Here is a 57,671-nt window from a genome sequence, read left to right on the forward strand (position 1 = left end):
TATTATCGACTCAACTTTCGTTGTTTATTTTCTTTAAGGTGTTCTCGAAATAGTCCGTAATTAACAAACCGTGTGGATTGTTTGGAAAGTTTCTGTCAACTAGAATTAAGTTTCCGCTAGAAACCAATTCGTAGGTGTCAATTATTGAACCTCTATTGATTTCAAAAATGGTAACAGTCCTAAAGACATACATTCCGTTTTGTTCTTCGATTTGTGAATCTATGCTCAGTACTTTTTGAACTAATGAATATTGCAGTAATCGGTTGTAGACACCATCAGCTTTTTTCTGGCGATAGAGGTTATCCACAGAACTGTTACCTAGCCACAGAGCTTTTTCAAGATTCCGTTCGTAGTTGCTGGCATCGATATTATAGAAATAGTTGTGGAACAGGTCTAAATGGGCTAAGGCCTCGACCTTGAAATTTTCTTTTTGCGTGACGAGCTTGAGCGGAATAATACTACCATCAGTATTTATGGCAAAGGCACTATTAAGTGCTTCCCTATTCGTTTTAAAAGCCATCCAAAGCGAAAAAGTGCTAGATAGCATTGCAAAAATGACAACTGTCAACACGATAAATCTGTTCAACTTTAAAACTGCATAGATGTTTTTGTAATGTGTTTTCATTTTCGTTGGATTTAACTGGTAAATAATCTGAGGGTAAATGATGTGGCGCGCTTATATAATTTAAACTTTAGAAACACAATGAATCCAACCGAGCCAAGCTGAACCACAGGTGCAAAAAAGCCCTGGCCAATATCTGTTCCAAACAGGTTAGTCCAGAAATTCGTATTGATTTCATTATAGAGCGCATTTACAAATATGTTGACAAGGAAGAAGGCCGGCACCAACATATAGACCGCAGCGTACAATTTGAAAAATGTGTATGCAAGTGAACGGAACTTTTCAAAAACAGCAAGGCTTATGATCAATGGAAAAAAGGCCTGCATGATACCCAATAGGAAAAAACGTTCAGCGAGAAATAAGGGATATATGAACAGGTCCAAAATCCATAGTATAATGCCAATAATAAAAGCTAGTATTTTGAATCCATAAAGAGGTGTAACCAACGCTTCATACAATAACGTCATAGCATTTTTAGCAGCATCGATTAGGTTAACGTCTTCTTCTATTGGTATATCTTGCATTTGTAGAGGAAGTAATGCAGGTGCCGTACCACGATATTGCGCTTCAATAGAAACCAATATGCCATCAAAGAAACCCAATACCTGAGTAGAAAAGATAACCAGGAGAACTATGGCAAAATTCTTAGCCAGTTCCCCTGGACTCAACCCCCAAGTGTAACCGTCCTTATCCGCAATACCTTCGTTATATTTTTTAAGGATATTGACTAGAAAGAACAATACAGCTAGCGTTTTCATTCCTGCAATGGTGTATTGCGAGAAGCTACTATTCTGTATCGTTTGAAAAACGGTGTCGATATATTCCAATCCGATTGACATTTCTTTTAATACTTAGTTTCTCGGTTATTGATCTTATCCTGCATTTTTCTAAATGAAATAATATCACGATAGCGTTTCGTCTTTGTTATGATATTTGAAACCATTTCCTTTGACTCCTGTTCTTTCTCTTTCAACACTTCAGCACGTTCAGCATCAGACATCTTTAGATTATCACTAGATAAGATTTCACCCATAAAATCAACCGTATCCAAAGAATTTTGCACTATGGCATCGAATGATTCTGCGACCCGTGTAACTTCCTCGGGTTTTATGTATGGCGAGTTTAAGATGTCCTGTAAATCGTTTTGCATTATATTGATAAGACGTTGATTGTTTTGTGCAATTTCCTCAACTGCTTGTAACTGTTGAACAACGCTAGATACTTTTTCTATAGCGTCTTTAGCATCTTTTAGGAATTTTACAGACTTAATCATTTCGGCTGTCTGCTTTCCTGACTCTATAAGTTGTTTTACCAAGCTTACAAAGTTGGTATTGTCATAAACTGGCATTCCTTGGGCGTTAGTAGTATTGGGTAATAGAAGGGCAACTGTTAAGAATAGCCCGAATAAGATTGTTTTGATTTTTGTTTTACTCATTAAAGAGTATTTGTTTTGGTATTTGTGAATCTTCGATTTCATAATATTATGTTTTAGATGTGAATTCTTTTATAGCTAATTCCATATCATTGGTCTTTTCATAAATGGTCATTATGGACTCATTTTCCTGTCCATCAGTTAAATAAGCTGCATACACTTCTTTAGGAACTTCAAGCCTAAAAATGTTGCTTTCCTTGCCTATTTTGATGAACATTTCCGTGTATTTCCGTGGTCCGGATAGGTTATTTTTGATGGACTTTAATTGGTTCAGGTCGTGACTTGATAGATTGAGCCTCTTGACCAATTCGTCATAACCTTTTTCGTTGTTTAGGCTATAGATGACTTGTGTGTTTTCAAGAATACTAGCTGATGTTGAATTGTTGGGAAGCTGATTAATGGACTGAAGGATAATACCAATAGCACCATTCTGTTTACGGATGGCTTGATAGTAGAATTCCACACTTTCCAGTACGTTATCAAACTTCAGTTGTTTTGCAAATTCATCGAACAAGATGATGCCCTTTTCAGCCCTGTTTTTCCAAATAGTTCTTTGGATGGCAGACTTGATGAGTTTGAGCATTACAGACAGGATTTCCTTGTTGTTCTTAACTTCATCTAGTTCAAAAATAATCAATCGCTTATCTTCAATTTTATAAGTCAGGTCTTCGCTAACTTCAAAAAGGAAACTATATAGACCATCGCCGACATATTCAGACATTACGTGCAAAAAGCTGGTAATATTGAAATAGTCTGGATGGATTTTTAAGGTGTTCAGAAGGTCTTTCTGATTCCTCTCTATAAAATTGTAGAAACCATCCAGTGAATGATTTTCTAAAGTATTGTTGTAATAGTGGCGTAATATCTTTTTTACCGAAACCGATTGTGCCTTTGTTACTTTTAAATCTAATGCGAACAGTTCAAACAGAAAGACTGATAAATCTTCCAGTCGTTCAGGTGTCAAGTCATTCGTATCACTTATATAAAAAGGATTGATTCCGAGATTTTTACCACTTTCATAACGAAGCACGGTATATTTCTCAGGATAGAGTTTGGCAAATTTTGTGTAGGATCCGCCGAGGTCAATTATGACCAGACGGACGTTACTTTCAAAATATTGCCTTAGTATATTGTTTGCCAAGAATGATTTACCCTCACCCGTTGGGGCGAAAATGGCAAAGTTGCGTGCCTTGATACGCTTCTTACGCTCGTCCCATACATCCTTTAAAACGGGGATATTATGTTCACGGTCGTTAAAGATGATTCCGGTTTTATCAGTCTTATAATTGGTATTGTTGATGAACAGGCATAAGGCGTGCTTTAAATCGCTAACATATAAATCGTTGTTTGAAAAGTTTGAAGAGAAACAGCAGTAACTATTCAATATATAATTTTTGCGTTCCTCGCCTCGCGGATAGTATGGAATGATATCCAACTCTTTGAACTCAGTCTTTATTTTAGAAGTAATTCTATCTAGCTCTCTGGCTTCCCGAGCCCAATACACAATATTTAAATGGCCACGAATAACGCGTGCATTGTCATCGGCATTGATTTGGTCAAGAATGTGCTGAATTTTTCCAAGTACGACTTTGTTTTGTGAGCCGAAGTTGGAACTCTTGTTCAGTTCTTCGACTTTCTTATCCAACAGTTTACGCCATTTCTGTTTGTCATCCAAATAGAGGATTTGATTGACAATATGGTTTTCATTAAGCGTAAGCCCTAAACCATCAATAAACCCTTGATGAAATACAAAATCGTCAGAAGTGAATTTCTCATTGGTCTTGCTACTCTGTACACTTTCGCCAAAGCACAGTTCGCTATTGATGGCCAGGGCATCAAAATAGTTTTCACCGATATTGACGCTTTTTTTATCTAATATGATATCAGTATCAAACCCCTCATTGAAACCATTGAAGTAGTCATTTGTAAGTTTTTGTATGTCGCCAGCATTATGGGGAACAAAAGTCATTTTCCGACTATTGTTTATGAAAGAAACCGAATCACCGACAGAACCTATGAAGCTCTTAACATTGTCATCTAATTGTTGAACAGTCCCTTTGGAAACTTTTCGGAAAGGGTTGACATATTTTGGATTGTTCAGGGCTTTATTCTTAGTGAGTGTAAAGAACAGAAAGCAACGATGTTCCATATAACTACGCCCTTTGAAATGGTCGTGTGTCGCTTTTTCTAAAAACGTCGTATTCGGAAGTGCTTCTGAAGTATAAATTTTTTTTAGGTATATATCCTGTTTATGAACCACTGTGCCTATTGGAAGCGATTTCAATGCTTGAAACCAGGCACCGTGTATATCCTCAAAGTCTTTTTCTGATAAGGAATAGATTTCTGGTAATGTTCCTTCATAGCATAGGACAACATTACCGTTATTGGCAAATATGATATTGTCCTGAATATCCGTAATAGGTTGATATGCCGAAAGGTTAATCTTGTTCATAATCAAAGCCAGAGTTTCTTTTGTTACTAATTATTCTTGGGAAGGCTTTAGCTATCTGAAATAGTTGTGAGTTATGGGTTATTCTGGTCAGGGCTACGTACAAGGCAGCGTTAAAAACCAATACGCCAATTATTATCCCAAAACTGAAAGAGAAGATGATAATAAGTAGCGATGCCAAAATAGAAGCCATCATTAGAGCAAAGAGAGAAACAGGCAGGCCAAAAATGACCGCCCCTTTCCTAATGTTTTTATAGATCTCGTAGCGCTTCATTTACACTACAATTCCTATTAGGTATGTGAAGATGCCGACAACGGCTCCAGCAATCAAAACAAAGACGAGTACTCTAGTAATTCCTTTTTTAAGGTCTGCATTTTCACCAAAGAAATGACCTGCATTGAACAAGAAGCCAACTAAGAAAATGACACCAAGTAGAATTGGGAAAATAGCTCTTATGGTATCGCCCACATCGTTAACGGAATCTTCAATTCCACCAATTTGAGCAAAAAGTGATGTTGAGAGCAACGATAAAAAAGTTGCTAAGTAGATTGATTTTTTCATAATAAAACTGTTTAGATTTTTTATTCATTTTCTCTTTCTGAAATTTACATATATTTGCTTGTAAATATCTAAAAATCAAATATTTGTGAATAAAATATTATTTGAAATCAATTGAATTCAATTACCATTATTTGGCATCAAATTCTATGGGTTTTTTAAGGAAAGTTGTTGATAACCCAAAAATTAAAAATGAAAAAAGTCCTCAAAAACGTCAGTTTTGTCTTTTTACTTCTAAAAATGTGCATCGTTTTTGGACAAGTAAGAGGTACTCAAAAACGAATTGTAATTGACGTTGGACACGGAGGAAAAGATTCGGGTGCAATAGGAATAAATAAAATCCAAGAAAAGGACGTCGTATTGAATATCGCAAATGCTATTTTGGAGCTAAATAATGGGTTAAAAAACCCTCATGACATTTATTTAACCAGGTATAGTGATACGCTTATTTCGTTATCAGATAGAACAAGGCTGGCCAAAGCTCTTAAAGCAGATTTATTTGTTTCTCTGCATTGCAACCATTCGGATAATGTAAATGCGAGAGGAGTAGAAGTTTATGCTTCGCACCAACAAAATAGTAATTTAAAGGAATCTATTTATATAGGTTATAAAATCGAAAAAGCCCTTTGTAAAGAAATTGGATATAAGAGTAGAGGTGTGAAGTTTTCCAATTTTCAAGTACTTCGGGAAACGACAGGCCTTTGTGCTTCAGTCCTTTTGGAATTGGGATTTTTGAGCAATAGCGATGAAGGACGTTATATTTCAGATTCTAAAAGCATCCAATTAATTGCCAAAACTATTTTGAAATCTATGCAAAACTAATATTATTATGAAAGACCTATTTTTAGAAATAACCAAGAGTCTAAAAGCAATTGTAATCCAATTTATTTCAGAAGTGATTTTAATATATAAATCATTAAGAAGCTAGATTACTTTCGTTTATCTCCTGCATTTTTATCAAAGGCAATCAAATTGAACAGTTCTCGCATTCTACTTCGAACACGGTTTCCATACCGTTCTTCCAATTCCTCTGCATTAAGGTTGGTAGTTGCGTGGGTTTTAATTTTATGTTTGGTATCTAAGTAAAGTTCATAACGAGAGAGTAGTACTTCACCCATTACGTTTAAATCCTTGCCGTAAAACCGACCCACTGGTTCTACGCCTAAATCATCAAAACAATAGAATTTGGTATTGCCATATTCTTCAACAGTTTTAAAGCCTAAATGGTTAAAACTAAACGTCACGTTTCTACAGGGAATCATTTCATAAGGTCGTTGCATTGGTACGATATGTCGTAATAATTTCATCAAACTGGTCTTACCACATCCAATAGGCCCTGAGAGCAAAATACCTTTATTGATATCAATTCCGTAAGATTCGCAATTACTCTTGTCCCTTATGAAGTAAGAACAGAGTTTTAGCAAAATATCTTTGTCCTCGTCGTAAATCCTGAATTTTTTACCAAAGAGCAACTTACCCTTGGCATTCAAATAAATCAAGATTTTTGGAAAGTCGTAGATTACACTTTTTCCATCAAATTTCCCTAGCGAATACTCCACGCCACCTTCGGTAATTTTAGAGGGGTTGCCCATAATCTTTGTTTTTAGTGGTTCGCAAGTTGTCCTTGATTTGGGATGCCTGATTTTTGTTTTGTTTGTTTTCAGATTCGAACAATTCGGCTCTATCCATCCAGTTGATGGCCACTGCTCGCCAATCGCGGATTGGTTCATCATTACCAGTATGCCAATTTCGGTTGGTGTAGTGCTGGTAAAATTTTTCAGCTTCTGTGATATTAAAATTCTTTTCCTCAAAAAAATCGACAACGGCCTGACAGTCCTTTGGCTGTTTTATAAAGTTTTCTTGTTTGGTATTGTTTGTATTAGGTACCACTGCTTGTCCATTGGCGGGACGGTGTTGGTACACTGCTTGTACATTTTTGGGATGGTGGTGTCCCTCAAGCGGTACACCTCTGGGATAGTACTGCTCTGCAAGCTGTTCCAATATGGGATTGTACTGTCCCGTAGCTGGTTCATCACCTGTACCTATAATGGACATCTTGATTTTACTGCCTTTATACGGATTGTTGGAAGGAAAGTAATATAGATATTCCCACGAGTGAAGTTCGGTTATGCATCGATGGTAAGTTGATTTTGACCCAATTTTGGCCACTCGCATAAGTTCCCTACGGTTTACATAGAATTCGTCCGCAAAACGACAGCTATTCCATTCTTGGAATAATGCCATATACAGACTGATATGGGTTGGATTTAGGCGGTCATCAAAATAGAACTTTTCAAAAGCCGCGTTAAGTAGCTTTATGTAGTTCATTAGTTAAGGTTTTTTACCGTGTTGAATACGGTTGGCGGACATTATGTTTTGAATTTCTTCTGCATCATAATAAATAATGCCACCAACCTTTGTATAGGGTAGTGTTCCATTGATACGAAGATTTTGCAGTGTGCCAGGACTTACTTGTAATAAATCCATGACCTCAGAAGATTTAAGATACCTCTTAAGTTTGCCTGTAGCTTGTTTTGACAATAATTTTTTAATGTCATCGAGTAATTCCATTTTAAATTCTCGAAGATCCTCAGTAGTTATAATAGACGTCGGCATAATAGAACGATTTTTAATGAAAGAGACTATCATATCCCTGTCGATAAATTTGATAGTCTCTAATCTGATTTGACTTTCGTTCTACAAAAATGAATTGTTTTATTGGATTTTAATCCCAACGAACACCCAAGTTGGGTGATTTTACTTATTCATTTTCAATGGTTTAAATTGGTTTGGTTTAGTGTTTGATATTAAAATTGTCTATACTAAATGATGATAATTAAAATTAATTTGATTTTTTCCCAAGTACTACCCAACTTGGGTGAAAATTTAACATTTTATGTACATCAATAAACTACCCATCAGTTTCTTCCATACGTCTTAATAATGTCATCTTTAATCTGTCTATAAACTTGGTTTGGTCAATCTTCCGTTCTCTTATTTCAAGAAAGGTTCTATACACGTTACCGAGATTAAGGTTAAAAATTTCCTCACAAGCTGATGCCATTTCCTTAATTCCAGCCGTTCCACTCTTAATAGCACCAGATGCCTGTAACGCATAAATTAATTCTATCAAATCTGTTTTAGAAGCAGTCCACCCAAGCCGATCTCCATTGGCTAGTGTGTTAAGATTATTAATCCTACCTAAACGAATATCCCTTAAATTACTTAATTCTTGCACATAATGATTAATTAGCAAGTCATAAGCAATAATTTTAGCAACTGCATTGTCGTGGCTTGTAGAAAACTCTGCGTCAGTATAAAAATGAGAAGTGTCTGACACTAAATTGATTTTATCATTTCCTCTAAGAAAATAGAATTCATCTAGAACTGTGGATTCCTCTCTATAATATTTAATAAAGTCCAAATTTCGCCTATTGTTTTCTTGAAGCTTCTTAATTTCTATATCAATAAACTCTTGCTGTGACTTTATGGTACCTGCTGGTCTATGGATCATGAAATAATAAAGTTTGGCATAAAACTTTAAACGACTATAAACATAAGGTTTCTGTTTTTTAAAGAATGTGATCTCTTCTTGTTTGTTCGTAAATTCATTTTCCCTTACACATATTCGTAATTTTTGCAAATACATTCTAGAAATAGAAATTCCCTTCTCAATATTACTGAAATCATTAAGGTTGGATTCTTCGATTATTTGGATTTCGTCCTTATAGTCATTTAAAATTTTATCGATTAACTTGTACAAAATACTTTGAGCTTTAAAGGTTTAGTTTTCCATAATTGAAGTGTGGTTAAGATCATCTTCACCTTCGTATGGAGTTTTGAGAAAGAACAGAATTCCTATGACTCCCAAAACAATGCTCCCAGCAATTATAAAGGGATAATAAAACCCACCTGCAGTCAGCCAAGTCCCTAAAACGGGACCTAGGATCTGACCAATACTGTTGGTTGAACTCTGTATGGAAATGTTTCTGCCAGTATTTTTCTTTGATATTAGTGAAACCGCAGAAAGCAGATTAGGTGTTATCATCGCACCTCCGGCAGCAAACACAATAATTAATCCATAAACTAAAAACTCACTATTGAAAAAAGGAAAGGCAATTAAAGATATTCCTACTATTAACAACCCTAGAGCAATTTGTTTTTTAGTAGATAAAACCTTCTCTCCATAACTTGCAAAAACTGGTTGTAAAACTGCCATAACAGAACCGCATAACATAAACCCAATTCCGACTTGATTACTGTTAAAACCTAGTTCATCTTTACCATAGATTGAAAATACTGTTTCAAAAAGCGTTACTACAAATTGGATGATAAATGACAAAACCAGTAATATGACAAAATATTTGGTGAAGGTGAATTGTAAATTCACTTTTTGAGTTGTGAGTTTGCTAATTTTACTTGTGTTTTTAAGTCGTTTTAACACAACAAGAAGAACAATAAACCCTAATAGTGCGACAAACAGAAAAGGGACTGAAAAACGATTGAAATGCAATTGCCCAATTGAGTAATTTAAGTGTAGATTAGTTTGGGAAAGAAGGCCGCCAAGTACAGGTCCAAAGATAACACCAGAACTTACCGCTACACCAGACCAAGACATTATTTTCGTTCTTCGTTTTTTTGAGGTAATATCACTTAAGTAAGCATTACTTACAGGAATAACAGAAGAAGTAAAAATACCACCAAAAATACGTGCTACATAGAGCATTGTAAGCGAAGTCGCTAAACCAGTAAGTAATTGCATTATAACAAAGCCTATAAGACCGATGATGATAATAGGTTTTCGACCATACCTGTCTGATAGTTTTCCCCAAAGTACTACGAATAGGAGCTGAAATAATGGATAAATACTCGTTAAGAGACCAACATGGAAATTAACTAAATCTGTATCTAAATTAGCTTTTAAAGCCAATCTTTCGGTGTAGTAAGGAAGGGTAGGTAATAGAATCCCATACCCAAGCATTACAATGAATAGACATAGTAATATGAGTACAATCATTTTGATATTTCTACTCTTATTCATTTTAAATTAGCTTAAGAGAATACATATAAAAGCAGCTGCAGCTGGTATTGCTTGTGTGTACAGTATCTTTTTTGAAATAGATAAAGAGCCATATATCCCAGCAATGATAATGCAGCCTAAAAAGAATAATGCGATATTGTTAGACCAAATGGGGTTAGAGATAAACAACGTCCATAAGAGACCGACAGCTAAAAAACCATTGTACAGACCCTGATTTGCTGCCATAGCTTTAGTGGGTTTAAAAAGATCCTTTGGAATTTCCTTGAATGTTTTTTTGCCTAAATGCTCCCAAGAAAACATTTCTATATATAAAATGTAAAAATGCTCCAAGGTAACTAAAACGATTAGTATTTTTGAAAGTATTGCCATAAATCTTTATTTACTTATTTTCCTCTTTAGTAGTTGTGCGTTAATTGCTACTATAATCGTGCTTAAGCTCATAAATACGGCTCCGATGGCTGGTCCCAATACAAATCCAGAAGAATACAACACTCCAGCAGCTAAAGGAATGGCTATCACATTATATCCCGTTGCCCATATCAGATTCTGAATCATTTTATTGTAAGTTGCTTTTCCAAATAATATCAAATTGGCAATGTCCTTTGGATTGCTGTTGACCAAAATAATATCGGCTGTTTCGGCAGCTACATCCGTTCCAGAACCAACAGCAATTCCAACATTAGCCTTGGCAAGCGCAGGAGCATCGTTTACTCCATCACCAGTCATTGCTACAAATTCATTTTGTGCCTGAAGTTTTTCTACGATTTCTACTTTTTGGTGTGGTAATACTTCAGCATAATAACCATCTAGCCCAAGTTTTTCGCTTACTGCTTTTGCCGTCTTTTCATTATCACCTGTAGCCATCAAAACTTTAATATTATTCTTTTTAAAAACCTTTATGGCTTCGGCAGATTCTGGTCGTATTTCATCGGCTAGAGCAATATATCCTGCTAATTCCCTATTTATTATGACAAAAACTACTGTTTCGGCAGCATCACTATAGGCGTCTTTTGGGATATCTATTTTTTTATCTCTTAAATAACCTGGACTTACCACCTTAACTTGTTTTCCTTCTACATTTGCCTCTACACCTTTGCCGGTAATGGCATTAAAATTTTCGGGATTAGGAATGGTAATATTATCTTCTTTGACCTTTTTTATGATTCCAACGGCTATAGGATGTTCCGAACTCTGTTCCAAAGCGCTAGAAAGTCTTAAAATTTCTTCTGTTGAATATTCTTGTTTAACCGATTCAACTCTTGTGACACCAAAATCACCTTTTGTCAACGTCCCGGTTTTATCAAACAACAAAGCTGATATTTTTCGGGATTCTTCAAAAGCTGTTCGATTCCTTATCAATAAACCATTTTGTGCAGATACCGCTGTAGATATAGCGACAACTAACGGGATAGCAAGTCCTAATGCGTGTGGGCAAGCAATAACCATAACCGTTACCATTCTCTCTAAGGCATATACAAATGGAAAGCCTAAAATGAGCCAAACTGCCAATGTCCCAAAACCAATAGCCAAAGCAATGTATGTTAACCATTTTGCAGCCCTGTCTGAAAGGTTTTGCATTTTAGATTTGGTCTTTTGTGCTTCCTCGACCATTTTGATTACTTTGTTGAGATAACTATCCTTACCTGTATGTTCTACCTTAACCTTTAAGGCACTATTGCCGTTTATTGAACCACCAATTACTTTATCATTTTCATCTTTTTTTACTGGTTTGGATTCTCCTGTGAGCATCGATTCGTTTAAATAACTCGAACCATCGACTATAATACCGTCAGCAGGAACTTTTTCACCTGGCTTTACTAAAATCACATCGTCTTTTAATAAATCTTCTAAAGGAATATCTTCTATAGCATCACCTTTTACTCTATGAGCTTCGGAAGGCATCATACTTACTAAAAGCTGTAAGGCTTTTGATGCGCCCAATACACTTTTCATCTCTATCCAATGTCCTAATAACATTATCGCGATTAGTGTTGCTAATTCCCAGAAAAAATCATCTCCCTTTAAGCCAAAAACAGTCGCGGTACTATAAAAATAGGCGACACTAATAGCCATAGAAATTAAGGTCATCATCCCTGGTGAACCTTTCTTTACTTCGGAAACAAATCCCTTAAGAAATGGCCAGCCACCATAGAAATAGACTACAGAAGAAAGTGCAAATAAGATATATGGGTTTCCTGGAAGTAAAAATTCGTATCCAAAAAAATCTTGAATCATTGGGGATAAGAATAGAATTGGAATGGTAAGTGCAAGTGTTACCCAAAACCATTTGCGAAAATCATCAATCATCATTTTGTGATGGTCGTGCCCCATCTGTCCGTGACCAGGATTATGATTGGAATGACCACCGCTTCCGTGGTTCATTTTAGAGTGATCTTCTTTTTTGTGCTTCATCTTTGAATGGTCCATTTTAGAATGGTCCATTTTTTCGTGATTGTGGTGTTCGTGGTTTTCCATTATTATAGTGTTTAAGTGTTATCGTAATTTTTTTCTCATTGCTTCAGAAATGTTTTCAGCATAGACTCTATAGGCATCTACCAAAGTGCCCTTAATACCATCTTTAGATGATATAGCGTACAGTACACTATTATCGTCGGTACTACTCATTCCTTCAAAACGATGGGTTTCATCAATTTTAAAATCTTCAGGTTTAATTTCAATTTTAAGCGAGACGCATTTTAAGCACGTAGGTTTTATGTTAAAATCGTAACTATAACCTCTTTGCTTTAAATCATTAATGGCCTCTATGAGTGTATCGTAATTTTTCAATTTATTTTTAATCATAAGTCATTGTAAAATAGCTGCCATCCGTTTCAGTGAATTTTTGAAACATCAATAAATTGTTATTGTTTAATTGCTCAATAACAGTATAATTGAGTTGTTTGATACGGATACCTATTGCATAGGCTTTAATATTTATTTTTGATTCGATTTGCATGTTTGCTTTGTTAGTTTTCAATTGACGGTTATATATTTTAATAAGACTTTTAGAGCCAAAAAAGTTCAGTAAGCCAGAGTTGAAACTCATTTCTAGCTCAATATCCTTTAAACTGCCTAAATCGTAGAGTTCAGTAAAGTTTGTAGTTGAACTATTGATTTCGGTTTCTTTAGAATTGGGTTTTGTAAAAGGGAATGCCATTACCATAATACTTGTTTCATCAGGTTTGCATTGATAAATTGTTGTGTATTTCTCGATATTGATTTTCTTGTTATCGAATAACTCTGTTGCAACTTCAATTTTATAATATCCGTCTTTTTTTATTATTTCTCCCGCCTTAAATGACTGCTTGTTAAGCAACGTACCATCTTTATCAAAATTTTCACGTACTACCGTTCTGCCTGAAATTTGTTCAATAAGCATTTTAGTTTGTCCATAGATTGTGAGATTGAATAGGATAAAAAATAGTATGAAGCTTAGTTTTTTCATATATGATGCATTAGTTTCTTTACCTCTTTCGACATAATATCGCTCAAATCAATAGTATTTGATGGGTGTGGAATGGTATTGCAGGTCACTATTTTTTCAACACCTGAATCCATTAGGTCTTGATAGGCATTACCTGAAAAAACAGCGTGAATGCCCACACATATTGGCGGTTTCATTCCAGCCCTTTTTAAGTGGCCTACAGTCTCAATCATAGTACGAGCGGTTGAGATAATATCGTCAACCAAAACAGGTGTAGCATCTTTATATTTATCAATGTCTGGCACCGAAACTTCAACATCTCTATCGCCGTGACGTACTTTCTGTAACACAGTAAATGGTGCACCTGCATTTTTGGCAACTTCAGAAACCCATTGTTCACTTTCGGAATCGGGACCAATCAATACAGGATTTTCAATATTTTCTTGTATCCATTTCGAAATAGCATCTGAAGCATGAATAACTTTGTTTGGGATGTGGTATACTTCACTCAATGAGTGTATCCTGTGTAGATGAGGGTCAACAGTGGTTATACTATCTGCAAAACCAGAAATTAACTTTCCAAAATAGGTAGAGGTAATGCCTTCACCTTCGTTAAATATTTTGTCTTGTCGCATATATGCTAAATAGGGTGCAACCAAACAGGTGCACATTGCGCCTAATGATTTTGCTGTTTGGCTTAAAAAATATAGTGGTAATAATTTCTCATCAGGGTCGTGTAGGGTGCAGATCAAAACCACACATTTGTCTTTTACATCGGATAATATGCGCGTGTAGGATTCGCCGTCAGGGAACTTTCGTAAAGTAGTCTTTCCCACTTCAGCGTCTATTTTTGTAGCCATTAACTCTGTTAATTCCTCGTTTCCAGGAAGGCTGAATAGTATAGTTTTCATTTTACTCTTTATTTAATAGTTATAATGTCGTTATGATTGTTCTTGTAGTCTAAGGCATAATTTAATTCGCCTTGTGATTCTGCATAGAGGGTATACAGTAATTGGTTTTTTTCAATTTGTTCGTTTAAATGTACATTCAATAAAATTCCTGCAGATTTAGACTGTGGTGCACCCGAAAGTTTGGCGAGCTTCGCTATCTTTCGATTGTCAATGCATTTCAAAGTTCCTGAAGCCTCTGCTTTAATTTCTGCTTTATAAGGTGCCAATACAGGTTCGATAAAACGTCCTTGGGCTTTACAGATGGCAAGAAACTTTTCATAAACCTTACCAGATTCCAATAATTGTATGGCCGTTTGACGACCTGAGCCTAAAGATACTTTACCTGAAAGCTCAAGAAGTTCACCTGCCAAAAGCATAGCTCGTTCTTTAAGGTCTTTGGGAGCATCTGCCTCATTTTTTAAAACTTTTAATATGTCGATAGCTTCTAAAGTGGGACCTATACCTCTTCCAACGGGTTGTGTACCATCTGTAATAACAACTTTTACATTAAGTCCAACAGCGTTGCCTACGGTTTCCATATGATTCTTTAGTTTTTCAGCCATTTCTGTACTTCTAACTTTAGCAGTTTCTCCCACAGGAATATCTATAACTACGTGTGTTGAACCTGCGGCAGCTTTTTTAGATAAAACTGAGGCGATGAGTTGACCTTCACTATCAATGTCCAAGGCTTTTTCAATTTTAATAAGGACATCATCGGCAGGGCTTAGTTGAGCAGTACCACCCCAAACAAAACAACCACCTTCTTTTTCTACCACAGCCGTTATTTCTTCGGAAGAGAGCGTTACGTTGGTCAGAACTTCCATAGTATCTGCTGTGCCGGCAGGAGAAGTTATAGCCCGTGAGGATGTTTTTGGCATTGTAAGTCCATAAGTAGCTACTATGGCCACTACCAAGGGCGTGGTTCGGTTTCCAGGCAAGCCACCTATGCAATGTTTATCTACTACAATTTCTTTGTTCCAGTTTAGTTGTTTGCCAGAAGCAATCATCGCTTTGGTGAGGTCGGATATTTCATCAATGTTCATTCGGTTGCCTGCACAGGCAGTAATGAATGCTGAAAGGTGTATGTTGGAATAGTCGCCTTCAACGATGTCGGTTATGATTTGGTTGTAGGCATTATAATCCAATTTTTGGTTATAGATTTTTGCCCTAACGTGGCTTAATGATTCAATAGGTTCCAAATGGGAAACCTGTAAGGTGTCATTGTCAGAAATGTTCAATTTTTTAGCTGCCGCATCTGATAGACCTATTTCATTAGATAGTAGGATATTGGAATTTATAATGTTAAGACTTGCAACAATTGAATTGGTTGTAGTTGATACCCTAATCCTGGTTAAGGCTTCAAAGCCTTCTGATATGCAAACGTGGCAATCCTCTCGCATATACACCACATTCTCGTTTTGGGTATAAATTCCTATATGCTTGTATTTTAATATGTTTGAGCGTTGTTCCATAATACATTTATTTTTTTATTTTTAATAATCTTGAAGAAGTCCAAAGTACCCAAATACCAAGAGTTATATCAACTCCCAAACAGAACAGTGGCCACCACTGAGGTGGGTTTGTTGAAAACACAATATTTCCTTGAAAAAGATCATAGATGCCGTGTAATATCAGTGCAATACCTACGATTTTTATGTGCTTATGATGTCCTAATATTGCTATAATTGAGAATAGGAAAGCAATGCTCGTTTCAAATATAATTTCGTAAGTATTGTTAGCCTGTAAAGCAAAAAGAACATAGTAAAAAGCAATAACAATCAATAATACTGGATAGAAACTGCTGTCCTTGTCAAAGCCTGTTTTCATCGCAAGTAATACAATGAAAAATCCTAGTAGTATCCCAATTATTAATTCGATCATATCTGTTAACTAAGTATTATTTCTTCAATATTATACAGTTGTGGAATTTCTGCATCCCAATTATAGGTTTCCTTGATGCCTTTCTGTAAGGCTTCTGCGCTTTCTTTTTCGCCGTGTACGATGAAAATCCGCTCTGGCTTATTTTTTATTTTACTCATCCAATTTATAAGTTCGGCGTGGTCTGCATGTGCCGAGAGTCCTTCAATTTCTGCAACTTCCATATGAAATGGCACCCATTTTCCGTACACTTTCAACTCTTTATCCCCTTCTAATAATTTTCTACCACGAGTACCTTCAGCTTGATAGCCCACAAATAACAATGTATTGTTTGGGTTTTGTGCTTGGGTTTCAAGATAGTTGAGCATTCTTCCGCCAGTAAGCATTCCACTTCCGGCAATGACAATTTTTGGTTTGTTATCGGTTCTTAGCTCCATTGTTTCACGATAACTACTAACTACAGTAAAGTGTGAGCACATTTCATTACATTCATTAGTTTCTAATCTATGCCAATCTCTGGTGCGGTGGAACAGTTCGAGTACATTTGCTCCCATAGGGCTATCCATTATCATTTGTACTTTGGGTATTTTATTCTCCTTTAGTAACTTCCAAAAGATGAGCATCATCAATTGGGCTCGTTCTACTGAAAAGCTTGGAACAAATAAGCTTCCCTCTCTGTTTATGGTATCATTAACCAATTTTTCAATCTGCGGAAGGGCTTCTACTTCATCTGGATGAAATCTACCACCGTAGGTGGATTCCATAAAGAGTACATCTGCTTTTTTTGGTTTTAATGGTGGATATAAAAGTAAGTCATTGGTTCTGCCTATATCTCCTGAAAACACAAAACGTTTACCACGTATATCCAATTCGATGTAGGTTGCTCCAAGAATGTGACCATTATATTGGAATCGGGCTCTGATACCATCAAATAATGGAATCCATTGTGCTTGAGGGATTCCTTTAAAATGTGGGATGGTTTTTTCTACATCTTTTAAATTGTACAAAGGCTCTGCAGGACTGTGTTTAGAATACCCCTCTTTATTAGCACGTTCTGCTTCTTGTTCTTGTATTCTAGCACTATCGTTCAAGATTATTTTTGCGATGTCCAAAGTAGGATTAGTACCATAAATGGAACCATTAAACCCTTGTTTTACTAATCGAGGCAGATATCCTGTGTGGTCCATATGGCCGTGTGTGAGCAAAACCACATCAATTTCTGAAACTTCAACTGGTGGATATTCCCAATTTTTTAGACGCAATTCTTTTAGTCCTTGAAAAAGCCCGCAGTCTATAAGTATCTTTTTTTCTCCCGTATCCACTAAATATTTAGAACCGGTTACGGTGCCTGCCGCTCCCAAAAAGTGAATGTTTATTTTAGTGTTGTTCATTTTTTTCTGTTATTTGATTTTGTTTTACATAGTTCTTCAGAATCTTCTAAAATCTTTTTATGTCTCGATTTTTCAATTCCAATTTTATTCAATAAACTAGGTGTTTCGTGAAGCTCTTTACAAAGTACAATCCCAGTTTCGAGTAACATAGTTTTCTCTTGTTTTGTGATTGTTGTTAATGCTGTGAGTGGATGTAAACCAGATTGGTCTATTCTGTTCTTAAGACCATTTCCCAATGGATAATCCCAACTGGTCATTAGCAACCCAACACATTTACCATATTGTATAGCATCCGTGGTAAAGCGGGTATTGGTGTACACTCCACCTTGATGAAATTTTGCTTCGTGACCTTTTTGATGCTTCCATTTCTTTTCTATGTCTAAAAATCTTGAATGGATATATAAGGGTATTTTTACGTTGCAAAACCTCCCTTGGTCACTATGGTATTTACATTCAATCATATAATGAGAATTGTCCTTTTGGGCTATTACATCTACTTCGTGCTGTACACAATTTCCTTGTACAATAACTCCAACTTTTGTTTCAAATCCTTCATGTGCCAGTAGTTTGCCTACTAACTTTTCAAACGGAAATCCCGAAGGTCCCAATTCCATCAAGGCTTTTTTGAGTTTGTATTTTGAGGCACTTACTCGTGATTTATCTTTAAGCATTTTAAAAGCCATTTGATAGATTTTTTTCGTAGTAATCCCCTCGTAAATTGTAGATTCAATTTGAGTTATTATTTCTTGAATTATCTCCTCACTTGTTTGAGCGCGTCGTAATGAATCTTTAAGCTTGTCAACATTAAAAGGAACAACATCTCCAGAGTGTTTTATTATGTTTATTGAGTTGCCCATTGTTTAAATATGTATGGTCATTACAGGTAAAGTGGAATGATTAGTGACACCTTCGGCAATACTCTTTGAAAATAGGCTTAAAAACCCTGTTTTACCGTGTGTGACCATGGCTATTAAATCTGTAGGATGTTGTTCTAGAAATGTATTGATTCCTGTTTCAACTGAGGGTTCATTATAGACAGCCATTGAATAGTTTTTTAACTTCGGGAAGTTTTGTAACATTTTTTCAATAGGCTCTAGGCCAAGTCTAATATTATTGAAATCTGTCTCGGTATTAATACGCAATAAATGGATGCGAGCATCGCATTTATTAGCAATGGATATTACCTGTTTAAAAGCATCAGTTATATCCTCTTCGAAATTTGAAACAAATACAATATTCTTAAAAGGAAAGTTGACTTCTTCATCTTTTACAACAATTACGGGAGCATTGGCTTTTCGTACAATTTGTTCAACATTGCTGCCTGTAATTTCTCTTATAACACCTTTAGTACCACTACTTCCTGTAATGATAAAATCGTGATGAAAATGACCTGAATGGTCTATAATATCACCTTGGTCAGCATCAAATTGTAAAAACGTTCGACATTTTAGGTCATTACGCTCTGCCGTTTTTTCCAGTTCACGTAATGCTGATTTTGCTTTACCTATTTGCTTTAATGTTTCGGGATATTGTTTTTCCTTTTCTTTATCTAGTTTTACCCAATCTACTGGGGTTTTCATAAGATGTAAAAAGTGAATTTCAGAACCGTACAACTTGGCCATTTCAATGCCTAGTTGTGCTGCTTTGTGGCAGTTTTTTGAAAAATTGGTTGGTATTAATATGTTTTTCATTTTTTGATGATTTATAGGTTCATATATTTTTAGTTTAGGGTAACTTCATTTCTAGAAGGGACTTTTTCTTCAAAACAGTCTAAATTGTATATCGTGGTATCTGCGATATTTTTTAATGCAGTTTCGGTTAAAAAAGCTTGATGGCTAGTGATAAGAACATTATTAAAGGTCATCAATCTGGCAATTACATCATCTTGTAAAATGGTATCAGAGTGGTCTTCAAAGAATAGACCTTCTTCCTCTTCATAAACATCCATCCCGAAATATCCAATTTTACCAGATTTTAATCCTTCAATTACGGCTTTTGTGTCAACCAAACCACCTCGGCTTGTGTTAATGAGCATAACGCCTTTTTTCATCAAGCTTATGTGTTCTGTATCAATTAGGTGTTGCGTTGATGGCATCAATGGAATGTGCAAGCTTATAATATCTGCCTGTTTGCAGATTTTAGTACAGTTGGTATAGGTTACATTATATGAGTCTATGAGGTTTTTGTCTTCAACGATATCGTGAGCCAATATTTTGCATCCTAAACCATGTAGTATTTTTATGAGTGCTGCTCCTATTTTTCCTGTTCCAATAACCCCCACAGTTTTGCCGTTTAGATCAAACCCAGTAAGTCCATTTAGTGAAAAATTTTGATCTCGAACTCTGTTGTGTGCTCTTATTATTTTTCGGTTAAGGGCTAAGATGAGAGCTAAAGTATGCTCTGCAATGGCATATGGAGAGTAAGCAGGAACCCTAGCAACTTTTATGCCTAATTTATTTGCTTTTTCAAGGTCAACGTGATTAAAACCAGCTGAGCGTAATGCGATATACTTAATTCCTTGTTGATTCAATATATCTAAGACATCGGAAGAGGCATCATCGTTTGAGAATAGGGCAATAGCTTTGGATCCTTTCGCTAATCTTGCTGTTTCTTTTGTAAGTCTAAATTCTAGAAAGTTTAATTCATGTTTTCCATTGTTTGCCTGTTCAAGGAAAGGCTTATCAAATTTATGTGTACTGAATATTGTTGTTCTCATTTTAATTTCTTAATTGTATTAATATATATGTTATGCCAACTATAATGACACTTCCAAAAATTAGCATTACTAGTTTTCTTGTTTTTTTGGAACCTTTAAAATAGGTAATGCCTAGTTTTACTATCATATTGCTTATGGTCGCGGTAAGAATAACATTTGTTACGAGAGCAAATTTTTCTTCTAAAACCCCAAATTTTGACATACTAATAGTTATGGCATCTGTATCGCCGAGACCAGCAATGAGTGCAGAATAGTACAGTCCTTTTTCACCAAAAAACTGATTGCCGTAAAAAACAGCAAATGCTATTCCTATATATATTGCTCCAAAACCAAGTGCATTCCAGATATTAAGTGGATTACCAAGATTAATTCCTGTTTCGGTAACCTCATTGTCTTTTTTCATAAAAAAGAGGGCACTAACCAAACAAATAAATGTTAGGATGGAGAAAGGAACGACTAAAAATGCAATTAGGGCATTGTTGAAGATATAGGCTAATACAGCAAGTCTTGGAAACATAATGGCAGAAGCTATAATAATACCTGCGGCGTATTGTTTTGACAGTTCTGGGGATTCTTTGCTTCGTGATGCATAGATCCAGGATACAGCCGTGCTTGAAATTAGACCGCCCAAAATGGCAGTAAGCAAGATTCCTCGCTGGGATCCTACATATTTTACAAGGAAGTAGCCGATGAAATTCAGAAAAGAGACAATCACTATTATTGCCCCAATCTCAAAAGGGTTTAGTAAGCCTTCTGAACCATAATCTTGATTTGGTAAAAAAGGTAAAATAAGAAGTGCAATAATTGAAAATTTAATAAAGGCAAAAAGCTCTTCTGAAGTAATGTTTTTTATGAAAGTATTAAAAGTTGTTTTCAGTGATAACAGAGTAACAATTACTACTGCAGTGGCAACAGCTTCTTTGTGCAAATGATTAGCAACCATAACTCCCAGAATCAATGTAGCAAATAGTGCTAAATTGGTAGTAATACCCGTCATAGCATGTTTTTGAACTATAGAAAGATGGCTTAACGATAGAAATAATAGGAATGCCGATGCAATAATGATAACCAACCAAGGTGTATAGGTTATGGATAGACTTCCCAAGATAAAACCAATAATGGCAACAATAGGGAAGGTTCTTATACCTGCAAAACCTTGTTCTTCCTTCAATTTATCATACTCGCGTTCTAACCCCAGAATAAGACCAATGCCTAGGCTTATGAGTAGCCCGAGGATAAATGGATTGATATTTTTTAAAGCTTCTATCATTTCTACTTTCCAAATAGTTCTAAAAGTTCGTATAATTCAGTATTTACTTGATGTTGCTTCACCACCTCTTTAAATGAGGTTAGGTGCAATTGATTGTTTAAAAAACCGACCATGACATTTTTTTCACTTTGTAAAAGAGTATTTACACTTGCCACTCCAAGCCTTATACCCAGGATTCTATCTAAAGCAGAAGGATTTCCACCTCGCTGTACGTGGCCAAGTTTTGTAATCCGTACATCGACATTGGGATTGATTTCTTTTATTTTTGAGGAAACAAGTTCGGCACCTATTTCATCACCTTCAGAAACGACGATAAGGAAAGCATCTTCACTATCATATTTTTCAACCTTGTCCAGTAGATATATAAAGTCTTTTGCGCTTTCGGGAATTAGTATGGCATCGGCACCTATCATCAATCCTGAATGAATTGCTATATATCCTGAATCTCTTCCCATTACTTCAATAATAAATACACGATTATGGGATTCGGCGGTATCCCGTATTTTATCAATATTTTCAATAGCGGTATTTACAGCAGAATCAAAGCCTAAGGTGTAATCCGTTCCAGTGAGATCATTATCAATGGTTCCTGGAATACCAATAAAAGGGATATCACATATTTCTGAAAAAGCCAATAGACCTTTAAATGTGCCGTCACCGCCTATGGCAATTAGAGCGTCAATTTTGTTTTTTGTTAAGGTCAGTAATGCTTTTTTACGACCTTCAAGAGTCATAAACCGTTTACTTCGTGCCGTTTTTAAAATTGTCCCTCCTTTATGCATTGACTTTTGTAAGTCGTGTGATTTTAATGGAATTAAATCATCATCTATCAATCCCTCATATCCTTTTCTAAAACCACTTACTTTTATACCCTTTGCTTCAGCAGATTTTACAATGGCGTAGAGAGCAGCATTCATTCCAGGGCTATCGCCTCCAGATGTAAATATGCTTATATGTTTTATTTTGTTAGGATTCATTGATTTATAGTTTAAAACTTGATTTATATTTACTTTCAATACCAACTAATAGCCGGTTTTTACCATATAGAGTATTGAACACTATACAAGCTGTTAAATCTCCTGTAACATTCACGGCAGTCCTGAACATACCTAATAGTCTTTCTACACCAATAATTATGATAATACCTTCTGATGGAATGCCAACACTTCCCAAAACCGAGGCGAGTATCACTACACCACCTCCAGGAATAGCTGGTGTACCAATTGATGCGGCAACAATGGTAACGATGATTACAATAATGTTAAGTAAACTCATTTCCAAGCCGTAGGCTTGAGCTATAAAAAGAGTAGTTATAGTTTGATAGAGTGCAGTTCCATCCATATTGACGGTTGCACCGATAGGTATAATAAAATTGCTAATAGTCTTATCTACTTTCAATTCTTCTTCGGCGGTTTTTAACGACAAGGGCATTACAGCTGCTGAGCTTGTTGTTGAAAAAGCTAATAGTTGAACATCTCGAATTTTTTTTAGGAATTGAAACGGGTTTGTTTTTCCCAATAGTGTAACAAGTCCTAAATAGAAAATTACCAATAGTAAAAGACCAAGAATTACGACTCCCACATAGTATGTTAAACCAGATAAGGAACTTAATCCGACACTAGAGGTTAGTTGAGCCATAAGACCAAAAACGGCAACAGGTACTAGAAGCATTGACCATTTTACTACTGTCATACAGACTTCTTGTATAGCACTTAAAACAAGCTTTACTGGGCGTAGTAAAGAGTTTTCAAGCGATAGTACGGCTATTCCTATAATGATTGTAAAAATCACGATACTTAACATTTCCCCACTTACCATTGATGCCAAAGGGTTGTCAGGAAGTAGGTTTGATATAGCATCAGGAATGGTGTCGAGTCCAAAAGAAAGTTCAGCATCTTCTGTTGCAGTGTTAGTTATTTTGTTGTGTTCTAATGATGCTTGTTGGTGTAAAAAACGACCTGGTTTGAAGATTTGTGATAGTACAGTACCTAGAGTTACCGAAACTACGGTAGTACCCAAAAAGTAAAGTAACACGCCACCACCTAGTTTTTTAAGATTATCCTTATCATTACTAGCGATACCAGTAATGATAGATGCCACAATCAATGGAATCATAATCATTTGAACCAACTTTAGAAAAAGTACGCCGGGAAGTGCGAGCCAATTGCCTATCACATCAGCCGTTTCTTTAGAGATCCAGCCATTTTGGGGACTCAAGAACAAACCTAATCCAACACCGAGGAACAAGGCAATGATAACTTTTAACCATAGGCGGCTTTCTGTCAGTTTTACCAAATAAGCGTTAAATGATTTTAGTGATTTTATCTCTGTTTCAAACATTTTCTGTTTTGTTAAGCAATATTGATTTCTGTATTCAAATAAATACTTTGAACTAATCTTAATAGTTCTACTCCTTCACTAAAAGGTCTCTGAAAAGCCTTTCTTCCTAATATTAAGCCCGAACCTCCTGCACGCTTATTAATAATTGCTGTTGTAATAGCTTCGATTAAATCTGATTCGCCATTAGAGCTTCCTCCAGAATTAATCAATCCTATTTTTCCCATATAACAATTTGCTACTTGCAACCTGCATAAATCAATAGGGTGTTCTGTAGTGAGCGTTTCAGACATTTCATCATTGTATTTGCCGAAATCGATATGTTTAAAACCAAAATTGTTGGTTGGTAATTTTTGTTTGATGATATCGGCCTGTATGGTAACGCCTAAATGATTTGCCTGACCAGTTATGTCGGCAGCAGCATGGTAATCTTCTTTTTCTGTTTTAAATGCTTCGTTTCGGGTGTAGCACCATAAAATGGTTGCCATACCCAAACTATGAGCCTCTTCAAAAGCCTCTGAAATTTCTTTAAGTTGACGGTTACTTTCTTTTGAGCCAAAATAGATAGTTGCACCAATGGCAATTGCACCCATATTCCAAGCGTCCTTTACCTTCCCAAATAGAGTCTGATCGTATTTATTTGGGTAGGTTAGCAATTCATTGTGGTTAATCTTTACAATAAAAGGTATTTTATGGGCATATTTTCTGGCATTTAATCCCAAAACCCCAAACGTTGATGCTACTCCATTACAGCCCGCCTCAATAGCGAGCTTAATAATGTTCTCTGGGTCAAAATAATCTGGGTTTTTATAGAATGAGAAAGCAGCGCTGTGCTCAATGCCTTGGTCAACAGGCAGGATGCTTAAATACCCAGTTCCTGACAGATTTCCGTGACCGTACAACTGTGAAAGACTGCGTAGAACCTGTGGATTTCTATTGCTATTAATAAAAACGTTATCAAGACCTTTATTACTTGGTGTTTGTAATTCGTCTTTCGTGATTTTTTCACAAACGTGATTTAAATAGTAGGAGGCTTTTTCGCCCAACAATTCTACAATGTTCTTGTTTGTTTTCATTTTAATTAGAATTAAATTCCTAAACTTTTATTGGTTTTAGATATGGATTTTGTTCCGTCGGTTTCAATTCCTGTAAGTGCTCTTATAGCATCTATAGTTTCTGGTATTACTATAGCTTGGTTATCCACGATATAGGCATAAAAGAGTTCATCTCCCACTACCTTTAGCATATCTTCCCAAAGTGCAACTTCGTACATATCGCCCCAAGGTCTTCCCATATCCAAAAACATTTCTTTAATGGTATTGTTTGAGACTAGGCCTTGGTCATATTGAATAAACTTTATACGACTAGACGTTTTAAAAGCATTTAAAACTTCTTCTTTCGAGGCTTGCTTTTTTAACTTCACATTCCAGTAGTGCATATGGCTTAAAGTTTCTGGAACTTTTACCGCAGAAGTAATCACATCTAATTCTGGGTCAACGCTTTTAGCATCCGGACCTTGATGGCTCGGGATATCTCTTTCGGGAACCATTGTATTCATTATACCACCCAAATGACTTTCCCAAGGGTCTGTAGCTCTTCTTAAAAGCGTCCCTCTGGCATAATCCAATAAATCAGCTCTTTTTAACGCGGTTAACGTTCTTAATATAGAGGTTGTATTGCAAGAGACTACTCTGGTCGCATCTCTATTTAATGCCGATTCATAATTATTTTCGGCACTAAAGGAATGCCCCGTGGTTTCGTGTTTTTCGCCACCGTGTAATATGAATTTGATGTTCTGTTCCTTATAGATTGTCACATTTAGAGCCGCAATCTTTTTAGGCGTGCAGTCCACAACAAGGTCTGACTTATTTAAAAGTTCTTGCATATTTCCTTTTACTGTAATGCCTTCAGATTTCATTTTGTCTTCAGCTTCATCAGTTGCTGAATAGATATCGTACTCTTTTCTTACCGCATTTTGAATGCGCCAATCGCTTATGATATCGCATACTCCAGAAAGCTTCATATCATCCTGTATGTTGATTGCATCGGCCACTCTTTTTCCTATTACTCCGTATCCTATTACTGCTATTTTTTTCATATTATATTGTTTTAAGTGTTTGATTTTTTATTAAAATGATGGAACCGATAATGCCTGCGATTAGTGATGAAAATAAAATGCCGACTTTAGCGGTATAGATAAATTCCTCATCGGCAAATGCCAATTCGTTTATAAAAAGGGACATTGTAAACCCGATACCAGCTAAAAAGGCAATGCCGTAGATGTGATACCAAGTAATGTTCTTAGGAAGTTTCGCTAATTTTAGAAAGACCAAAATTTTTGAAAATAAGACGATACCAATAAATTTCCCGAGTATGAGGCCAAACCCTATTCCTAGACTTATTGGGTGGGTAAGTACTTCCAGCACTTTGCCATGTAGGTGAATACCAGCATTAGCAAAAGCGAATAGTGGTAGTACGATAAAATTCACAAATGGATTTAGGGCATTTTCAAGTTTTTGAAGTGGTGTTTGAGCTTCTGAACTTGTAACTTTAATTTCTTCGAGTATTTCTAATTGGGAATGAGAAATCAGCGAACCTTTTACGGGCTTTTCTTGTTTGAACTTTTTGTGTAATGCAGCAAGGCGTTGCGAAAATGTAGCTTCGTTAATTTTTACACGACCTGGTATAGCTAGGGCTGTTAGTATGCCAGCAATGGTAGGGTGTACTCCTGAGAAGAAGAAAGCTAGCCAAACACCACCTATTCCTATAATGGCATAGAACCAAGTTTTTCGTACTCCAGCATAATTGCCAATAATTAGTAATCCAAAGAAAAGAAAGGCGTGAAATAAATCCATAGTGGATATACCAGAAGTATAAAAAAGTGCAATCACCATTACACCGCCTAAATCATCAACGACGGCGAGTGTTACTAAGAAGACACGTAATGCAATGGGTAAGCGTTTTCCGAAAAGAGCCAGTACACCCATAGAAAAAGCAATGTCGGTGGCCATAGGTATTCCCCAACCCTGTGATGCTTCGCCACTAGTATTAAGGCTAAAATATATAAGGGCTGGAAAAACCATTCCCCCAATAGCGGCACCAATAGGCAATACTGCATTTTGAGGTGTTGATAGTTTTCCACCTAATATTTCTCTTTTTAATTCTAAGCCAACCTGAAGAAAGAACAGAGCCATTAATCCATCATTAATCCAGAGCAGTAATGGTTCGGTCAATTGAAAATTACCGATGCTAAATGAAATAGTAGTATTTAGAATATTTTGGTAGGTGCTTTGCCAAGGTGAATTTGCCCAAAGCATAGCTATTGTTACTGCTATTAAAAGTACAATTCCTGTGTTACTAAACACTTTATTCGTAATGATCCAGACGCTATTATATGCAGTACTTTTAATCATTGATTGTTATTTTTTTTACTGCGGGTTGCGAATTGATTGTGGATTTTGATTCTGATGGTTTGTTGAAATTTCTAATAATCAGGCGGTTGCTCTTTTCGTAAGTGAAATAGCTTACCGCCCAATTAAAACCAACCATCAATCTATTTCTAAAGCCGCTAATGGACATAAGGTGAACGATAGACCAGAGTAGCCAAGCGAAATAACCACCAAATTTGAATTTGCCTAAATCGGCTACTGCTTTGCGCTTACCTACGGTTGCCATTGAGCCCTTATCTTTATACTCAAAAGGTTTTACACTTTCACCCTTAATTATTTTTAATAATGCAGTACCCAAGTATTTACCTTGCTGTATTGCCGTTTGCGCAACCTGTGGATGCCCTTTTGGTGCTTTATTGGTAGTAACAGCTGCTATATCGCCAATAGCAAAAATATTTTCGTAACCTTCTACCTTTAAAAACGAATCTGTTTTTAAGCGGTTGCCCCTAACTACATGCTTTGAGTCAATGCCCTTGGGAAACTGACCTTTAACCCCAGCTGTCCAAATGAGATTTTTGGCTAGAATACTCTTTCCGTTTTTTGTAGAAACATTATTGCCATCGTAATTAGTAACGGCTTCATTAAGAAGCACCTTTACATTAAGATCCATTAAGTATTTTAGGGTTTTTGACGATGCTTTATCCGACATTGTGCCTAACAGCTTTTCTCCTGCTTCGATCAAATAAATATTCATTATTGAGGATGAATACTCTGGATAATCTTTGGGAAGAATATATTTACAGAATTCTGCCAATGCCCCTGCCATTTCTACACCTGTAGGTCCACCTCCAACAATCACAAAATTGGTCAGCGCATCACGTTCTTCATCATCACAAGTGATGGCGGCCTGTTCGAGATTTTGCAACATCATATGACGAATGTTTAGGGAATCTCTAATATCCTTCATTCCTAAGCTATTTTCTTCAACGGAATCCATACCGAAAAAATTAGTAGTAGTTCCTGTGGCTAATACGAGGTAATCATAATGAATACTTCCTTTATTGGTTTTAACAACATTTAAAGAAGACTGAATTTCTTCTACTTCTGCTAATCGGAAAACCACATTTTTATAACCATTAAACTGTTTTCTAAAGGGAAACACAATACTGTCAGGCTCTAGTGCACTAGTAGCTACTTGGTAAAGTAATGGCTGAAATTGATTAAAATTGTTTTTGTCAAACAAAACCACTTGCACTTTTTTGTTCTTTAGCTTTTCTACCAAGGCCAAACCTGCAAAACCACCCCCTACAATAACCACGCGTGGCCAATTGGTATCTGGTAGGCATATATTGTCCGCTATTTTGCAAGCCGATTTTGATTGTATATTATGTATGTGGTTGTCTTCCATATTTATTCTGGATACTCTAACTGTTATTTTTATCTCTTGCAATCATTACCGAACATTTAGCGTGGGTGGCTAAATATTGTGATACAGAACCCAATAATAGACGTGAGAGAGCACCTTGACCTTGAGAGCCAACTACTATTAAATCAGCATCCCATTCTTCAGCCTTTTCTAGAATGGCAATTTTAGGTAACCCACTTACAACGCTGGTAGTTATGGTAAGTGTCTTATTTATACTCTTAAGGTTATCGCTAGCTTCCGTAACAATCTCGTTCCCTAGTTTTTGAGCACCGTTTATGAATTCTTCAAAATAATGGTTTAAGCTACCGCCGATAGCCATTAATTCTGGGCCTAGTGCTGTGGGGAATTCGTAAACGTTTATAAGGTGAATCTCGGTATTTGAAGGCAAGGTCATTCTGTTAAGTTGCTCAACAGCTGCTTTACTGAAATCTGAGCCATCTATTGCCAATACTATTTTCATGATTTTATGGTTTATTAATAAATATTTTAGGCTCTATTTTTATTTATAAAGTTTTGAGCATCTTCTTTTGAAGCGAAATAAAAGACATTCCCTTTACTTTTATCCTGAACGATTACGGCATTAGCCTTGTCTATTTTTGTGTCATCGATCGGATTGCTACCAAAGCGGACATTATCTATGTTCTTCTGAAGTTTTTCAACACAACCTTGGCAGCACCCATAGTAAGTTATACCCTCTACATCAATCGGTATTTGCTCAACTCCCATATACCTATCGTTTACCATACACACTTTATCGTTTGGTACAATTTCATAAGTTGTTTGAGAAACAACAACTGAATTCATTTGAATGGGTTTTGTTTCTGAGACCGAAAGTGCTGCTGTCTTCTCTTTTTTCTGATTAGAACACGAGAGAAACATAAGCGAGACTATAAGCGTGACTAGAATAGTTATGGATAGTTCTGATACTTTAATGATTGGTTTTTCTACTGTTGTTATTACAGATGCAACGTTCTGTTGTTTAAATTGTCTTTGTTTCATTTTACTTTTTGTTAATTGTGAATTGTTTTATTTAAGCTTACCGGTTTATGCCAATACAAGTGTTCATATAAACTAGACCAATACATCCCAAATGTGAAAGCGAACAGCAGTTCCTCGATAGGAATTCCTAGAATAAGAATATGGGTCAAGTTATCGAGATTCCAATACAACTTCACATATTGGGGATAAAATGGAAGAATACTTCCAAAGTATATGAAGTACAATATGGTAAACAGGATGCCTCCAACCCATATCTTTCTTTTTAAATCTGACCGGCAATATAATGTTGCCAAACCACCTAGGAACATTGCTATAGTACCGCAATAAATATGGTTTAATGATGTGAATAGTGCTAATATTAAAAATATAATAGCTGGTACAAATAAGATGTATTTATGCAAGTGATGTCTTCTGTGATTCCGCTCTGTATGTGTTATTTCTACCAAGGTTTGTTTAAAAATAAGATTGTAGAGCACCACACCTATACCGCCGATAGCAAAAGAAAAAATGAAGCTTTCTATATCAAAACCTGTTTTTTTAGCCAAGTCAAAAAGCGAAGGAGGCATCCAATATTCAGGTACGAACAAAGGTTCTGTAAACCCAAAAGGCATCGTAATTAGGCTCATCTTGAGCATTTCTTTTCTCGAATCTTTCTTTATGAGATAAATTACTGCCCAAAGTGCCAGAATAATTAATGACCATATAAACCAAACGTACTGCATAAGATCTTACAAGCTTTCTATCTTTTTATTTTAATTTGTGCATTGTAAAATGCCGCAATACAGGCGCCAACAAGCCAACCGAGTATAAAGGTTTGTATGATTCCTAAACCAGCTTCCCATAGAGGAACATCCATTCTGATTATATTTGTAGTGTCTAAGCCGTGCAAGAGGCTGTTAAAAAAGTTGATTGTTCCTTCCTTTCCTGCAGTCGACATTACGATCATACAGCCTAGGTAAATTAGTGCTCCAGTAAGACCAAAGGCAAATCCCAGTTTTTTTACGTTTAATCGGTACATAATTTTATAGTTTTTTAATTAGCTGTCTGATTTTAAAATCTTTTTCGATTCTTCAAATTCTTCCTTAGATATTTCACCTTTTGCAAAGCGTTTTTTTAAAATATCCAGAGGGTTTTCTTCTTTGTTTTTTTGATATGGAATATCTGCAGGAATAAAGAATATCCAAGCAAGAAGTATAATCCATATAATCCACCATATAAGGTGCATTCCACCAAAGTGTCCGTCGTATAAATGCATAATTTTTAATTTTAAAATTGTTATTGATTTATTTTTGTAATTGTATATTCCCCTAATTTATCTAGTTGCTTTTGTATGTCTTGAACAGAGAGCGTTTCGTTCATAGAAATAATCGTGGCACCTTTTGGTGCTAAAAAAATCTCTACTTTTTCAATATTAGGATGTTCTTCCAATGTCTTCTTGACCCTTGAAATACAACCGCCACAACTGATACCGCTTATTTGAAATTTTTGTTTTATCATAGATGTTTTTTAATGATGTTGATGCTTTTTGTGTTTTTCTTCTGAATGGTTGTGTTTATTATCCTGGTCATTCTGATTGTTATGTTTATGTCTTCCATGTCCGTGTGAACCATGGGGCATAAATAGGTGGATAGCAAACATGAATAGTATAAAGATGAAAAGGGACGAGCCTCCACCTATACCGAAAGAAGGTGCTAAAAAGATAAAAAGTAACGGCAGTCCGCATCCGATGACCATCCATATCCAGTGATTGTTTTTCATTGTTTTTTATTTTAGATACATTCCTTTACATGTAAATAAAAAATGGAAAGAAATATATTTTAGTTGTTAATTAGAAGATTTTAGAAAGGCCTCAATTTTTGTGATTTCCTTTTCTGTTAAGTTTGCCCGAACTCTCATGTGTAAACTTATAGTCTCCCAATCAGTATCATTATAATCTGCTGGTGAAGGTGCTAAATGACACCTGTTGCAAGTCTCTCCCCATAATTGTGCGCCAGACTTTTCAATTTTAAATTCGTCTTCAACAGCCGTTACAGCTGTGTATTTATCTTTTGTAGAGGAACAGCTTACAATTACTGCTCCTGTTATAAGCAACATTAAACCTATTGAAGCTATTTTATATATTGTTTTCATAATTGTTGTTTTATAAGTTTATTAGAATCCGATAGCCCAGTGTACAAAGAAGCCGGTAGTTTTGCCACCTCCATCGTGACCACCAGTACTATCAGTTGTCTGATAGGCAACTTTTATCACAGACCTCCAGCTTAACCAATAGTTTAGGCCGAAAGCATATTGATCAGACTGTTCTTCCCATTCGGCACCTTCAGGAGTATTAAAGTTTGAATACCTTCCTACCACTTCTAGTTTTTTTAGAAAGTCACTACTAGCCATTGTTGGACGATAGCTAAGCTGAGTATAAAATGAGTTGCTTTTATTGTTGAAGGTATATTCTTCCTCTATATCATCCTCTATCTCAATATAAGTGGCGTTATCAATATTGGAATTATTGTATTGCCCTTTAATATCTATAAAGCCTTTAAGGGCAGGGATTTGTTTTATATAGGAAAAATCAATGGCGTATAAGAATGCTCCAACATTCTTGTATTCGGAATCACTAGCGCCAACTTTATTTGCTGAATATGCAGAAAAGCCAATCTCTGCTGAAGAATCTGCAAAAGGCAATAAACCAATACGACCTCCAAAGGCTTTACTGTTATTATTATCTTCAAAATTTTGGAATAGAAGCATTCCTGCTTCTTCTGGTTCATCACTACCATCTTTTAATCTTGGACCATTAGTAGAATACACAGAATAATTTAATTTTGGTCCTCCTAAATCAAAAGCTCCGCGAAGTTCTACCCCTATGCCGGAAGAAGGGGCAATACCATCGTGACCAAAACCTAAAGGTCTTGTAGGAAGCCTGTTTATCCAAGCAGGATGTAAGCGTTCCATAAATGTCCCAAAAGGCAATAAAAACTTTCCAGCTCGAATTGTCATGTTTTTGTTGAGAACATACATTACATTAGCATATTCTAAACCAACTTCTAATTCATTACCTTCTAACTCAAACTCTAACTCAGCCTCAAACATAAATCTATCTGAATGTTTGAATAAAAAAATGGGAGCAAAGGCAGAACCAACATATGATGATTCTGTTTCTTCACTATTGCTTAAAGTATTTAAACCTGTATGTCCATACCCTCTAATCATAAACTGAGTTTTACTTGGTTTAAATGACTCGGAGGTTTTAGTGCTGTCTGTTTTAAAATTGTTATATGTCTGACTATAAGTGGAGTAGTTTAAAATAACAATTGCAATAAATACTAGTGTCTTTTTCATTATTTCAGGGTTCTTAAATAGTTAATAAGTTCCCAGCGTTTTTTTTCTGGGATTGAAGTTTTATATGAGGGCATTGGTGAACGTCCTTGTTCTATCTTCCAGAAGATTGCTCCATCTGATTGTGATTGAAAAGTGTCGCTGGTTAAGTCTGCTGGCTTTGGTGTAAGTCCTGTGCCTGCCATACCATCACCTTTTCCTTTAGGTCCATGGCAAACAAAGCATAGCATTTTATATATCTTTTTACCTGATGCAGTAGCTTTTGCATCGCCTTTCAATGGGTTTTTTATTTTATCAGCACTTGCTGGAGCCACCCACTTGTCTTGCTCTATTGAAGTATATTCTCTTTTAGGAGAATTAATAAACCCTACTGTCAAGAGGTAAATTAATCCCAGTAGAGTTATGCTGAAAAAAAGCTTTTTTGTTCTCATTTGATTATGATTTAGTGTGTTACTGTTTTTTAAAATATCTTAAGATTCGACTAGAATAGGATTCAACGTGATATCTTTTTTAAGTTCCATTTGTTGTTATTGCTCTTTACCACAATTAGACTGTCTGAAATAAATTTAGAAGTGATGATTGGTGGAGTTTTACTTTTAGTATATTTTGGAGGAATATGTATAGCTAACTGAGTTAGATGGTCTATAACATTTCCGTTTTCATCAATGATCACTTCATAATAATGGTAGTTGACCACATCTTTTTTAAAGATATCATTATAACCTATGGTCTCTTTATGAACTATTAATGCTAAGGCCTTGTTACCTTGAAAATTCGAGACATTTAGGAACTGTGGTTTGATACTTGTTTTTCCTTTTTTATCAATAAAGCCATAATAGAGTATACCATCCTTTTGATGTGTTATAATACATTTACCATTACTGAACACAGGATAGTTACCCTTGTCTGTTTTGGTCTGTATCAAATCACTTCTAAAGTCAATAATTATAGAACCGTTTTGATCAATAAATGCCCATTCATTCCCTTTTTTTACAGCTGCTAGACCGTCGTGAAAAGGGGAGATAAAGTCAATATGCTCTAGGGTTTGCCCAAATCCTAACATTGGGATAATTAATAATGTGAGGAGGATTGTTCTCATTTTGAATAGTTTTTAATTTGATGAAACTAGAGGTTGTTGCAGGTTTTTATCTGCATAACTTTCTTTTTTATCTATATAATTTCATCGTAATTATTTCGCTTCCAATTTTCTGTGTTTTTATAATCTGTCATACTCATTCCAACCACATCTTTAAACTGCCTAGATAAGTGATTTACACTACTGTAATCTAATAAGTAACCTATGTCAGAAAAGGAATGTTGTTTAAGTTGAATGAGTTCTTTAACTTTTTCGATTTTTAATCGTATAAAGTACTTTTCAATAGTGGTCTTTTCCTTAGATGAGAACAGTTTGCTCAATGTTTTATAGTCTCGATGAAGGGTTGATGATAAATGTTCCGAAGTCTTAACCTTTAAGGTTAATGGAAGTTCAACAAGTTGTTCAATAAGAATAATTTTTATTCTTTCAACCAGCATATCTTCTTCACTTTTAACAATCTCAAAGTTATTTGCATGAAGTACTTTAGCGACATCTTGGTTAATTTGTGTATCGCTTATTCCAGGTGCTTCTACTAAAAGTCTCCCTAGTTCTAAAGAAAGGACAGTTATTCCTAATTCTTGTAGCTCTTGCTTTATTACTTTTAAGCAACGACTACATACCATGTTTTTAATCCAAAATTCTTTTGGCTGTATCATAATTAAAAAGGTATTGTTATTAAGATGTCACTCAATAACTAATTCTGTAAATGCATGCTTACTGCATAATGCGTAAATAATGTTGTTGGAAATTGGGTACAACAGTTTATAGCCTAAGCTATGCTTTGACTATAATTAATTGTGCAGTAAAAGGGTTTTTACTGCGATGTAGAAAATCAAATTAAGTAAGTCTCGTGTAGAATATATATATCCTTGGAAAACAAGGGAGGGACATAGTCCTTAAAAGGAACCATGTTTTTATCTAGTCCTTCAAAAAGGTTGATGTAGGAATAAATAAATGTTTTTAAGAAAACTAAATTATCAACTTCTAGAACTGTAGTTGATTTTTTGAAGCTATCACTAGCTGCTTCTATAAGAACAGTCTGATTGTCACAACACTCTTTTTCCTGTAAAGAGGTGCATTTTTTTAAAGAACGATCTTCTTTTTGAACTTTTTCCTTACAGGTTTGTGCTTTACTAAAAAAAGCCATATCTACTAAATCATCACAGCAAAAATGCATATTTACTGCGAAAGATGTGGTTGATAGCAGTATAAATGCTGCTAAAAAGAAAGACAATATTTTAGTAAAAAATGTTTTCACACTGTAAAGGTAATAATTTTTTTAACATCTAAGATAAAGTGTAATTGCTCTCTTAAGGTGTTTGTTATAAGTGCTTCATTAGTTTTAAGTCAATCAACACATGTACAAAGATAAATTTAAAGTGTGTATTGAAAAATGACTTTTATCAGTTCTTGTTTTCTATTCTAAAACTCATAGGTTAAACCAAAGTTAATACCAAATGGATGTCCTGGTCGTAAGCCTGCTGGCACTCGTGATACAGCGTAAGTAGTATTAAATAAATTGATAATATTAGCTGATAATGTAAATTTGCTATCAAGAAAATAACGAGCAGATACATCTACTACCAAATTTGAACTTACTTTAAATTCTTTCGGAATTGATCCAGAGCCTGCTGTAGTTCTAAATGCGCTGGTATATCTCGAATTAAAATTAAGATCAAATTTTTTATGCTGCATTCCTATGGTTGCGTTTAATTGATGTTTGGCAATGTATGGTATTTCATCTCCAGCTGTAACTATACCATAAATATCTTCACTGCTATCAAAACTTGTCAAAAACTTGGTATCCGTCAGCGTATACGAGAATGAGATGGGTAATGTGAATTTTTTAGTTGTATTACGTAATAGATTATAGTTAACCAGAAATTCGATACCACTCACCCTAACTTCACCAGCATTAAATTGGTCTAAACTCCCTGTTCCACCTGAAGCAGCTAGGTCACTTCCAAGCAAATTTTTGTAATCATTGTAAAAACCAACGAACTCCCCTTTAATTCCTTTGAAATTAAAGCGGGTACCAAGTTCATAATTTATGCTCTGTTCAGCCTTTTGTTCAGGTGTGTTACTTGGCGGTGAAAAGCCTTTATGTACACCCCCAAATATTGATAGGTAGTTGTTGAATTTGTAATTGGCTCCTATTCCTGGAATCCATATATCTATTGAGTTTTGTCGAATCGATAAATCTTGCCCTATTCTTAATGGGTCACTAGTACCGTAGTCGGTTCTGGTAAGTACTATATTTTCATAACGTAAGCCTGGTGTGAGGGTTAATTTTTCGATTTTGGCAGTATATAACAAATGAGCAGCTAGGGCTTTTGCATCACTAATGCGATTCGAATTGGATCCTTTATTGGCTACGGTGGTACGGATTAATTCATTGTTTTGAAAAGCATATCTGTCTACCCATTGAAATCGATCTTCTTCATCTTCATGATATCGTATTCCTATCTCCATGTTTTGCAACCATTCTGTCCCCCATTTTATTGTTGCTACGGATTGAATCCCGGTAGAAGTATAGACTCTATTGTTGGCTTTGATACCTAAAACATCGGGCTGAGTATCTGCATTACCTAGGAGGGTTTGATATTCGGAAGGAAAATTTTCTGGTGCAGATAAAACTTTGCCAATGCTTATGCGTTCACCTAAATTGACATCATCTAGTTTATACCAATTTCTCTTGAATTTATTAATATATCCCGTAGTTCTTATGTTGATGAATGGTGAAACACGTATAAAATGGGTAAGTTGATACTGTTGGTGTTTTCCATTCATTACGTCTTTGCTAGAAGCTCTATACCTTCTAAATGGGTTGTTTTTAAAATCTTCATCTGTTAGACCTAGGTATGTTTCATTTGCCTTTTCTTCGGAATACTGGATTTTAAGTGTTAATGCTTGATAGGTCTTGGCGTCTAAATTAGTGTTAAGTCTAAATTTAGCAGAATAATCAGATTTGTCAAACCCAGTATTGCCACCGCCGTCTAAACCTTTGAAGCCATCCGAATTATAGTTAAAATAATCACTAACAAATCCAAAATTGTTAAAACTGTTACCGATAACGACTTGAGTGTTTCTTGAATTAAAATTTCCTGCAGAAATTGAAGCTTTTCCTGTGAATTTATTAGGAATCTGGGTTGAAATCATGTTTATAGCACCACCTGTAGTATTGGGGCCGTATTGTATTTGACTACTACCTTTTAATACCTCTACAGACTCCATTCTACCTATAGTTGGGAAGTAATATGCTGCTGGAGCACTATAGGGAGCAGGTGCTATGAGAATTCCATCTTCCATCAAGTTGATTTTGGAACTACGCTCTGGGGAGGTGCCACGCAAACTAATATTTGGACGCAGTCCAAATCCATCTTCTTCATAAATATTTATCCCGGGAATGGTCTGCAGAATCCTATTAATATTGGTGTAGGAGAATTTTTTTAAATCTTTTTGTGAGATATAGCTTGCGGATCCTGTTTTGTTTCGAGCTTCAAACTTGCTTCCAAGTAGTGCATTACCTGAGATAACAACTTCTTCAAGGAATTCAGTTTTTAGTTGGATGGAGTCTTTTTCTTGTGGGTTTGTCTGAGCTACAGCTATTGTAGTTGTAAATATCAGAATAAGTAAATGTGTTGTGATTTTCATTTAATGTATTATTTAGAATTAATTTAAATAGCGACAAATGTAATTTCCTAATTTTAAAACACCAACTTTATTTAGAATTATTCTTAATAATTTTTTTAACCAAATTTACTATTCAATTATTGCAGCAGGTATGCAATATTTCAAAAGTTAATTATTCAATATTCAAGATTTAAATCCAAAATCATTTCTGAAAATTTTGTTAAACAAAATTAATATGATGATTTTTTTGTAGCTTTGCATTACCAATGAAGCATTATTTTTATAAAATAGTATCCTTTTGTATGGGGCTTTTAGTGTTCCTGTCTACAATGTCTTTTACTATAGAAAGTCACTATTGTGGTGATGTTTTAATAGATACTTCGGTGCTTGGTAAAGTTGAGTCTTGTGGTATGGAAACTCAACAAAAAACATCTTCAAAAGAGTGTGATATCAGTAAGAAAGACTGTTGTAGTGATGAGCAGTTGGTTGTTGATGGTCAAGATGATTTGAAAATTTCTTTAGACAAATTAGATAAGGAGCAACAGCTATTAGTTGCTGCTTTCATCTATTCATACATAAATCTGTTTGCAGAACAACAAACGGAAAATATTGCTTTTAAAAATTATTCTCCTCCTCCTTTGGTCAGGGACGTTCAAATTTTAGACCAAACTTTTCTTATTTGATTTTTAAGTAATTAATACTGTAGTCCAACATTAACTTGTTTGGACTAAACTGCTTGTCTTTTGTTTTAAGACCAAATTTTTAATTACTTAAAATTCATTTATATGCTAAATAAAAGCATCAAATTTTTAATAGAAAATAAATTAGTAGCAGTTTTGTTACTAGCCTTATTTGTGGCGTGGGGTGTTGTAAATGCGCCTTTCGAATGGAATACTGGTTCTATGCCACGTAATCCTGTGGCTGTAGACGCCATACCTGATATTGGTGAAAATCAACAGATCGTATTTACCAAATGGGATGGACGTTCTCCTCAGGATATTGAAGACCAAATCACTTATCCACTTACTACTTCCTTGTTAGGAATTCCTGGGGTAAAAACCATACGTAGTTCCTCAATGTTTGGTTTTTCGAGCATCTATATCATTTTTGAAGAGGATATAGAATTTTATTGGAGTCGAAGTCGTATACTAGAAAAATTAAATTCACTACCAGCGGGATTATTACCAGAAGGAGTAAACCCCGCGCTAGGTCCTGATGCTACAGGTCTCGGACAGATTTACTGGTATACATTAGAGGGTCGTGATGAAAACGGAAATGTTACCGGTGGTTGGGACTTACAAGAATTAAGAAGTATTCAGGACTTCTACGTGAAATATGCTCTATCCTCAGCAAGTGGTGTTTCAGAAGTAGCATCAATAGGTGGTTACGTTTTAGAATATCAAGTGGATGTCAATCCTGAATTGATGAAACAGTATAAAGTTGGATTGAACGAGGTTGTTAAAGCTGTAAAACAAAGTAATCAAGACGTTGGTGCGCAAACATTAGAAATTAATCAGGCAGAATATCTAATTCGAGGTTTGGGATATGTCAAATCTATTTCCGACTTAGAAAATGCAGTAGTCACCTCAGAAGATTTTACTTCTATACGCCTGAAAGATATAGCTAAAGTTTCTCACGGTCCTGCAACAAGAAGAGGTCTCTTAGATAAAGAAGGCGCAGAGGTTGTAGGTGGTGTTGTGGTTGCTCGCTATGGAGCCAACCCTATGGCAGTTATTAATAATGTTAAAGAAAAAATTAAAGAACTAAGTTCTGGTTTACCATCAAAAACCTTGAGTGACGGAAGGACATCACAATTGACTATTGTTCCTTTTTATGATAGAACTGAACTCATTCAGGAAACATTAGGGACTCTTGATGAAGCATTGACTCTAGAAATTTTGATAACCATTTTTGTTATTATCATTATGGTTTTCAACTTAAGGGCGTCAGTATTAATCTCAGGACTACTGCCTGTGGCTGTATTGATGGTTTTTATATCAATGAAATTATTTAATGTAGATGCCAATATTGTAGCTTTATCTGGTATCGCCATAGCTATTGGTACAATGGTAGATGTAGGTGTTATTCTTTCCGAAAATGTGCTACGCCATATAGATGAAAATGACCAGAACTTACCAATGAATACAGTAGTATATAATGCCACAGCCGAAGTGTCTGGTGCTATTCTTACTGCGGTTATGACTACAATAATAAGTTTTATCCCAGTGTTTACAATGATAGGAGCTGAAGGTAAGCTGTTTAGGCCTTTGGCTTTTACAAAAACTGCAGCACTCACGGCATCGCTTATAGTAGCACTATTTCTTATACCACCATTTGCAGCCTATTTTTTTAAAAAGCGAAATGTGAAAATTTCTTTTAGGTACATTCTTAATGGTGTCTTGGTAATAATTGGTCTGTCAGCAGTTATTTTTGGTTTCAATCTAGGGTTCATATTGATTGCATTCGGTATTGTTGGTTTATTATCTGTTAAAGAGAAAATTTCGGTGGAGAGAGCCAATATAATCAACATTTTTGTTTCAGCCTTTGCCATTGTATTCTTGTTAGCCGAATATTGGAGACCATTGGGCGTGGATAGAAGTATTTTCTGGAACTTAATATTTGTAGGCTTGATATGTTTTGGTTTGCTAGGTGTTTTTACACTATTTAGACATTATTATGTGCGCATTTTAAATTGGGCACTACGTAATAAACTCTTATTTCTATCTATACCTACAGCCATTGTCATTTTTGGTGTTATGATTATGCGTAGCACAGGTAAGGAATTTATGCCTTCACTCAATGAAGGGTCTTTTCTCTTAATGCCAACATCTATGCCTCATGCAGGGGTTGAAGAAAATAAACGTGTTTTACAACAATTGGATATGGCAGTTGCCAGTATTCCTGAAATTGAAACCGTGGTTGGTAAATCTGGACGAACTGAGTCTGCATTGGATCCTGCTCCACTTTCAATGTATGAGAATGTAATTCTTTACAAGCCGGAATATATTTTGGATGAAGCTAGAGAGCGACAAAAATTCAAGGTAAATGAAGATGGCTTATTTGTTCTTAAGGATGGTTCTCTGGTTATTAATCCAAATAATGATATTGATGATCAGTCTAAAGATAAAGGTCAAATAAAAAAGGAATTTTATCAGGTCGACTCCAAAATACTAATACCAGATAATGATGGAGAATATTTTAGAAACTGGCGACCAGAAATTGAATCCCCAGACGATATTTGGAAAGAAATTGTAAAGGTAACAAAACTGCCGGGAGTTACTTCAGCACCAAAATTACAACCTATTGAAACGCGTTTGGTTATGCTTCAAACAGGAATGCGTGCGCCTATGGGTATTAAGGTGAAAGGTCAAGATTTAAATGAGATTGAAGCTTTTGGTGTTCAACTAGAAGACATTTTAAAACAGGCTGAAGGAGTAAAGGAAGAAGCCGTTTTTGCAGATCGAATTGTAGGCAAACCATACCTTTTATTAGATATTGAACGAGACAGACTCGCCCGTTATGGGATTTCTATACAGCAAGTGCAACAGGTCATACAAGTGTCCATAGGAGGTATGGTACTTACACAAACTGTTGAAGGTAGAGAGCGATATGGCATTCGTGTACGTTATCCAAGAGAACTACGAGCCAACCCGAATGATTTAAAAGACATCTATGTTCCTGTAGAAAAAGGAACTCCTGTACCATTAAGCGAATTAGTAACGATTAGATACGAACAAGGACCACAAGTAATAAAGAGTGAAGATACTTTTTTAGTGGGTTATGTACTTTTTGATAAACTGGATGGATTTGCAGAAGTAGATGTAGTAGAGAATGCACAAGCTCTTATTCAGTCTAAAATTGATAATGGAGAACTTATTGTTCCTAAAGGTATAAACTATCAATTTACAGGAACTTATGAAAATCAATTAAGGGCAGAAAAAACACTTAGTGTAGTTGTGCCACTAGCATTACTCATTATATTTCTCATTCTTTATTTTCAGTTTCGTTCCATAGCAACATCACTTATGGTATTTACAGGAATTGCCGTAGCGTTTGCCGGTGGTTTTTTAATGATTTGGTTTTACGGTCAAGATTGGTTTTTAAACTTTAACTTCTTTGGAGAAAACTTACGTGATTTATTCCAAATGCATACCATAAACTTGAGTGTGGCCGTTTGGGTTGGATTCATTGCATTGTTTGGTATTGCTACAGATGACGGGGTTGTAATGGCAACTTACTTAACGCAGACTTTTGATAAAAATAAACCTAAAGACAGGAAAGGAATTAGAGCGTCGGTAATTGAGGCTGGAGAAAAACGTATCCGCCCTTGTTTAATGACAACGGCGACAACCATTCTTGCTTTATTGCCTGTGCTCACTTCAACGGGTCGAGGTAGTGATATAATGATACCAATGGCAATCCCATCTTTTGGAGGAATGCTCATTGCTTTGGTAACCTTATTTGTTGTGCCGGTATTATTTAGTTTAAAACATGAACTTCAATTAAAACGAGCTACAAAATGAGATATATAATATTAATAGGAATCGCTTTTTTCGCTTTAGCGGAAGGAAATGCACAAGACTTAGCAACCTATATTAAGGAGGCTCAAGAAAATAACCCCGAAATTCAAACTTTCGAGTTGCGCTATAACATAGCAGAAGAAAAAGTTAATGAAGTCAATACTTTACCAGATACTCAAATAAGTGCTGGCTATTTTGTAAGTGAGCCTGAAACTCGCACAGGAGCGCAACGTGCACGTTTTTCAGTTAAGCAGATGTTACCTTGGTTTGGAACCATTACAGCTAGAGAAAATTATGCCAGTTCAATGGCAGAAGCTCAGTTTGTAGATATAGAGATAGCAAAAAGAAAACTTACTCTAGCTGTATCTCAATCTTATTACAAGCTATACGCCATTAGAGCAAAACAACATGTTTTAGATAAGAATATTAAGCTTTTAGAAACTTATGAGCGTTTGGCATTAACTTCGGTAGAAGTTGGTAAGGCATCGGCAGTAGATGTATTGCGTCTTCAAATAAGACAAAATGAGCTTTTACAGAAAAAAGATGTGTTGGAGCAAGATTATCTTGCTGAACAAGTGGCCTTCAACAATCTCTTAAATCGTGATGAAACTATTGCGGTAATTGTTGTTGACGACATGTTTCTTCCAGATGAGGATGCATTAATATCAGTCGAAACTCTTCAATTAAATCCTGAATTGTTAAAGTATGACAAGTTGTACGAATCGATTGAGCAATCAGAATTGTTAAACCAGAAAGAAAGTGCTCCTAATATTGGTTTTGGGTTAGATTACGTACCAGTTTCAGAGCGACCAGATATGAGTTTTATTGACAACGGAAAGGATATTGTAATGCCTATGGTTTCCATTTCTATTCCAATTTTCAACAATAAGTATAAGTCTATAACAAAACAGAATCGATTGAAGCAGTTACAAATACAGTCCCAAAAAGAAGATAGGCTAAATAAACTAGAAACATTATTAGCAGATGCAAAATACAATCGAACGAATGCGAGAATAAAATTCAATATTCAATCAGACAATTTAAAGCAAGCGAATGATGCTGAAGAAATCCTGATTAAAAACTATGAAACAGGAACTATAGATTTCAATGACGTATTAGATGTTCAAGAGTTACAGTTAAAATTTCAAATAAATCTTATTGAATCTATTAAAGGGTATTATGTGCAATATGCTTTGATTAATTACTTAACACAATAGAAATGAAGACAATAAATATAATCATATTATTACTATTTACTCCTGTCACTTTTGCTCAAGTAGGCACAAACGGAAAAGATAGAAAAGAAGAAGGTAGACCTGTTAAGGAGTACAACCTTACCATTGAAGAAAATAAAATGACACTTGGGGATGTTACTGCAAAAGCCATGACGATAAACGGAAGTATTCCTGGGCCCGTTTTGGAATTTGAGGAAGGTGATCTTGCAATCATTAATGTAACCAATAAAATGGATGAAGAAACATCAGTACATTGGCATGGCTTAATCCTTCCAAATTTTTACGATGGCGTTCCATATCTAAATACGCCACCAATTGAACCAGGAACCACTTTTCAATATAGAATTCCAATCAACCAATCGGGTACATATTGGTATCATTCCCATACGATGTTACAAGAGCAAAAGGGGGTTTATGGGTCTATTATCATTCACCCAAAAGAAAAAACCTTGGAATATGATAAAGATTTGGTCGTGATGTTATCAGATTGGACCGATGAAAAACCATTGAATGTTTTAAGGAATCTAAAAAGAGGTAATGACTGGTATCAGGTAAAGAAAGGAACATCAGTACCATTAAGTAGAGTAATTAAAGAAGGGGCATTAGGAGCACAATTCAAGTTTTGGAGAGATCGTATGGAAGGAGCAGATATTTCAGATATTTATTATCCCACATTTTTGTCCAACGGTAAAAAAATGGCGGAGTATCCAGAATTCAAGCCAGGTGAAAAAGTACGTCTTCGCTTCATCAACGCATCGGCCTCTACCTATTATTGGTTGGATTTTGGTGGCGGAAACCCGATGGTGGTATCTAGTGATGGTATTGACGTACAACCGGTATCCAAAAGCCGATTTCTATTTGGCATAGCCGAAACGTATGATGTAATAATCACTATCCCAAAAGGAGCTATAGAAATTGTTGCTACAGCTCAGGATGGTTCTGGTAATACTTCAATTCGCTTAGGAAATGGAGAACTTTTTTCTGCGACGGTAATCGATAGACCCAACAAAGTCGAAATGATGAAGCAAATGGCAAAAATGGACATGAAGATGGGAGCGCCTGCGATAATAGGAAATCAAAAGAAGAAAACACCAGAGTTATTAATGCAAAAGTATGGAATGAAGATGGATATGAAGGACGGACAAATGAATATGAAAGATAGTAAAATGGGCAATCCAATGGAAACGAAGACAAATGACCATATGGGTCACGATATGTCAACGATGCAGAAAGATACCGCGTCTTTTGATTACAGCACACGTAAAGCCTATTTCAATTATGATTTTTTGAGGGCAAAGGAAAATACCACATTCAAAGCTAACTTACCCGTAAACGACATTTTGTTGAACCTGACTGGAAATATGCAACGCTATGTTTGGAGTATGAATGGAGTACCATTGTCAGAAATAGATAATATTAAAATTAAAGGCGGTGAGGTTACTAGAATAACATTGAACAATCTAACAATGATGCATCACCCAATGCACCTTCACGGACATTACTTTAGAGTGATAAATAAAAATGGAGAACGTTCGCCATTAAAACATACTGTTAATGTACCACCGATGCAAAAAGTGGTTATAGAATTTTATAATGAAGAAGTTGGTGACTGGATTTTTCATTGTCATGTGCTATATCATATGATGGGAGGTATGGCTAGGGTATTTAGTTATGATACGCCAAGAGACGATAGGATGAAAGAATTTCCTGCGCAAAAACTAGTAGATGAAACAGATCTTTATTATTCGTGGGGATTGGCTCGTGCTGGGTCAAACTTCAATGAGCTTTTTTTAACCTCTAGTAATATCCGTAACGAATTTGGATTAAGAACAGAGTTCGATTACAATCAAAATCTCGAAGCCGAAGTAAATTACAATAGATATCTCAATGATTGGGTACGTCTCTATGTAGGTGTTAATCTCGAAACCGAAGTGCCTGACTCCTATAATAAGTTCAACACAGTTGGTCTTATTGGTGTAAAGTACTTTACACCTTACAGGTTCAATGTAGATGTGAGTATGGATAATCAGCTACGCCCAAGAATACGTCTGGATAGGGAGTTATTGATTTTTCCAAGAATTTTTCTGGAAGGCGAATACGAATATAGAGCAGACTTTGGATGGGTCAATGATTTAGAGGATAATAAATCCTTTGAAAGTGAAACCCAATGGTTGGTAGGTCTTTCATACATCCTCTCACGTAATTTTTCAATTCAAGGTAACTACAATAACCGATACGGTTGGGGTGGTGGTCTTTTAGCAAGATTTTAATAAAATTAAAGTATATCATAATAATTAAATCAAAAACAAAATGAGCAAATTAAAATTAGTATTAGGAATAGTTACAATAGCATTTGTAACCTTAACAGTAGTGTCTTGTAAAGATGCAAAAACAGATAAAAACAATTCTACCGGTCACCATTCAGAAATGAATGCAGATGAAGACCATTCAAAAATGAATCACGATAATAGTGATGGACACCATGATGCGGATAAAAAAGAAATGACAATGAATGGGAATGGTAGTTCAGAAACTGTTTTAAATGATTATTTCAATCTTAAAGATGCTTTAGTAGCAGATGATAATTCAAAAGCTAAAGAGCTTGGTGCAACCTTAGCAAAATCTTTAGCGAGTCTTGAAATATTATCAAACTATTCAGATAAACAAAAGACAGACTTAAAAGATATCATAGAGGATGCAGTAGAGCACGCAGAGCATATTTCAGAAAGTGATATAGCACACCAGAGAGAGCATTTTAAGGTGTTAAGTAAAGATGTCACCGATATTGTTGCCATTACCGGGACAAAAAACACATTGTACCAGCAGTTTTGTCCGATGTATGATGGTGGTAGTGCTTGGTTGAGTATGAGTAAGGATGTTAAAAACCCATATTACGGTAGTAAAATGTTAAAATGCGGTAAAGTTCAAAAAGAAATTAATTAAATGAAACTAGTAAAAATCATAGCAATAATCTTGTTAGTGGTCTTTGTGGGCATACAGTTTATACCTGTAGGCCTTAATCAAAGTAATAGTATTCCGAGAACTGACTTTATGTTGGTTAATGACGTCCCTAATGGTATTAAGGATAAGTTACAAGTCTCGTGCTATGATTGTCACAGTAACAACACAAAATATCCTTGGTACAATAAAATTCAGCCAATAGCTTGGTTTCTAGAAGACCATATTGAAGAGGGAAAAGCAGAGTTAAACTTTAATGAGTGGGATTCTCTTTCAAATCGAAGAAAAGTAAGTAAACTAAGGTCTATTATTAAACAGATTGAAAGTGGTGAAATGCCTTTAGATTCTTACACTTTGATTCATAAAGATGCAAAGTTTTCAGAAGCCGAGAAAGAAGAGATAATCAGTTGGATAACACAATTAAAAGATAGTTTATAAATAATTTAAAAATTAAAAAGATGAAAAATTTAAAAATGAGTATAGCAATAATGCTATTGATGACAGTTTCTTTAACCAATGCACAACATAATCATGACCATGGTAAGAAGGAAAAAAAGAGTGAGCACAATGATGGAATGAAGCACAGTAAAATGATGAATAAGAAAAGTGATATAAAATTTGAAGCGATTTTAAGTGATTATTTCAACTTAAAGGATGCATTGGTAGCTGATGATTCTAAAAAAGCAGCTACAGTAGGCTCTAAATTAGCATTATCATTAAAAGCATTTAATAAGTCAAATTATACTTCAGCTGAACAAAAAGAGTTGACAGATATCATTGAAGATGCTATAGAACACGCGGAGCATATTTCAAAAAGTGAAATAGGTCATCAAAGAGAACATTTTAAGACATTAAGTAAAGACATAACAGATATGGTTGCTATAGCTGGTACCAAGAATACGCTTTACCAGCAGTTTTGCCCAATGTATGATAAGGGCAGCGCTTGGTTAAGTACAAAACAAGAGGTGAGAAATCCGTATTACGGAAGTCGAATGCTAAAATGTGGTAAAGTACAAAAGACTATTCAATAGAAACTCTATAGGAGCCATTCTATCATACTGGTTTGTTAGTTAACAGTAGATAGGAAGGTATTAGACTTCGGAATAGCAAAAGTCCTGTCTCGGGAAGGAATACAATGTATAGTTAGAGTTAGTTCCTTCCCGTACGGGCACAAAGTAATTGAAAATAAAGTTGATTTGACTAATAGAAGCCTGTATAAGAAAGTAGAGTAATACTTGTCTTCTTTGTTGGGTGAAATACAAACTTTTGAAAAGGAGGAATTTTTTGAAAAGTACTTGATTTTGAGAGAAGAATTTGTTTTTGATTGATAGATAAATTCCGACTCTCATTTTCAAGTACGATTTAAAAGTAAAATAATAATTCGTAAAACAACTATTTGATTTAAATAAAGTAGAACTATGAAAGATTGTTGCAAAGACGGATGCCATCAAAAAGCAGAAAAATCTATTGTTAAAAAATGGTTCAACTATTTAATCTATGTAATACTGTTAATAATAATTGGTGGTGCATTAGTACTTCAATTATTTGATTAAAAGATTAATAAAAGTGAATAAGGAAGATATGGCAAAAACACCTGAAAGTACTAGTTTTTATGAGCAGCTCTTTAAAAAAGTATTGTTCACCACAAGCATAGTCACTGTATTGTCATTAAGTTATGGACTATGGGTCAATGAAAATCCTGATAGCTTGTTTCTACAACTTTTAATTGTTGGATTGGCTTTACTCAAAACCATTGTTATTATTAGACTCACTTTTCTACAGTTAAGTATGATAATAGGAGAAAGTCATCAACTTACACATATTTTAACATTATTTACTGTATTAATTGTTTTGATTATTTTTTCTTTTTCAGCTGATTATCAAGCCTTGTACGTGCTAAATTCTGAAAGCTTTAAATCTGCCACATCGTTTAATGACTCCTTTTTTATGCAATTTTTTGAGTTTATGTATTTCAGTTTGATCACATTTTCATCAGTTGGTTTTGGTGATATCGTACCTGTTTCTGTTTCAGGAAAAATAATTGTAATACTAGAAATCCTATTGAGCTTTTTTGTTTTGGTTTTTGGTATTGCCAATATTAATAGAATACACATATATAAATAACTCATTTAATAATTATAATTATGAAAGCACTTAAATTAATGACTACCATGATATTATGTTTTACAGTTGTAAGCGTCATGAATGGGCAAGAAGTAAAAAATCAAACCGATGTAGATGCCGTTATTTCGGTAATGAAAGTTTATAAAGATGCACTACAAAACCTTACCACCGAAGGAACATTCGAATTGTTTACAAAAGATTCTAAAATTTATGAATCTGGAGGAGTAGAAGGAACTTACAGTCACTACATCGAACATCATTTAGGGCCAGAATTAGGCCACTTTAAAAGTTTTACATTTTCAGATTATGAGATTGATGTGAAAGTAGATGTACCCTATGCATTTACTACAGAAACTTATATCTATACTATTGTCTTAAATCCAGATGATAAGGGTATTTCTCGAACTATTAAGAAAAAAGGGGTAGCAACTTCCATTTTAAAGAAAATGGATGATGAATGGAAAATAATTAAAACACATTCTTCTTCAAGAAATAAAAAATAAAACCAGATGAGACCATGTATTCTTTTTATCCTATTATTCTGCACGTTTCTTTTTGTGTCTTGTAAGCAAGAAACAAAAGAAACCGAAACAATTCTAAAGCAACCAAAAACTGAAACTTCATCGAAGTCATTAAAAAAAGTATTAAGTCCGCATACTTCAACTATGACCATGGTCGGTGATGCACATATTCATATAGATTATTCATCGCCTGGAGTTAGGGGACGAATCATTTTTGGTGGATTAGTTGGTTACGATAATGTTTGGCAAGCAGGTGCACATATGGCTACTTGGCTACAAACTAGTAAAGATTTAACCATTGATGGAAAAGAACTTCCTGCAGGTAAATATGGATTTTTTACAATTCCTTCAAAAGAAGATTGGACTATAATGATTAATAAAAATTGGAATCAGCATGGAAAAGATGATTACAATGAAAAAGATGATGTAATAAGGTTTAAAGTAACACCAATTATTTCAGATAAAATTATGGAGCATTTAGAATATAAAATAAATAAGTTAAGTGAAACAGAAGGGACTATTTCTCTTGCTTGGGAAAAGGTAATAATTAACATTCCTTTTAAATTAAATCAATAAGATGGTAAATAGACATACAGCATTAAAAATAAGAAAGGCGCATCGTTATTTGGGTGTTTTTTTAGGTATTCAATTTTTAATGTGGACTATTAGTGGGATGTATTTTAGTTGGACGGATATTGATGAGATTCACGGCGATCAATTCAAAAAAGAAAATCCCGAGAAAACTGCATTTATGGATTTATTGGGGAGTTCTCAATTAGCCGTTAAAGACCCTATTAAGTCTCTAGAACTTCTTGAAATAGCAAATACACCTTACTATTGGATAAATGAAACAACACTTTACAATGCCCTTACGGGAATAAAAAAAGAGGGGCTAACAGAGCAAGAAGCAATTAAAGTGGCGGAACGCTATATGTTATCGGATTTAAAATTAGACAAAATACAGAGAATTGAAACTGTAAGCGATCACCACGAATACAGAGGAAGGCCTTTGCCAGCCTATGAGATTTCATACAAGACCGATGAAAATCTTAAGGCTTATGTAGCTGTCGAAAATGGAGATTTTCAAACAGTTAGGCATCGTAGTTGGCGCTGGTTCGATTTTTTATGGATGACGCACACGATGGATTATCAAGGACGAGATAATTTTAATACAATAGTTTTAAGAGCTTTTTCACTTTTAGGATTAATAACAGTACTCAGCGGATTTTTACTGTGGTACATAAGTTCGCCTACTATTAGAAAAATAAATAAGAAAACAAAAAAATAATATTATGAATAAAAACATTATTTACATAAGTATTGCAGTGATTGTTGGTCTGCTAGGCGGCTATATAATATTCGGTGGAAGTTCTGCTGATACTGTAACAAGCACAACTAAAGATAATCACGATCATTCAAAGGAAATTGCATCTAATCAAATGTGGACCTGTTCGATGCATCCACAAATAATGCAGGCTGAACCAGGTGATTGTCCTATATGCGGAATGGATTTAATACCTGCTGAGGCCGGAGCAGATGGATTATCAGCTGATCAGTTTAAAATGACCGAAAACGCATTAGCACTTGCTAATATACAAACAAGTATAGTGGGATCGGGAACTAGTGAAAAAGCAACTCTTAAACTATCTGGGAAAATTAGAGAAAATGAAGAGTCAAATGCAGTTCAAGTAACTTATTTTTCTGGAAGGATTGAAAAACTTTATGTAAATTCTACAGGTGAGAGAGTAGGTAAAGGGAGGCCTTTAGCTACCATATATTCCCCAGAACTTGTATCCGCTCAGCAAGAACTTTTAACCGCTGCTTCACTCAAAAAATCTCAGCCAGAATTGTATTTAGCGGTTCGTAACAAACTTAAATTATGGAAACTTTCAGAAAAACAAATTAATTCTATTGAAGAAGCAGGAAAGGTGCAGGAATACTTTCCAGTATATGCTACGGTTTCAGGAACGGTTACCCATAAAATGGTAGAAGAAGGCGATTATGTAAAACTTGGTCAACCTTTGTATAAAATAGCAAACTTAAATACGGTTTGGGCGGAGTTTGATGCTTACGAACACCAAATAGCTTCATTAAAAGAGGGGCAGGAGATTAAGATTACGACCAATGCTTACCCTAATCAAGAGTTTGATGCTAAAATTTCTTTTATAGACCCACTTCTTAATTCAACTACAAGAACAATAGTTATACGTGCAGTGCTCAATAATAAAAAAGACAAATTTAAACCAGGAATGTTTGTAGAAGGAAAGGTTGGTGGAATTCAGTCAGATATTGATGAAATCATTAGCGTGCCTGCTAGTGCTGTTATGTGGACTGGAGAACGTTCAGTAGTTTATCTAAAGACAAAACCCGATGAGCCTGTTTTCGAAATGAGAGAAGTAAAACTTGGAACTGCAACAGGTGAAACCTACTTTATATTAGAAGGGCTTGAGAGTGGAGATGAAATAGTTACAAATGGAACATTTACGGTTGATGCTGCCGCTCAGTTGAAAGGAAAAAAATCCATGATGAACACTAAAGGAGGTAAAACAATGACAGGGCATGAAGGACATCTTGGGATGCAAAAAGAGAGCTCGGATGATAATGTAAATCATTCAGAGATGAACCAGAGAATTGAAGTTTCCAATAACTTTCAAAATCAATTAAGAGAGGTTTTTAATGTCTATATTCAATTGAAAGAGGCTCTTGTCAATGACAATGCTATAGAAGCACAAACTATTGCGAAAAAAGTAAATCAAAGTTTAGCAAAGGTAGACATGAAACTATTATCTAATGAAAAAGCCCACAACCATTGGATGACGATTCAAAAAGAATTGAAAAGTTCTGCAAGCGCAATTGAAAAAGATTCGGATATAGCAGTACAAAGAGGGCATTTTAAACATCTTTCTGCTCATATAACAAGTAGTATAAAACTCTTTGGTATTAACCAAAAAGTATATAATGAGTTTTGCCCTATGGCAGATAACAATAAAGGAGCCTATTGGTTAAGTCTAGAAGAAGACATTAGGAATCCGTATTACGGACAAGTAATGCTAAAATGCGGTGAAGTAAGGGAGATTATAGAATAATTAGCCTTACCGAGTAAGCTTGTATAATTATATAGTCTCAAGAACAATGTATGTAAAGGCAAGAAGAAATAGGATAAGAGAAAATAGAAAAAATAGAAGAAAAGCTCAAAGGAATAAGGATTTATATAAAAATAATATTACCAGAAAAGATAAAATTATTGGTATACTAGCCATCGTTGCGATATTTATTATTGCTGCTATAGCCGCATATTACTATTCCCTTTCAAAAGCTGGGCTGAAGCTATTTTAAACAAAAAATGAGTTATATTATTCATATAAAAAATATGGTATGTCCAAGATGTATATCCTCTATATCACAGATTTTACATGGATTGAATCTACCATACAAAAATATAAAGTTAGGCGAAGTAGAATTGAGTTTACCACTTAGAGAAGAGAAAATAGATACATTGTCTATTGAACTTAAAAAAGAAGGATTTAGTTTGATAAATAACAGAAAGAGTCAGCTAATCGAAAGCATGAAAAACCTTGTAGTTAATACTATTCACTATTCTAATGATGAAAGTGATATTGTTTGGGTAAATTTGGTTAGCGATAAACTAAAATTAGATTATAAATATTTAAGTTCCTTATTCTCATCGGTAGAAAGTATCACGTTTGAGCAGTATATTATCCACCAAAAGATTGAACGAGTTAAAGAACTCATAGTCTATGATGAGTTAACCCTAAGCGAAATAGCTTTTAAATTGCATTACAGTAGTGTTGCCTATTTAAGCAATCAGTTTAAAAAAGTAACAGGAATGACACCTACGCAATTTAAAAAGAGTACTATACAAAACAGAAAATCGTTAGATGACATTTAGTTGTAAAAATAAAAACAAGTAAATTTTACAAATCATTCAGCAAATAACACAACGTATTAAAATCCTTTAATCTGGATATTTGTAATGCACAAATTAAAAATAGATTATGGAGATTTCTAACGTTTTTAAAGCTAAAGAAAAAAGCTTTAAACAAAATGTGAAAAATTCATTCCCAGTTATAGGAATGACATGCGCATCGTGTGCAGCTAGCGTTGAATCTGTACTGAAACATACAGAAGGTGTATTGGATGCTAATGTAAACTTTGCAAATAGTTCTGTTCTTGTGGAATATGAAAAGGAGTTAAACCCTAATCAATTTCAAAAAGTACTTCGCGAAGTGGGGTATGATATGATTATTGATGTCGATAACCCTTCTGAAATACAAGAGGAACTTCAACAAAAACAGTATCAAGATATAAAGAATCGCACTATTTGGTCTGTCATTTTTACACTTCCCATCTTTATATTAGGAATGTTCTTTATGAGTTGGGAACCTAGTAAGTGGATCTCTTTGGTAATGACTATTCCCGTTCTTTTTTGGTTTGGACGTAGTTTTTTTATTAATGCATTCAAACAGGCTAAATATGGTAACGCAAATATGGATACTTTAGTCGCCTTGAGTACGGGAATTGCTTTCATTTTTAGTGTATTTAATACTTTTTTTTCTGAGTACTGGTTAAAACGTGGTGTTGAACCTCATGTATATTATGAAGCAGCTTCGGTAATTATAACCTTTATTTCTTTAGGTAAACTGTTGGAAGAAAAGGCAAAATCAAATACATCCTCTGCTATAAAAAAGTTGATGGGATTGCAGCCAAAAACATTGATAATTATTGAAAATGAAGAGGAAAAAGAAATTCCTATTTCCTCAGTTCAAGTAGGTCAAATAATTTTAGTTCGTCCTGGAGATAAGATCCCTGTAGACGGTCAAGTATTTAAAGGGAGTTCTTATGTAAATGAAAGTATGATTACAGGAGAACCCATACCTGTAGAAAAAATAAAGGGTGATAAAGTATATGCAGGCACAGTAAATCAAAAAGGAAGTTTTCAATTTATTGCTAAAAAAGTAGGTGGAGAAACCTTACTATCTCAAATCATTAAAATGGTTCAAGAGGCTCAAGGAAGTAAAGCACCTGTTCAGAAACTGGTCGATAAAATTGCTAGTGTTTTTGTTCCTATTGTATTGGGTATATCTATTATTACGTTTATTGTTTGGATGTTTGTTGGTGGCGAAAATGCATTTTCTCAAGCCTTATTAACCTCCGTGGCAGTGTTGGTTATTGCCTGTCCCTGTGCTTTAGGTTTGGCGACACCTACTGCCATTATGGTAGGAATTGGTAAAGGTGCCGAAAACAATATTCTTATAAAAGATGCTGAAAGTTTAGAACTCGGTTATAAAGTAAATACAGTCATTTTAGATAAAACTGGGACAATTACAGAAGGAAAACCTTTAGTGACGGATATATTTTGGAACGATAAACTCAAAAATAACGACAAATACAAGCAAGTACTTTTAGCAATAGAAGCACAATCCGAACATCCTTTGGCAGAAGCAGTAGTTAAACATTTAAAAAATGAAAATATTGAAAAAGTTGAAGTTGTGTCTTTTGAAAGTATTACAGGAAAAGGAGTAAAAGCTGAAACAGAAAACGGTTCAAAATATCATGTAGGAAACGTTAAGCTAATGCATGATAAGAATATTCAAATCGACAGTTTTTTAAAGCAAACAGCAGAAGGTCTAGAAGAACAGGCAAAAACGGTTATTTTCTTTGGTAATGAAGAACAAGTTTTAGCGATACTCGCCATTGCAGATAAAATAAAGGAAACTTCAAAAAGGGCTATAGAAACACTTAAAGAAAACGGTGTTGAGGTTTATATGCTTACAGGTGATAACAAAAAAACGGCATTTGCTGTTGCGAAACAAGTAGGAATTACCAATTACCAAGGTGGTGTAATGCCTTCTGAAAAAGCCGCTTTTGTTGAGAAATTACAAGCAGATGGAAAAATAGTAGCTATGGTAGGTGACGGTATCAACGATTCCCACGCTTTAGCACAGGCCAATGTAAGTATAGCAATGGGAAAAGGATCTGATATTGCAATGGACGTTGCAAAAATGACCTTGATAACTTCCAATTTGCAATCCATTCCCAAAGCGTTGGAACTGTCAAAGAGAACCGTTTTGGGCATACGCCAGAATCTATTTTGGGCATTTATTTACAATCTCATTGGTATTCCAATTGCAGCAGGCGTTTTGTATCCCGTAAATGGATTTTTATTGGACCCAATGATAGCAGGAATGGCAATGGCTTTAAGTAGTGTATCTGTTGTTCTAAATAGCTTAAGGCTTAAACGCGTAAAACTTTAATAATAAATACAAATTCAAAAATTATGAAAACTTTAAAATTTAAAACAAATATCAATTGTGGTGGTTGTGTATCAAAGGTGACTCCTTTATTGAATAAGCAGGAAGGTGTAGAAAGTTGGGAAGTAGATACGGATAATCCAGATAAAATTTTAACCATTGAAAGCGATAGCGCTATCGAAGAAGATGTAAAAGCTACTTTGCAAAAAGTAGGATTTAAGGCAGAATCTGTAGAGTAACATCCTTAATTTGATATGGGTTACATTATCTTCTTAGGAATCATTCTTCTTTTGGTTGTACACTTTTACAGAAAAGCACAGAGACAAAAGGTGCAACCTTTCCCAAAGCATTGGCACGAATTGTTGTTGGATAATGTGCTCTACTACCGTAATCTTTCAATTGAAAGACAAGTAACTTTTCAGAAGAGAATGATGCAATTTTTAAGCGAAGTATATATAGATGGTGTACAATTTGAATTGCAAGAATTAGACAAAGTTTTAATTGCTGCGAGTGCAGTAATACCTGTTTTTGGCTTTAAAGAATGGCATTACGCCAATTTAAGTGGAATACTATTATATCCAGATAATTTTAATGAGGATATGCAATTTGGAGCTAAGTATAAAACACGAAATATTGGCGGAGTAGTCGGGAATGGACGGTTTGAGAAGCAAATGATTCTGTCTAAAAAAGCATTGTATCATGGTTTTAAAAATACAACCGATAAGAGCAATACTGGTATACATGAATTTATTCATTTAATTGATAAGTTAGACGATAGAACAGATGGTATACCAGAACGATTATTAGAACATCAATACGCAATACCTTGGTTAAATTTAATTCATAAAGAAATGGAAGCGATAAATAGCAATCATTCCGATATTCGAAAATATGGAGGGACTAATCAAGCTGAGTTTTTTGCTGTAGCTTCAGAATATTTTTTTGAGCGTCCTGATTTACTAAAAAAGAAGCATCCTAAACTTTATAAAATGCTTACTTTATGTTTTAACCAAAAATTAATTAAAGAAAGTAAAAGTGAAATGACAAAAGTCTAATAGTTAATATGAATCAAGAAGAAAAGATTTTAAAATCCAAATTAGGCTTACTGGAATTATCCAAAAAATAGAAAGTGTATTTTATGTATTTCTATAAAGCCATTGAAAACAACATATATTGAAGTCATTAGTTATGGTTGACTTTAAAGGATAGTAACAAAATTCAACCGTATTCGTCTTGTTTAAAAACAATTATATGGATATTAAAAAATTGTACTTATCAATCTTTCTAATTTTTTTGATTCCTCTTTTAGGGTGTAAACAAGAAAAAAAATATTTAAATCCAGTTTCTGAAAACGTAATATTTATAAATACTAAAGATAACGTACAATTATATGGAACTTTATCACTACCAAACAAAGAAGGAAGTTTTCCCGTAGCCATTCTAATAAGTGGAAATGGTAAGCATACAAGAGATGCGGCATTCGGAAAGCATAAACCTTTTCTAGATATTTCTAACTATTTAACAAAAAAAGGAATAGCTGTTTTAAGATATGATAAAAGAGGGATTGGACAGTCAACCGGCAATTACGATTCTGCTGATTCTTTTGATTTTGCAGAAGATGTTAACTCAGCAATAAAATATTTATTAACACGAAAAGAAATCAAGAAGAATCAAATTGGATTGATTGGTCACAGTGAAGGAGGGTTAATTGCACCAATTGTAGCTTCTCAAGCATCTAATGTAGCGTTTATAATTTCTTTGGCAGGTCCAAGTTTATCAGGAGATAAAATTCTTTTATCACAACAAAAGGCTATTGCCTTAGCAAAAGGATTAAATAAATCAGAAATAGAAAAATCACAAGCACTAAATCGCAAAGCTTTTGAAATAGTTAGATTATATAAAGACGAAATTGTTTTAAAGGAAAAAATGACTGAATATATAGAGGAGATCTCTTTGAATGATCCAGATAAGCCGAAAAGTATGACATACGAAGAATATGTAGATGTTCAAGTTAATGGAATTTTAAGACCTTGGATGGTAAACTTTCTAAAATATAATCCTCATGAATACATTGAAAAAGTAAAATGTCCTGTTCT

62 protein-coding genes (1 of these 62 only partly in view) are annotated in these 57,671 nt (G+C 34.9%); 20 read left to right on the plus strand and 42 right to left on the minus strand.

Annotation, left to right across the window (positions count from 1 at the left end; translation table 11 throughout):
* Positions 1-10: 10 nt before the first annotated feature.
* The 5 genes from ACN0WY_RS04500 to ACN0WY_RS04520 all read right to left on the minus strand — a co-directional run bounded on the left by ACN0WY_RS04500 (position 11) and on the right by ACN0WY_RS04520 (position 5,065).
* Positions 11-625, minus strand: coding sequence for a conjugal transfer protein TraK (locus ACN0WY_RS04500; protein ID WP_159612880.1), 615 nt, complete (start codon positions 623-625; stop codon positions 11-13).
* A gap of 11 nt (positions 626-636) precedes the next feature.
* Positions 637-1,461, minus strand: a complete 825-nt coding sequence (locus ACN0WY_RS04505) for a hypothetical protein (RefSeq protein WP_159612878.1) — start codon at positions 1,459-1,461, stop codon at positions 637-639.
* A 5-nt stretch (positions 1,462-1,466) separates the two neighbouring features.
* The gene (locus ACN0WY_RS04510; protein ID WP_159612876.1) at positions 1,467-2,099 is read right to left on the minus strand and encodes a conjugal transfer protein; all 633 of its coding nucleotides are present in this window, start codon (positions 2,097-2,099) and stop codon (positions 1,467-1,469) included.
* A gap of 4 nt (positions 2,100-2,103) precedes the next feature.
* Complete coding sequence (locus ACN0WY_RS04515; RefSeq protein WP_159612874.1) at positions 2,104-4,506, minus strand: TraG family conjugative transposon ATPase; 2,403 nt, start codon at positions 4,504-4,506, stop codon at positions 2,104-2,106.
* Positions 4,507-4,777: 271 nt separating this feature from the next.
* Complete coding sequence (locus tag ACN0WY_RS04520) at positions 4,778-5,065, minus strand: hypothetical protein (protein WP_086030969.1); 288 nt, start codon at positions 5,063-5,065, stop codon at positions 4,778-4,780.
* A 189-nt stretch (positions 5,066-5,254) separates the two neighbouring features.
* Here ACN0WY_RS04520 and ACN0WY_RS04525 point away from each other — a divergent pair, with 189 nt between their 5' ends.
* Positions 5,255-5,884 (plus strand): N-acetylmuramoyl-L-alanine amidase family protein, encoded by a 630-nt coding sequence (locus tag ACN0WY_RS04525; RefSeq protein WP_159612869.1) that lies wholly within the window; start codon positions 5,255-5,257, stop codon positions 5,882-5,884.
* Between the two features lie 107 nt (positions 5,885-5,991).
* On the opposite strand, the gene ACN0WY_RS04530 is transcribed toward ACN0WY_RS04525, so the two are convergent.
* From ACN0WY_RS04530 to ACN0WY_RS04710, 37 genes are all read right to left on the minus strand, one after another.
* Positions 5,992-6,654 (minus strand): ATPase, encoded by a 663-nt coding sequence (locus tag ACN0WY_RS04530; protein ID WP_159612867.1) that lies wholly within the window; start codon positions 6,652-6,654, stop codon positions 5,992-5,994.
* Positions 6,638-7,390, minus strand: coding sequence for a hypothetical protein (locus ACN0WY_RS04535; RefSeq protein WP_159612865.1), 753 nt, complete (start codon positions 7,388-7,390; stop codon positions 6,638-6,640). The genes ACN0WY_RS04530 and ACN0WY_RS04535 overlap by 17 nt, the downstream gene beginning before the upstream one ends.
* A 3-nt stretch (positions 7,391-7,393) precedes the next feature.
* Positions 7,394-7,678 carry a helix-turn-helix domain-containing protein gene (locus ACN0WY_RS04540; RefSeq protein WP_159612863.1) on the minus strand — a complete coding sequence of 95 codons (285 nt, stop codon included), beginning with the start codon at positions 7,676-7,678 and terminating at the stop codon, positions 7,394-7,396.
* A 295-nt stretch (positions 7,679-7,973) separates the two neighbouring features.
* On the minus strand, positions 7,974-8,711 hold the full coding sequence (locus tag ACN0WY_RS04545; protein ID WP_417799709.1) for an RteC domain-containing protein: 738 nt from the start codon (positions 8,709-8,711) through the stop codon (positions 7,974-7,976).
* A 135-nt stretch (positions 8,712-8,846) separates the two neighbouring features.
* Positions 8,847-10,103: an MFS transporter gene (locus ACN0WY_RS04550; RefSeq protein ID WP_159612859.1), complete on the minus strand. Its 1,257-nt coding sequence runs from the start codon at positions 10,101-10,103 to the stop codon at positions 8,847-8,849.
* A gap of 6 nt (positions 10,104-10,109) precedes the next feature.
* Entirely contained in the window at positions 10,110-10,472 is a 363-nt protein-coding gene (locus ACN0WY_RS04555) for a DUF1304 domain-containing protein (RefSeq protein WP_159612857.1), read from the minus strand.
* 6 nt (positions 10,473-10,478) lie between these two features.
* Entirely contained in the window at positions 10,479-12,578 is a 2,100-nt protein-coding gene (locus ACN0WY_RS04560) for a copper-translocating P-type ATPase (RefSeq protein ID WP_239178628.1), read from the minus strand.
* Between the two features lie 18 nt (positions 12,579-12,596).
* Complete coding sequence (locus ACN0WY_RS04565; protein ID WP_159612930.1) at positions 12,597-12,890, minus strand: phosphoribosylpyrophosphate synthetase; 294 nt, start codon at positions 12,888-12,890, stop codon at positions 12,597-12,599.
* 7 nt (positions 12,891-12,897) lie between these two features.
* Positions 12,898-13,548: a hypothetical protein gene (locus ACN0WY_RS04570; RefSeq protein ID WP_159612853.1), complete on the minus strand. Its 651-nt coding sequence runs from the start codon at positions 13,546-13,548 to the stop codon at positions 12,898-12,900.
* Positions 13,545-14,438, minus strand: a complete 894-nt coding sequence (locus tag ACN0WY_RS04575; RefSeq protein WP_159612851.1) for a ribose-phosphate pyrophosphokinase — start codon at positions 14,436-14,438, stop codon at positions 13,545-13,547. The genes ACN0WY_RS04570 and ACN0WY_RS04575 overlap by 4 nt, the downstream gene beginning before the upstream one ends.
* A gap of 8 nt (positions 14,439-14,446) precedes the next feature.
* On the minus strand, positions 14,447-15,949 hold the full coding sequence (locus tag ACN0WY_RS04580; RefSeq protein WP_159612849.1) for a thymidine phosphorylase family protein: 1,503 nt from the start codon (positions 15,947-15,949) through the stop codon (positions 14,447-14,449).
* A gap of 7 nt (positions 15,950-15,956) precedes the next feature.
* Positions 15,957-16,358: a DUF6010 family protein gene (locus ACN0WY_RS04585; RefSeq protein ID WP_159612847.1), complete on the minus strand. Its 402-nt coding sequence runs from the start codon at positions 16,356-16,358 to the stop codon at positions 15,957-15,959.
* A 5-nt stretch (positions 16,359-16,363) separates the two neighbouring features.
* Positions 16,364-17,746, minus strand: coding sequence for an MBL fold metallo-hydrolase RNA specificity domain-containing protein (locus ACN0WY_RS04590; RefSeq protein ID WP_159612845.1), 1,383 nt, complete (start codon positions 17,744-17,746; stop codon positions 16,364-16,366).
* On the minus strand, positions 17,743-18,603 hold the full coding sequence (locus ACN0WY_RS04595) for an ATP cone domain-containing protein (protein WP_159612843.1): 861 nt from the start codon (positions 18,601-18,603) through the stop codon (positions 17,743-17,745). Before ACN0WY_RS04595 ends, ACN0WY_RS04590 begins: the two co-directional genes overlap by 4 nt.
* Positions 18,604-18,606: 3 nt before the next feature.
* Positions 18,607-19,437, minus strand: a complete 831-nt coding sequence (locus tag ACN0WY_RS04600; RefSeq protein WP_159612841.1) for a universal stress protein — start codon at positions 19,435-19,437, stop codon at positions 18,607-18,609.
* A gap of 29 nt (positions 19,438-19,466) precedes the next feature.
* The gene (locus tag ACN0WY_RS04605; RefSeq protein WP_159612839.1) at positions 19,467-20,462 is read right to left on the minus strand and encodes a 2-hydroxyacid dehydrogenase; all 996 of its coding nucleotides are present in this window, start codon (positions 20,460-20,462) and stop codon (positions 19,467-19,469) included.
* A gap of 1 nt (position 20,463) precedes the next feature.
* Positions 20,464-21,732, minus strand: coding sequence for an MgtC/SapB family protein (locus ACN0WY_RS04610; protein WP_239178632.1), 1,269 nt, complete (start codon positions 21,730-21,732; stop codon positions 20,464-20,466).
* Positions 21,733-21,734: 2 nt separating this feature from the next.
* Complete coding sequence (locus tag ACN0WY_RS04615; protein WP_159612835.1) at positions 21,735-22,709, minus strand: ATP-dependent 6-phosphofructokinase; 975 nt, start codon at positions 22,707-22,709, stop codon at positions 21,735-21,737.
* A gap of 4 nt (positions 22,710-22,713) precedes the next feature.
* On the minus strand, positions 22,714-24,072 hold the full coding sequence (locus ACN0WY_RS04620; RefSeq protein WP_159612833.1) for a dicarboxylate/amino acid:cation symporter: 1,359 nt from the start codon (positions 24,070-24,072) through the stop codon (positions 22,714-22,716).
* Positions 24,073-24,083: 11 nt separating this feature from the next.
* Positions 24,084-25,145, minus strand: a complete 1,062-nt coding sequence (locus ACN0WY_RS04625) for a class I fructose-bisphosphate aldolase (protein ID WP_159612831.1) — start codon at positions 25,143-25,145, stop codon at positions 24,084-24,086.
* Positions 25,146-25,156: 11 nt separating this feature from the next.
* The gene (locus ACN0WY_RS04630) at positions 25,157-26,167 is read right to left on the minus strand and encodes a type II glyceraldehyde-3-phosphate dehydrogenase (RefSeq protein ID WP_159612829.1); all 1,011 of its coding nucleotides are present in this window, start codon (positions 26,165-26,167) and stop codon (positions 25,157-25,159) included.
* Between the two features lies 1 nt (position 26,168).
* Positions 26,169-27,482, minus strand: a complete 1,314-nt coding sequence (nhaA, locus tag ACN0WY_RS04635; protein WP_159612827.1) for a Na+/H+ antiporter NhaA — start codon at positions 27,480-27,482, stop codon at positions 26,169-26,171.
* Positions 27,475-28,866 carry an NAD(P)/FAD-dependent oxidoreductase gene (locus ACN0WY_RS04640; RefSeq protein ID WP_159612928.1) on the minus strand — a complete coding sequence of 464 codons (1,392 nt, stop codon included), beginning with the start codon at positions 28,864-28,866 and terminating at the stop codon, positions 27,475-27,477. The genes nhaA and ACN0WY_RS04640 overlap by 8 nt, the downstream gene beginning before the upstream one ends.
* 16 nt (positions 28,867-28,882) lie before the next feature.
* The gene (locus tag ACN0WY_RS04645; RefSeq protein WP_417799672.1) at positions 28,883-29,332 is read right to left on the minus strand and encodes a universal stress protein; all 450 of its coding nucleotides are present in this window, start codon (positions 29,330-29,332) and stop codon (positions 28,883-28,885) included.
* Between the two features lie 38 nt (positions 29,333-29,370).
* Complete coding sequence (locus ACN0WY_RS04650) at positions 29,371-29,883, minus strand: hypothetical protein (RefSeq protein WP_159612823.1); 513 nt, start codon at positions 29,881-29,883, stop codon at positions 29,371-29,373.
* A gap of 11 nt (positions 29,884-29,894) precedes the next feature.
* On the minus strand, positions 29,895-30,509 hold the full coding sequence (locus ACN0WY_RS04655; protein ID WP_239178636.1) for a lycopene cyclase domain-containing protein: 615 nt from the start codon (positions 30,507-30,509) through the stop codon (positions 29,895-29,897).
* 113 nt (positions 30,510-30,622) lie between these two features.
* Positions 30,623-30,901 carry a DUF5676 family membrane protein gene (locus ACN0WY_RS04660; protein ID WP_159612819.1) on the minus strand — a complete coding sequence of 93 codons (279 nt, stop codon included), beginning with the start codon at positions 30,899-30,901 and terminating at the stop codon, positions 30,623-30,625.
* 18 nt (positions 30,902-30,919) lie between these two features.
* A complete protein-coding gene (locus ACN0WY_RS04665; protein ID WP_159612817.1) occupies positions 30,920-31,138 on the minus strand; it encodes an SHOCT domain-containing protein in 219 nt (72 codons plus the stop codon).
* A gap of 20 nt (positions 31,139-31,158) precedes the next feature.
* On the minus strand, positions 31,159-31,380 hold the full coding sequence (locus tag ACN0WY_RS04670) for a heavy-metal-associated domain-containing protein (protein ID WP_159612815.1): 222 nt from the start codon (positions 31,378-31,380) through the stop codon (positions 31,159-31,161).
* Between the two features lie 9 nt (positions 31,381-31,389).
* The gene (locus ACN0WY_RS04675; protein WP_417799673.1) at positions 31,390-31,617 is read right to left on the minus strand and encodes a hypothetical protein; all 228 of its coding nucleotides are present in this window, start codon (positions 31,615-31,617) and stop codon (positions 31,390-31,392) included.
* A gap of 90 nt (positions 31,618-31,707) precedes the next feature.
* Complete coding sequence (locus tag ACN0WY_RS04680) at positions 31,708-32,013, minus strand: cytochrome c (protein ID WP_159612811.1); 306 nt, start codon at positions 32,011-32,013, stop codon at positions 31,708-31,710.
* Positions 32,014-32,034: 21 nt separating this feature from the next.
* Complete coding sequence (locus ACN0WY_RS04685) at positions 32,035-33,219, minus strand: porin (RefSeq protein ID WP_159612809.1); 1,185 nt, start codon at positions 33,217-33,219, stop codon at positions 32,035-32,037.
* Positions 33,219-33,593, minus strand: coding sequence for a c-type cytochrome (locus ACN0WY_RS04690; protein WP_239178640.1), 375 nt, complete (start codon positions 33,591-33,593; stop codon positions 33,219-33,221). The genes ACN0WY_RS04685 and ACN0WY_RS04690 overlap by 1 nt, the downstream gene beginning before the upstream one ends.
* A 116-nt stretch (positions 33,594-33,709) precedes the next feature.
* Positions 33,710-34,315 carry a WG repeat-containing protein gene (locus ACN0WY_RS04695; protein ID WP_159612805.1) on the minus strand — a complete coding sequence of 202 codons (606 nt, stop codon included), beginning with the start codon at positions 34,313-34,315 and terminating at the stop codon, positions 33,710-33,712.
* A 71-nt stretch (positions 34,316-34,386) separates the two neighbouring features.
* Positions 34,387-34,968: a helix-turn-helix domain-containing protein gene (locus ACN0WY_RS04700; RefSeq protein WP_159612803.1), complete on the minus strand. Its 582-nt coding sequence runs from the start codon at positions 34,966-34,968 to the stop codon at positions 34,387-34,389.
* A gap of 176 nt (positions 34,969-35,144) precedes the next feature.
* On the minus strand, positions 35,145-35,570 hold the full coding sequence (locus ACN0WY_RS04705) for an HYC_CC_PP family protein (RefSeq protein WP_239178642.1): 426 nt from the start codon (positions 35,568-35,570) through the stop codon (positions 35,145-35,147).
* Positions 35,571-35,734: 164 nt separating this feature from the next.
* Positions 35,735-37,966, minus strand: a complete 2,232-nt coding sequence (locus ACN0WY_RS04710; RefSeq protein WP_159612801.1) for a TonB-dependent receptor family protein — start codon at positions 37,964-37,966, stop codon at positions 35,735-35,737.
* A gap of 245 nt (positions 37,967-38,211) precedes the next feature.
* On the opposite strand from ACN0WY_RS04710, the gene ACN0WY_RS04715 reads away from it, so the two are divergent.
* The 19 genes from ACN0WY_RS04715 to ACN0WY_RS04805 form a co-directional block, all read left to right on the plus strand.
* Positions 38,212-38,628: an HYC_CC_PP family protein gene (locus tag ACN0WY_RS04715; RefSeq protein WP_159612799.1), complete on the plus strand. Its 417-nt coding sequence runs from the start codon at positions 38,212-38,214 to the stop codon at positions 38,626-38,628.
* Between the two features lie 102 nt (positions 38,629-38,730).
* Positions 38,731-42,468, plus strand: coding sequence for an efflux RND transporter permease subunit (locus ACN0WY_RS04720; protein ID WP_159612797.1), 3,738 nt, complete (start codon positions 38,731-38,733; stop codon positions 42,466-42,468).
* On the plus strand, positions 42,465-43,682 hold the full coding sequence (locus ACN0WY_RS04725) for a TolC family protein (RefSeq protein ID WP_159612795.1): 1,218 nt from the start codon (positions 42,465-42,467) through the stop codon (positions 43,680-43,682). Before ACN0WY_RS04720 ends, ACN0WY_RS04725 begins: the two co-directional genes overlap by 4 nt.
* A gap of 2 nt (positions 43,683-43,684) precedes the next feature.
* Complete coding sequence (locus ACN0WY_RS04730; protein ID WP_239178647.1) at positions 43,685-45,970, plus strand: multicopper oxidase domain-containing protein; 2,286 nt, start codon at positions 43,685-43,687, stop codon at positions 45,968-45,970.
* 40 nt (positions 45,971-46,010) lie between these two features.
* Positions 46,011-46,643, plus strand: a complete 633-nt coding sequence (locus ACN0WY_RS04735; protein WP_159612791.1) for a DUF3347 domain-containing protein — start codon at positions 46,011-46,013, stop codon at positions 46,641-46,643.
* Positions 46,644-47,096, plus strand: coding sequence for a heme-binding domain-containing protein (locus ACN0WY_RS04740; RefSeq protein ID WP_159612789.1), 453 nt, complete (start codon positions 46,644-46,646; stop codon positions 47,094-47,096). It begins immediately after the preceding gene.
* Between the two features lie 20 nt (positions 47,097-47,116).
* On the plus strand, positions 47,117-47,689 hold the full coding sequence (locus ACN0WY_RS04745; protein WP_159612787.1) for a DUF3347 domain-containing protein: 573 nt from the start codon (positions 47,117-47,119) through the stop codon (positions 47,687-47,689).
* Positions 47,690-48,076: 387 nt separating this feature from the next.
* Positions 48,077-48,211 (plus strand): hypothetical protein, encoded by a 135-nt coding sequence (locus ACN0WY_RS04750; RefSeq protein ID WP_255724774.1) that lies wholly within the window; start codon positions 48,077-48,079, stop codon positions 48,209-48,211.
* Between the two features lie 13 nt (positions 48,212-48,224).
* Positions 48,225-48,782: a potassium channel family protein gene (locus ACN0WY_RS04755; RefSeq protein ID WP_239178649.1), complete on the plus strand. Its 558-nt coding sequence runs from the start codon at positions 48,225-48,227 to the stop codon at positions 48,780-48,782.
* 77 nt (positions 48,783-48,859) lie between these two features.
* Entirely contained in the window at positions 48,860-49,285 is a 426-nt protein-coding gene (locus tag ACN0WY_RS04760; protein ID WP_370641903.1) for a nuclear transport factor 2 family protein, read from the plus strand.
* Positions 49,286-49,291: 6 nt separating this feature from the next.
* On the plus strand, positions 49,292-49,879 hold the full coding sequence (locus ACN0WY_RS04765; RefSeq protein WP_159612781.1) for a DUF2911 domain-containing protein: 588 nt from the start codon (positions 49,292-49,294) through the stop codon (positions 49,877-49,879).
* A 1-nt stretch (position 49,880) separates the two neighbouring features.
* The gene (locus ACN0WY_RS04770; protein WP_159612779.1) at positions 49,881-50,591 is read left to right on the plus strand and encodes a PepSY domain-containing protein; all 711 of its coding nucleotides are present in this window, start codon (positions 49,881-49,883) and stop codon (positions 50,589-50,591) included.
* A 4-nt stretch (positions 50,592-50,595) separates the two neighbouring features.
* Positions 50,596-52,389, plus strand: a complete 1,794-nt coding sequence (locus ACN0WY_RS04775) for an efflux RND transporter periplasmic adaptor subunit (RefSeq protein WP_159612777.1) — start codon at positions 50,596-50,598, stop codon at positions 52,387-52,389.
* 46 nt (positions 52,390-52,435) lie between these two features.
* Positions 52,436-52,639 carry a hypothetical protein gene (locus ACN0WY_RS04780; protein WP_159612775.1) on the plus strand — a complete coding sequence of 68 codons (204 nt, stop codon included), beginning with the start codon at positions 52,436-52,438 and terminating at the stop codon, positions 52,637-52,639.
* Between the two features lie 7 nt (positions 52,640-52,646).
* Complete coding sequence (locus ACN0WY_RS04785) at positions 52,647-53,213, plus strand: AraC family transcriptional regulator (RefSeq protein ID WP_159612773.1); 567 nt, start codon at positions 52,647-52,649, stop codon at positions 53,211-53,213.
* Between the two features lie 106 nt (positions 53,214-53,319).
* Positions 53,320-55,578: a heavy metal translocating P-type ATPase gene (locus tag ACN0WY_RS04790; protein ID WP_159612771.1), complete on the plus strand. Its 2,259-nt coding sequence runs from the start codon at positions 53,320-53,322 to the stop codon at positions 55,576-55,578.
* Between the two features lie 23 nt (positions 55,579-55,601).
* The gene (locus ACN0WY_RS04795; protein WP_159612769.1) at positions 55,602-55,814 is read left to right on the plus strand and encodes a heavy-metal-associated domain-containing protein; all 213 of its coding nucleotides are present in this window, start codon (positions 55,602-55,604) and stop codon (positions 55,812-55,814) included.
* A gap of 15 nt (positions 55,815-55,829) precedes the next feature.
* Entirely contained in the window at positions 55,830-56,630 is an 801-nt protein-coding gene (locus ACN0WY_RS04800) for a zinc-dependent peptidase (protein ID WP_159612767.1), read from the plus strand.
* Between the two features lie 211 nt (positions 56,631-56,841).
* Positions 56,842-57,671, plus strand: partial view of an alpha/beta hydrolase family protein gene (locus ACN0WY_RS04805; protein ID WP_417799674.1) — the 5' portion only. 250 nt of this gene lie beyond the right edge of the window; the window shows 830 of its 1,080 coding nt (coding positions 1-830); its start codon is at positions 56,842-56,844; the stop codon falls past the right edge of the window.

The organism is Tenacibaculum sp., assembly GCF_048269885.1.
In the GTDB taxonomy this organism is placed as follows: Bacteria; Bacteroidota; Bacteroidia; order Flavobacteriales; family Flavobacteriaceae; genus Polaribacter.

Bases quoted from the DNA above. Each gene is read 5' to 3' on its own strand.
- ACN0WY_RS04500 (WP_159612880.1), bottom strand. From the start codon at position 625: ATGAAAACACATTACAAAAACATCTATGCAGTTTTAAAGTTGAACAGA.
- ACN0WY_RS04505 (WP_159612878.1), bottom strand. From the start codon at position 1,461: ATGTCAATCGGATTGGAATATATCGACACCGTTTTTCAAACGATACAG.
- ACN0WY_RS04510 (WP_159612876.1), bottom strand. From the start codon at position 2,099: ATGAAATCGAAGATTCACAAATACCAAAACAAATACTCTTTAATGAGT.
- ACN0WY_RS04515 (WP_159612874.1), bottom strand. From the start codon at position 4,506: ATGAACAAGATTAACCTTTCGGCATATCAACCTATTACGGATATTCAG.
- ACN0WY_RS04520 (WP_086030969.1), bottom strand. From the start codon at position 5,065: ATGAAAAAATCAATCTACTTAGCAACTTTTTTATCGTTGCTCTCAACA.
- ACN0WY_RS04525 (WP_159612869.1), top strand. From the start codon at position 5,255: ATGAAAAAAGTCCTCAAAAACGTCAGTTTTGTCTTTTTACTTCTAAAA.
- ACN0WY_RS04530 (WP_159612867.1), bottom strand. From the start codon at position 6,654: ATGGGCAACCCCTCTAAAATTACCGAAGGTGGCGTGGAGTATTCGCTA.
- ACN0WY_RS04535 (WP_159612865.1), bottom strand. From the start codon at position 7,390: ATGAACTACATAAAGCTACTTAACGCGGCTTTTGAAAAGTTCTATTTT.
- ACN0WY_RS04540 (WP_159612863.1), bottom strand. From the start codon at position 7,678: ATGCCGACGTCTATTATAACTACTGAGGATCTTCGAGAATTTAAAATG.
- ACN0WY_RS04545 (WP_417799709.1), bottom strand. From the start codon at position 8,711: ATGTATTTGCAAAAATTACGAATATGTGTAAGGGAAAATGAATTTACG.
- ACN0WY_RS04550 (WP_159612859.1), bottom strand. From the start codon at position 10,103: ATGAATAAGAGTAGAAATATCAAAATGATTGTACTCATATTACTATGT.
- ACN0WY_RS04555 (WP_159612857.1), bottom strand. From the start codon at position 10,472: ATGGCAATACTTTCAAAAATACTAATCGTTTTAGTTACCTTGGAGCAT.
- ACN0WY_RS04560 (WP_239178628.1), bottom strand. From the start codon at position 12,578: ATGGAAAACCACGAACACCACAATCACGAAAAAATGGACCATTCTAAA.
- ACN0WY_RS04570 (WP_159612853.1), bottom strand. From the start codon at position 13,548: ATGAAAAAACTAAGCTTCATACTATTTTTTATCCTATTCAATCTCACA.
- ACN0WY_RS04575 (WP_159612851.1), bottom strand. From the start codon at position 14,438: ATGAAAACTATACTATTCAGCCTTCCTGGAAACGAGGAATTAACAGAG.
- ACN0WY_RS04580 (WP_159612849.1), bottom strand. From the start codon at position 15,949: ATGGAACAACGCTCAAACATATTAAAATACAAGCATATAGGAATTTAT.
- ACN0WY_RS04585 (WP_159612847.1), bottom strand. From the start codon at position 16,358: ATGATCGAATTAATAATTGGGATACTACTAGGATTTTTCATTGTATTA.
- ACN0WY_RS04590 (WP_159612845.1), bottom strand. From the start codon at position 17,746: ATGAACAACACTAAAATAAACATTCACTTTTTGGGAGCGGCAGGCACC.
- ACN0WY_RS04595 (WP_159612843.1), bottom strand. From the start codon at position 18,603: ATGGGCAACTCAATAAACATAATAAAACACTCTGGAGATGTTGTTCCT.
- ACN0WY_RS04600 (WP_159612841.1), bottom strand. From the start codon at position 19,437: ATGAAAAACATATTAATACCAACCAATTTTTCAAAAAACTGCCACAAA.
- ACN0WY_RS04605 (WP_159612839.1), bottom strand. From the start codon at position 20,462: ATGAGAACAACAATATTCAGTACACATAAATTTGATAAGCCTTTCCTT.
- ACN0WY_RS04610 (WP_239178632.1), bottom strand. From the start codon at position 21,732: ATGATAGAAGCTTTAAAAAATATCAATCCATTTATCCTCGGGCTACTC.
- ACN0WY_RS04615 (WP_159612835.1), bottom strand. From the start codon at position 22,709: ATGAATCCTAACAAAATAAAACATATAAGCATATTTACATCTGGAGGC.
- ACN0WY_RS04620 (WP_159612833.1), bottom strand. From the start codon at position 24,072: ATGTTTGAAACAGAGATAAAATCACTAAAATCATTTAACGCTTATTTG.
- ACN0WY_RS04625 (WP_159612831.1), bottom strand. From the start codon at position 25,145: ATGAAAACAAACAAGAACATTGTAGAATTGTTGGGCGAAAAAGCCTCC.
- ACN0WY_RS04630 (WP_159612829.1), bottom strand. From the start codon at position 26,167: ATGAAAAAAATAGCAGTAATAGGATACGGAGTAATAGGAAAAAGAGTG.
- nhaA (WP_159612827.1), bottom strand. From the start codon at position 27,482: ATGATTAAAAGTACTGCATATAATAGCGTCTGGATCATTACGAATAAA.
- ACN0WY_RS04640 (WP_159612928.1), bottom strand. From the start codon at position 28,866: ATGGAAGACAACCACATACATAATATACAATCAAAATCGGCTTGCAAA.
- ACN0WY_RS04650 (WP_159612823.1), bottom strand. From the start codon at position 29,883: ATGAAACAAAGACAATTTAAACAACAGAACGTTGCATCTGTAATAACA.
- ACN0WY_RS04655 (WP_239178636.1), bottom strand. From the start codon at position 30,509: ATGAGCCTAATTACGATGCCTTTTGGGTTTACAGAACCTTTGTTCGTA.
- ACN0WY_RS04660 (WP_159612819.1), bottom strand. From the start codon at position 30,901: ATGTACCGATTAAACGTAAAAAAACTGGGATTTGCCTTTGGTCTTACT.
- ACN0WY_RS04665 (WP_159612817.1), bottom strand. From the start codon at position 31,138: ATGCATTTATACGACGGACACTTTGGTGGAATGCACCTTATATGGTGG.
- ACN0WY_RS04670 (WP_159612815.1), bottom strand. From the start codon at position 31,380: ATGATAAAACAAAAATTTCAAATAAGCGGTATCAGTTGTGGCGGTTGT.
- ACN0WY_RS04675 (WP_417799673.1), bottom strand. From the start codon at position 31,617: ATGGTCATCGGATGCGGACTGCCGTTACTTTTTATCTTTTTAGCACCT.
- ACN0WY_RS04680 (WP_159612811.1), bottom strand. From the start codon at position 32,013: ATGAAAACAATATATAAAATAGCTTCAATAGGTTTAATGTTGCTTATA.
- ACN0WY_RS04685 (WP_159612809.1), bottom strand. From the start codon at position 33,219: ATGAAAAAGACACTAGTATTTATTGCAATTGTTATTTTAAACTACTCC.
- ACN0WY_RS04695 (WP_159612805.1), bottom strand. From the start codon at position 34,315: ATGAGAACAATCCTCCTCACATTATTAATTATCCCAATGTTAGGATTT.
- ACN0WY_RS04700 (WP_159612803.1), bottom strand. From the start codon at position 34,968: ATGATACAGCCAAAAGAATTTTGGATTAAAAACATGGTATGTAGTCGT.
- ACN0WY_RS04710 (WP_159612801.1), bottom strand. From the start codon at position 37,966: ATGAAAATCACAACACATTTACTTATTCTGATATTTACAACTACAATA.
- ACN0WY_RS04715 (WP_159612799.1), top strand. From the start codon at position 38,212: ATGAAGCATTATTTTTATAAAATAGTATCCTTTTGTATGGGGCTTTTA.
- ACN0WY_RS04720 (WP_159612797.1), top strand. From the start codon at position 38,731: ATGCTAAATAAAAGCATCAAATTTTTAATAGAAAATAAATTAGTAGCA.
- ACN0WY_RS04725 (WP_159612795.1), top strand. From the start codon at position 42,465: ATGAGATATATAATATTAATAGGAATCGCTTTTTTCGCTTTAGCGGAA.
- ACN0WY_RS04730 (WP_239178647.1), top strand. From the start codon at position 43,685: ATGAAGACAATAAATATAATCATATTATTACTATTTACTCCTGTCACT.
- ACN0WY_RS04735 (WP_159612791.1), top strand. From the start codon at position 46,011: ATGAGCAAATTAAAATTAGTATTAGGAATAGTTACAATAGCATTTGTA.
- ACN0WY_RS04740 (WP_159612789.1), top strand. From the start codon at position 46,644: ATGAAACTAGTAAAAATCATAGCAATAATCTTGTTAGTGGTCTTTGTG.
- ACN0WY_RS04745 (WP_159612787.1), top strand. From the start codon at position 47,117: ATGAAAAATTTAAAAATGAGTATAGCAATAATGCTATTGATGACAGTT.
- ACN0WY_RS04750 (WP_255724774.1), top strand. From the start codon at position 48,077: ATGAAAGATTGTTGCAAAGACGGATGCCATCAAAAAGCAGAAAAATCT.
- ACN0WY_RS04760 (WP_370641903.1), top strand. From the start codon at position 48,860: ATGAATGGGCAAGAAGTAAAAAATCAAACCGATGTAGATGCCGTTATT.
- ACN0WY_RS04765 (WP_159612781.1), top strand. From the start codon at position 49,292: ATGAGACCATGTATTCTTTTTATCCTATTATTCTGCACGTTTCTTTTT.
- ACN0WY_RS04770 (WP_159612779.1), top strand. From the start codon at position 49,881: ATGGTAAATAGACATACAGCATTAAAAATAAGAAAGGCGCATCGTTAT.
- ACN0WY_RS04775 (WP_159612777.1), top strand. From the start codon at position 50,596: ATGAATAAAAACATTATTTACATAAGTATTGCAGTGATTGTTGGTCTG.
- ACN0WY_RS04780 (WP_159612775.1), top strand. From the start codon at position 52,436: ATGTATGTAAAGGCAAGAAGAAATAGGATAAGAGAAAATAGAAAAAAT.
- ACN0WY_RS04785 (WP_159612773.1), top strand. From the start codon at position 52,647: ATGAGTTATATTATTCATATAAAAAATATGGTATGTCCAAGATGTATA.
- ACN0WY_RS04790 (WP_159612771.1), top strand. From the start codon at position 53,320: ATGGAGATTTCTAACGTTTTTAAAGCTAAAGAAAAAAGCTTTAAACAA.
- ACN0WY_RS04795 (WP_159612769.1), top strand. From the start codon at position 55,602: ATGAAAACTTTAAAATTTAAAACAAATATCAATTGTGGTGGTTGTGTA.
- ACN0WY_RS04800 (WP_159612767.1), top strand. From the start codon at position 55,830: ATGGGTTACATTATCTTCTTAGGAATCATTCTTCTTTTGGTTGTACAC.